Origin of the sequence: Phormidium sp. FACHB-1136, assembly GCF_014697375.1 — a bacterium.
Lineage (GTDB): Bacteria > Cyanobacteriota > Cyanobacteriia > Phormidesmidales > Phormidesmidaceae > Nodosilinea.
Genome location: NZ_JACJRS010000015.1, coordinates 1 through 57,671, shown reverse-complemented (window position 1 = coordinate 57,671; position 57,671 = coordinate 1). Strand labels below are relative to the sequence as shown.

Sequence of the window (57,671 nt, the reverse complement as noted above, 5' to 3'; positions counted from 1 at the left end):
CCGCAGAACCCTTGGGTTGGCTCTGTTGGGAGCCTGTGTACTGTTCACCGGGGCCATTTTGCTGCTGCTGGATCGGGCGATTTTGCAACGGGTGATCCGGCTTAGCCAGGAGGTGCGATCCATTGGCACCACCAATGACCTCACCCAGCGAGTGGCGGTACAGGGCGAGGACGAACTCAGTCACCTCACCCAGCAGGTGAACGCCATGCTAGACGACCTGCAAGTGAGCGCTGAAAAGCTGCAAGCGGAGCAACAACGGGCCGAAACCCTGCTGCTGAACATCCTGCCAGGGCCCATCGCCGACGAACTGATGCATAGCCGCACCTCCGTGCCCCAGCATTTCGATGAGGTCAGCATTTTGTTCGCGGACATTGTAGAGTTTACCCAACTCTCCCGCCACCTCTCGCCGATTCAACTGGTGGAGTTGCTGAACCGAATTTTCTCCGCCTTTGATGCGTTGGCAGAACAGTTTGGCCTCGAAAAAATCAAAACCATTGGCGATGCCTACATGGTGGCCGCTGGTCTGCCCACCCCCCGCCCCGACCATGCCGAAGCACTGGCCGACATGGCCCTAGCCATGCAGCAGGTCACCACGGCCTTTGAAGTGATGGCTGGGGAACCCCTGCGGCTTCGCATTGGCATCAACACCGGGGTGGTGGTGGCCGGGGTGATTGGCACCAAGAAATTTATCTACGACCTCTGGGGCGATGCGGTGAATGTGGCCAGCCGCATGGAATCTCTGGGGGAACCGGGTCGAATTCAAGTCACCGCCAGCACCTACCAACACCTCAAGGATCGCTATTACCTCGAACCGAGGGGCACCATCCAAGTCAAGGGCCGAGGCAGCATGGAAACCTACTGGCTGCGCGGGCCAAGGTTCCCATCATCCCACCCCCCACAAAACACCCCGCCCCTGGGGACTGTGCCAGCCAGGTCAGCGGGGGGTATTCAGCCGTGAGGGCGGGTTCAAGACAACGGGTTCAAGACAACGGGTTCAAGACTAACGAACTCGACACCAATGCCAAGATGGACAGACCAACGGGAAATCTAGCTCATGGCCGAGCCACTGCGGTCGTAGCTGCGGGCGGCATTGGCGGAAGGCTTGCCTTGGATACTGCTCCAGTGGTGAGCATCACCGGGCATCCCTACCTCTTCATTCGTGCGACACAGCATAGACTGCTGGCGGTTTTTAATCATATGGTGGTGGCGCATCATCAGCACACGGGCTTGATCTTGGGCAGACATGGCGGAACCTCTCGGTAAGCTTGGGCGGAGTAGCAGGGGTGGGGAGATGGCATCGCCCCTCTACTAATCAAAATAATTGAAAAAACTGTATAAAATACTACCGATTAGAAAGCTGTCATAAAAAGCAAGGATTGTTAATGCTTCGCAACTGAAATGACACCTTCGTTAATCTAGGGACTGGAGGGCTACCCTGTGGCCTTGTTCTCAGGCGACAGAGTTCTCAGGCGACAGAGATCTCAGGCGACAGAGTGCCCAGTCGGTATAGTAATTGAGAGGCAATCGTGGCTTTTCCACTTGGGTTGGGGAGGCCATCTTCGGCAAAGGGGAGAGATTTTCCATGGCACAACCGTCTATCCTAGGCTGGCATGTTCCCTGGCAAGGGGTTAGGGGCTGGTTTCGGCTGTATTGGATGAGCCGATTTTGGTTACAGATGGCCTGGTGGCTTCGTGGGCGGGGTTGGGGGCGGGGCGGTCTAGTCGTGCTGCTGATCCTGGTTCTGATGCTGCCCCTGGGGGGATGTAGCCTGGAGCAATTTGCCAAGGCCGAAGCCAATATTCCCCGCTTAGTGCTCAGTACCCTCAGCGACCCCAAGACCTTTAACCCCATCTTGAGCCAAGAATCGCCCAATATCTTTAGCTGGACCTTTGAGGGACTGACGGGCACCGATGGCCTGACCGGAGACGTGATTCCGGCCCTGGCGGAAAGCTGGGACATTTCTGAGGACGGCAAAACCATTGTGTTTACCCTGCGGGAGGGGTTGCGGTGGTCGGATGGGGCACCGCTGACGGTGGAGGACGTGGTGTTCACCTACGAGGTGCTGTTTAACTCCGACATCCCCACCAATGGCCGCGACAGCTTCCGCATTGGCACCCAAGGCTTGCTGCCCACGGTGACGGCGGTGGATGATCGGCGGGTGCAGTTTTCCTTGCCAGAACCCTTTGCCCCCATTCTGCGCAACACGGAGACCGAAATCATCCCGGCCCACATTCTGCGGCCATCGGTGGAGACCACAGGGGCCGACGGGACGCCGCTGTTTCTATCCACCTGGGGCACCGACACGCCCCCCGCCCAAATCATTACCAATGGCCCCTATCGCCTGGGGCAATATATTCCGGGAGAGCGGGTGATTTTCGAGCGGAATCCCTACTACTGGAAGCAGGATGGGGCGGGTAACCCTCAGCCTTTCATCGAGCAAATTGTCTGGCAAATTGTTGGGTCTACGGATACGGCCTTTTTGCAGTTTCGATCCGGTGGCCTAGATTCCGTTGGGGTGCAGCCCAGTTTCTTTTCCCTGCTGAAACAGGAGGAGGATCGCGGCAATTTCACCATCTACAACGGTGGCCCCGACCTGGGCACCAACTTCTTCTTCTTTAATCTCAATCAGGCGAGCCGCAACGGCAAACCCCTGGTCGATCCGATCCGATCTCGTTGGTTTAACGATGTCGCCTTTCGGCAGGCCATTTCCTACGGCATCGACCGAGAAACCCTGATCAACAACATTTTTCAAGGGCTAGGGGCCGTCCAAACCTCCCCAATTTCCGTCCCCAGCCCCTTCTTTGCGCCCCCAGAAATGGGCATCCGCACCTACGACTACAACCCCGAAAAAGCCCAAGAACTCCTGACCTCAGCGGGCTTTTCCCTGGATAGTTCTGGCCAATTGGTAGACCCCGATGGCAACCGAGTGCGGTTCACCCTGATCACCAATTCTGGCAACCGCATTCGGGAATCCATCGGAGCCCAAATTAAAACCGACCTAGAGCGCCTGGGCATTCAGGTAGACTTCCAACCCCTCGCCTTCAACGTGCTGGTGGATCGCCTCACCGATAGCCTGGAGTGGGAAGCCTGCATCCTGGGTCTGACGGGTGGCCTAGAACCCAACGGTGGCGCAAACGTGTGGCTGCTGGATGGTGCCCTCCATGCCTTTAACCAACAGGCTGGCCCCAGCCAAACGCCCCTAGAAGGATGGCAAGCCGCCGACTGGGAACGCCGTATCGCCGATCTCTACATCCAAGCCGCCCAGGAAATCGACGAGGAAAGCCGCTTTGAACTCTACCAAGAAACCCAGCAACTCACCCAGGAATATCTCCCCTTCATCTACCTGATCAACAACCTCTCCCTGGCGGCGGTGCGGAACACGGTGGAAGGGGTGCAATACACGGCCATCGGCGGCGCATTCTGGAATATCTACGAACTCCAGATCGCCGAGGAATAATGAAAACCCTTGCGACAAAAGCGTTTCAGACAACGAAAAACCCAGGTCGTGCCCAATCCCCAAGCCAAGAATCCCATCATCCTCAACGATCTCCGCCATATGTAAAGAAAAGAAATAAGCCTACGTGTTTATACAGAGGTATGCTAGATTCATATCAAGTTGGTCGCAAAACGCTGACGGAGATCGTCATTAACCTTCAGGGTCAGTCACTCAGATTAAGCAAACGTCCATCTCATATCAAATCCGCATTGGAAAACTCCGATCCCTAGCTCGAAAAATCCTAGGATTGAGATCTCCTCGTCCGCTGATACCAGGGGTAAACCAGTCGAATTGAGTGTCCGTAGGCTAAAGCTCACCTAGAGCAAGATCAGGGTTTCAAGATCAGATCATCAAAAAGTCAGGTTCGAGAGGATTGACTTAAGTCGGGAGAATTTTGGTTCCGGAATCTTCAGAAGTCAGAGATCAGAAGCTAGCAAGCTATTGTGCATTTAGATGGCATAGAAATTGTTCTGAATCCCTAGCGATAAGGCTTTCGGAACGATTAGCCTAGCGCAGCTTAAATGACTAATAATTGACTCTGCTAGAGTCTTAACGTCTAATGTCTCAGGGTTCTCCATGAGATTCATTTCGCCTTGGGTTGACACTCAGATTCAGAGATCGCGGTTCTCTGATTGATGAGGTACACCTACAGCCTGTGAACAAGGGGCTTAAGCCCCTTGCCTGTGTCGCATCTTACTGAAAGCCGCCATAAGCCATTTAGGGTGGTTTTAATAAGTCTTAGGTAGTACGTTCATGAACGTACTACCTAAGCATCAGGGGTGGATCAACATACAGGAATTATCATTCAACAATTTGATTAGTAGGAAAGTCACTCATGGTTAATTCATCTGATAATCGGTTGAAGGGATATCTCGGCAGATTCAAAAATCCTCTTAAGCGACCTCCAATGGGAGGAATCACTCAGCGTTTTGCCCGATTTGCTGTAGTGCGAAAAACCTACAGTCTATTTAAATTTGCTCAGCAATACTATTTTTCTAGATTTTATTCTCCTGCCCTAAATGCTGCTGAGACCTCTGTGTTTAGCTGGCATACGTTGTCACAACACACTCGAAATATGCATCAAGCAGGGGTATCCCTAGGATTAAGGCTACCTGAAAATATGGTGACAGAAATCCTAGATTATGCCCTCAAGACGCCTTGTAGGGAACCTGGCTATCAGCGAAACTTTTATATCTCAGAAGTTCATAATGGACACTTGGCCGATGGCCATCCTGTCATGCGTGCCCTAGTAACGGCCAGTCCTGGGCAGACTTGCCCTGCTATTCAGCAGCTCCTAGAGGATCCCTTTCTCCTAACCATTGTCCACGATTATCTCCACTATCACCCGACAAAAATCAGTTGGCATCTAACTTGGAGTATTGCCTCTCCTTTGCCGCATGATGTCATTCGTCAAACCTATCCTCCAGTCAGTTTTCACTACGATATTGCCGGATATAATTTCATGACGGCTTACTTTTACATCACTGATGTAGACGAGAATTCTGGCCCCCATGTCATGATTCAAGGCTCCCGCACAGGTAAACCATTCAAGATGTTAATTTCTGGTGGTTGCCAAAGTGATGAAGCGGTGATGCGTTATTACGGCAAAGAAAAGGAGTTGGTTATCACAGGGTCACGAGGATTTGGCTTTGTACAAGATCCCTCTTGTTTCCACAAGGTCATCCCCCCACAGACATCTCATCGTCTGCTCTTGCAAATCCGCTATTCCTAGAGGCGGCTTTGAAGGCTGGGCTGCGGCTAGGGGCATCGCCGCTCGGATCCGTGCCCTGCGGGGAACAGGTCGCCAAGGATACAGAAGGTGCTGAACTTTGGCGACACAACATACTAAACCGAAGAAATTGGGGCAATCTAAGAGATATGGAGAGAGGAAAGGTGCCGTTCGATTAGAAAACCCCGCAGGGCTAGAGTTATGGTAAACGTACCTGCTGCTGCCATCGATGATGCGCAAGGGAGCGCGGTGAGCGGCGAGGATCAGGATGGCCTCCAGATCAACGCCCTGGACGTTGAGGGCCAGGATCTTTTGGCCAGCGTGCTCGATCGAATTAACGATGGGGTGCTGGCCCTAGATACCCAGAGTCGGGTGGTGTATCTCAACCCACGGGCAACGCAAATACTCCATCGATCCCTGGCGGAACTGCGGGGGAAAAACGTTTGGGCAGAATTTCCAGACGCCGTAGACCACCCGGTCTATGCCCAGGCGCAGCAGGCCATGGCGGAGCAGCGTCCCATCAATGCGACCTTTTTTTACCCTCCGTTCCAGCGCTGGTTTGAGAACCGCATTTACCCCAGCCATGATGGCCTCACCTTCTACTTTACGGATGTGACGGAACACCAGCAGGCGGCCCAGGAACGGCAACAAACCGAGCAACTGCGGGTGGAGCTGAATCTGCTGGAGACCACCCTGGAATCGATTCTGGCGGGCTATTGGGATATTGATTTTGCCCAAGGCATCAACTACATGAGCCCCGGCCTGAAGCGGATGTTTGGCTATGACGATGCCGACCTGCCCACGGAGGTAGACACCTGGCAGCGGCTGATTTTTGCGGAGGACTTGCCCCCTACCCTGGCCTGTATGGATCGGCACATTGCCAGCCACGGCGTAGAGCCCTACTACAACGAGGTGCGCTATCACCACAGAGACGGATCGACAGTGTGGGTGCTTTGCGCCGGACGGGTGATTGAGTGGGACGACGCTGGGAATCCGCTCCATATGGTGGGGTGCCATGTGGATATTACCCGACTGAAAGAGGCCGAAGCGAAGCTGCAACGGAGCGAAGCCCACCTACGGGAGGCCCAACGCATCGGTAATCTCGGCAGTTGGACCTTTGAACTGGCCACGGAGCGGATTCTTTGGTCGGATCAGCTTTATCGCATTTTTGGCCTGTCCCTAGATACCGTCCTGGTCAATTTTGAGGATCTACAGCAGCGTTTTCATCCAGAGGATCGGGAACGTCATCGTCAGGTGGTGGATCAACTCCTGTCTACCCACGAGCCCTACGATGAGGAATTTCGGATTGTGCGCCCCGATGGTACCGAAGTCATGATTAACGTGCGCGGAGAAACCCTTTGCAACGACCAAGGCGTGGTGACTCACCTCACGGGCACGGCCCAGGACGTTACCCAGCGCAAACGGGCAGAACGTCAGATGGAGGAGATCTCCCTGCGGTTGAGTGTGGCCCTAGACTCTGGCCGCATTGGCACCTGGACCATTGACCTCCAAACCGAGGCCGTGACCTGGGATGATCGGCTGTTGCACATCTACGGCCTAGACCACGGCCCTACCAGCCTAGGAGAATGGCTACAAACCTTCCACCGAGAGGATTTACCCCTGCTGGAGGCCGATCTGGTGCGGGTGCTCTCCGGTGCCCAGCCCACCTCCCAAACCCTGCGTTTTTTTCGACAGGATGGCGAATTGCGCTGGGTGCGGGCCACCGCCCTGATGGAAACCGATGCCAGCGGACAACCCTGGCGCATGATTGGCACCATGATTGACATCACTGAGGCCAAGCTGGCGGAGGAGCAGATTCGCCAAACCTCGGCCCAACTGGAAGCCTCAAACCGGGAGCTAGAAGCCTTTGCCTACTCGGTTTCCCACGATTTACGCGCTCCCCTGCGGGCCATTGATGGCTTCAGTCAGGCGCTCCTAGAAGACTATGGCGACCGGGTGGATGCCGACGGGCAGGATTATTTTCGCCGCATTCGCCACAACATTCAGCGCATGGGCCAGCTCATTGATGACCTGCTGCGGTTGTCGCGGGTGTCGCGGGCGGCGATGCACTATCAATGGGTGGATCTGAGCGCTTTAGTCCAGGAACAGGTGGCGGAACTTCAGCGGGATGAGCCGGAACGTTGCGTTGACCTCCACCTAACGCCGGATCTCACAGCCTGGGCGGATCGAACCTTGATGCAGGTGGTAATCACCAATTTGGTGCAAAATGCCTGGAAATTTACCAGCCACCATCCCCAGGCCCACATTACCTTTGGCCAAACCCAACAGGATGGCGAAACCGTCTATTTTCTCCAGGACGATGGGGCCGGATTTGACATGGCCTACGCCAACCAGCTTTTTGGAGTCTTCCAGCGTCTCCACAATACGGATGAATTCCCCGGTACGGGCATTGGGCTAGCCACGGTACAGCGGATTATCCATCGCCACGGTGGGCGCGTCTGGGCCGAGGCAACGGTGGAGCAGGGCGCGACCCTATCCTTCACCCTACCCCTGCGATCTGCCCTGGCGGAGGCACAACCATGACCACCCTACGCAGTATTTTGCTCGTGGAAGACAACCCCGATGACGAACGCCTCACCCTACGCGCCCTGCGTCGGGGTAACATCACCAATCCTGTGATTGTCGCCCACAATGGGGAGGAAGCATTGCAACGGCTAGGGGCCATGCATCCCCTCCCCATCGTCGTGTTTTTAGACCTGAAACTACCCAAGGTGGATGGTTTGGAGGTTCTGCGTCAGATTCGCAGCCGCGAGGCCACGCAGAACCTTCCCATCGTCGTGCTCACCTCGTCTAGCGAGGAGCGTGATATTTTCAACAGCTACCATCTAGGGGCCAATAGCTACGTCCGTAAGCCTGTATCCATGGACGAATTTACCACCGCTGTCGAGCGCTTGGGGATGTATTGGACACAGATTAATCAGGTTAGTTCCTACCTCTGAACGTTGTCGCTGCCATTTATGAACATCGCCGATGCTTCCCTCCGCGTCTTAATCGTCGAAGACTGTGATGATGATGCCGTGCTACTGCGGCGCGAACTGAAGCGAGCTGGGTTTGAGGATCTCACCTGGGCTCAGGTGCAAACCGCCGATGACTTTAAGACAATCCTCCAGACCCAACCCTGGGATGTGGTGCTATCGGACTATAAACTACCCCACCTCAACGCCCCCGCCGCCCTCGATTTGCTGAAACAGAGCGGCCAGGATATCCCCTTTATCGTGGTATCGGGCACCGTGGGCGAGGCCACCGCCGTAGCCCTGATGCGGGCCGGAGCCTGCGACTATGTGATGAAGGACAACCTATCGCGCCTGGGGGAAGCGGTGCGACGGGAACTGCGCGATGCCCAGGATCGCCGAGAACGCCAGCAGGCCGAGAACGACCTAGAGCGCACCCGCGAACTGCTGAAACTGGCCATCGAGGGATCGGGCATTGGCCTGTGGAATTGGCACCTCCCTAGCGGCACCGTGTGGGTAAATGACCGCTGCATCCAAATGCTGGACTATTCTCCAACGACCCTCGACTTTACCCGCTACGAGACCTGGGTGCCGCTCATTCACCCCGACGACCAGGAAAAACACCTCGCCGCCCTCGCCGCCCATTTAGAAAACCTCACCCCTACCTTTGACAGCGAAATTCGGCTACGCCATCGCGAAGGCCACTGGGTTTGGGTGCTTAACCGGGGCAAAGTGGTGGAATGGGATGCCGACGACAAGCCCCAACTCCTGAGCGGCACCCTGACCGACATCACCGAACGCAAACAGGCCGAGGAAGAACGCCACCAAGCTGCGGCCCAAATCCTGTACAACAGCCTCCATGATGCCCTCACCGGGTTGCCCAACCGCAACTTTCTGAAGCAGCGCCTCGAATTAGCCATCCAGCGATCCCGGCGCTATCCCCAAGCCCAGTTTGCGGTGTTGTTTCTCGACCTCGACCACTTCAAGGTGATCAACGACAGCCTAGGCCACCAGGCGGGGGACGATATTTTGGTCGCCGTGGCCAACACCCTAGGGGGAATGGTGCGATCTAGCGACATGGCCGCTCGTCTGGGGGGCGATGAATTTGTGCTGCTACTGGAAGAAGTGGATAGTTTTCAGGTTGTGGAAGTCGTCGCAGAGCGTCTGCTCGAGGAATTGCAGAAACCCTTCCTGGTACAGGGGCGGGAGGTGTTTCTCAACGCCAGCCTCGGCATTGTCACCAGCCTTGCCCAATACCAGGACCCCACCGAACCCCTGCGTGACGCCGACATTGCCATGTATCGCGCCAAGGCACGGGGCCGAGGCTGCTTCGTCATTTTTGATGACTCAATGCGGCAGCAGATGCTCGATCGCCTCCAGCTTGAGCAGGATTTGCGACGGGCCATCGACCACCAGGAATTGGTGCTGCACTATCAACCCATTCTGCGACTGGCCACGGGCCAAGTTTGCGGCTTTGAGGTGTTGGTACGCTGGCACCATCCCCAGCGAGGGCTGTTGCTGCCCATAGAGTTCATCCCCATTGCCGAGGAAACTGGGTTGATTGTTCCCTTAGATCGCTGGGTGCTGAAGACGGGCCTGCAACAACTGGCTCTCTGGCAGCGCCACTATCCCTATCTCGCCCACCTCACCCTCAGCTTTAACGTTTCCATCCAAGACCTGTGGCGTGACGATTTGATTCCCTACCTCCAATCCATCCTGGCCCAGTCGGCCCTATCGCCCTGCTGCCTCAACCTAGAAATTACCGAAAGCACACTGATCCAAAACATCCAGGCCATGGCCCTACGGCTCCAACAACTGCGCGATCTGGGCCTCAGCATCACCATCGACGACTTCGGGACGGGCTATTCCTCCCTCAGCTACCTGCACCAGCTTCCGGTGAGCGCCCTTAAAATTGACCGCACCTTTGTAACCACCATGGAAACCCATGGCCCTAGCGCCAACATCGTGGAGACCCTGATTACCCTCAGCAACCGCCTGGGCCTAGAGGCCGTAGCCGAAGGCGTAGAAACTGATCATCAGCGGAAACAACTTCACGGGTTAGGCTGCGAACTAGCCCAGGGCCATTGGTTCACCCATCCCCTGTCTGCCCCCGACGCCGAACGCTGGCTGGTTGAGGCTGAAGCTGATCTCAACGCTAAGTAGCCCCTTGGGCCTGATTGCTCATTCCTGTGAGTCGTTGAGTCGTCTAGACTGGCCTACTGCTAGGATCTCCCAAGTCATCTCTACCACAGAGTGAGGGACGTTTTACCCTGAGCCTTGATGGGTGGCGCGAAATTCTCTGGGCGAAACGCCTGCCCAACGCTTGAACGCACGGGTGAAGTTGGCGGTATCGGTATAGCCTAGTTCGGCGGCAATATCGGTAATGGGGGCACTCTCGCCCTTAAGCCATTGGGCGGCCAGATGAAACCGCACTTCATCCACTAAATGGCCGTAGCTCACGCCGTGGTTAGCCAACCGACGCTGAAAACTCCGCACACTCATCCCCGATGCCCCGGCGGCTTGGGCAATGTTAGGGCCACCCTGGGGCAGCAAGGATTCGATCAGTTGCTTGAGGGATGGGAGGAAATCGAGGGCGGGGGCCGACTGATGCAGGACTTCAAACTGTCCTGGGACGGTGGATGACGGGTGCAGGGGTTGGCTAACGAACTCCCTCGGAATTTTGATGGCGTTGCAGGGCTGATTAAAACTAATCCGCACTCCTTCAAGGCCGTTGCAATCTAAAAGGGCCGGATTGTGCTGAGTCGTTAAATGTACTTCGGGCGGCTGCCACGTTGGCCCCAGAGCCATCCGTAGGACGTTTAAGTAAGCCATGATGCTAAAGCATTGAGCCTGGGAATGTGCTTGGTGATCTAGGGCGTATAGGTGGCTTTGCAACCAAAGGGCGTCGGTGCTCCACCGGAGACTAACGCGCTCTCCCGAATTGAGTAAGTTAATCGTCTTTTCGATGGTGGTTAATAGGTCATACAGGGTGAGCGAACAGCGAATCATGGCCCCAAACTGGCCGAGATGCGTCAGATTTGTTGATTGCCCTATCAAGAACCCGAAGTTATCAATTCCTTCGGCCCGTGCCACCTGTTCAGCAAAAATTGCGCTCTGCACCATGGGTATCAACCGCTCTGGATTGGTGAGCAGAACAGGCGACAGATTAGCTTGGTCTAGCCATCGTTCAGTGGGGGCACCAATTTGGTCTGAAAAGTCAGTAAAGCGGAGCAAAATAGCCGTTCTAATCAGGGGGATTGAATCCATAGGGCAATATTACTGAATAGTTTTGCAGCAATACTTTTAGATCGCTAGAGGTCAGGTTGATCGGTAGAAATGCCCTGCTTGCGGTCAGTTCCGGTTTTAGACGAGCGTGTCTTGGAGCTTGGGGCTTTGCCCAGGAGTTGATTGGGCAGAGGTATCTTAATCGTGGGTCGGCACCCTCCATTTCTTAAGATTATCTTTCGGATATTGGCGCAAAATGACAAGTCAGACAAGGGGGTAGGGTGATATTTCTAAGGTTATCCATATTAAGGGTCGTCTGCTGAGCGTTTTGCGCCTCAGGAGTTGACGGTTCCTGACGTTTAAAATCCTGAAAAACGCCATTAAGATACATCTTTCTTTACATTGATAGGCTTTTTTAATCCCTCTTTTAAATAGGCGGTTTGCCCGTGGATGGTGCTTTTAATATCAAAGAATTGTTAAGTAGCTTTGCTCAGCTAGCGGTGTTCGCCACGCTGTTGTCCATGGGTTTGGTGCTGGGGTTTAGCGGTATGGCGCGGCTCTGGCGACAGCCCGGTTTGCTGGTGCGCTCGGTGATTGCGGCCTTTGTCGTCGTGCCCGTGGCGGCCATGGTTTTGGTTTGGGTGCTGCCCCTATCCTTTGAGGTGCGGGCGGGCATTGGGGCGATGGCGATCATCCCTGGTGCGCCCTTTACCTACCGCAAGATGCTGAAGGGGGCGGGCGATCCGGAACTCGCAGGCAGTTTTCAGGCCACGATGGCGCTGTTGGCCGTTGTGCTGGTGCCGCTGTGGTTGGCCATTCTGGCGGCCCTGTATCCCAATGATGCCTCGGCGTCGGTGGCGGTGGTGGGGCGACAGATCCTCATGGTGCAAGGGATTCCGCTGATTGGTGGGGCGGCGATTCGGCAGTGGTTGCCCGATTTTGCTGAGGAATTTGCCGAACCCCTCAACCGCATTAGCTCGGCGATGCTGGTGGGTGTGGTGGTAGTGGTGCTGGCCATTGGGTTGGCCATGGTGCTGAAAGCGGGGCCACTGCCCATTTTGGCGGGGGTGCTGATGGCGGCGGCGGCCTTGGTGGCGGGGCACTACCTGGGCGGGCCAGATCCCTTTACTCGGCAAACCATTGCCCAGGCGACGGCCAGCCGCAATGCCGGGTTGGCGATTGCCCTGATTACGCTGAATTTCCCCAATGTGGCCCACGAAATTTTAGTCACCATTGCCGCCTACGCGGTGATGACGGCCATTGCCAGCAAAATCTACGTGCGTCTCTACCAAAAACAGTTGGCCAAAGCGGCCCCACCCTCTGAGATGACGCCGGGGCTGGAGTAGTGGGGTTTCCTGGGATTGATCCCCCCTAGCCCCCCTTGAAAAGGGGGAAATCGGATTCAAAGCCCCTCTTAAAAAGAGGGGGATCGGGTTCAAAGTCCCCCTTTCTAAGGGGGATTTAGGGGGATCTCCAAGGACGTACGGCATAAAACACGATGTGTATAACCAGCAGCTTATGAAGGGGAGTAATCAGGTAAATCGACGACCGATAGAACCTGGGGGGATCTGAAGCCCCGAAATTTGTACCTCACTCAACCAATAACTGCTATAGCCTAAGCGAACATTTTGCATCACGAAGCATTCAAAAAGGACTAAATACGGTGTTGAAGACGCTTTTTTCTGGTTTGTTGGTATCGGCCTGTTGTGTAATGGGTGTTTCGTCCTCGGCCTTGGCCCAGACCACCTCCGCCCCCGCCGAAACCCAACCCCAATCTACGGAAGATCTGGATGTAGACGACCTCACGGATGATCAGGCGGCGCAGATGGAGGCCATTTTTGATGCCTACGAGCCGCAGATTGCCGAGGCCACGGCCAACTATCTAGCCGCCCTAGAGATGATGAATAACCTGCTGGTGCCCACCACCGCAGACCTCGCCCTCAGCGATGCCCATGACCAAGTGCTGACCACCCGGCAAGCCCTCGATACCGTAGTTTTCGAGCGCAATCTAGCCCTGCGATCTGTGCTGAATTTAGATCAGCGCCAGGTCATCAACGACTATGTGCGGGCCTACCTGGGCCTTGCCCCCGCCGAACCCATGGCGGTTTTTCCCGAAAATTTGATCGGCCAAGATATCAACACCGTGCTGGACGAACTGTGGGCCGATGGCTGGGAAGTGATGGTAGAAATGCCGAGCGAAGTGCAGCTAGATCGGGGTGCAGAACAACTGGATTTGGCCCTAGACCGCAGCGGCCAAATCATTGATGTTCGCTTTTCTGACTAGGCCGATAGGAACCCCAACCATGACCCATCTCACCCCAATTATCGGCTTCGCTGCCGCCATCGCACTGCTGCCCACCTCAGCCAGCGCTCTCCCCTCCCTGGAGGAGATCAACGACCAACCTACAAGCCTGGAACCATGGCCAGAGGTCGTGGAATCGGTGCCTGAGACCGAGGTTGCTGAGGGAATAGCGGCGGAATTGTCTGAGGGAATGCCTGAGGATGAGTCACCTGCTGTCGTCTCTGCGGACGTAATGTCACCGGAGACCCAGGTTGCTGAATCGGCCCAGACGGCTGATGCAACCGCTGGGGAGTCCGTCAATCCTGAGGCCACTCCGAATTCTGACCTCAGTAACGAGGCCCAAGGGGCGGATCCCCGATTGACAGAGGATCCCTGGCTGCCGCTCTCAACCAGCAGTCGCGATCTGCAACGGACGGAGGCTTCCCTCGTGAGCGAGGATCTGCTGCCAACGCCCCTCGACCAGCCCCTTGATGTGGCCCAGACGACCGCAGAATCCTCCCCTTCGGATAAGTGGCACTTTTTGCTTACGCCCTATATCTATATTCCCTTTAGCATTTCGGGTTCAGCCAACTTTAATAACCTGAACAGTAACCAGGGCGGTTCCGGAGGAGGTATCAACTTTGACCTGGAACCCAACCAAATTAGAACGGCGCTACGCAATAACTTAAACTTCGCCCTCTTCAGTGGCTTTGAAGCCTGGAACCCGAATTATAAGCTTGGGATTCTATCCAACTTCGACTACGTTTCCCTGTCCACTGAGAGTACTGTGGACAGGGATGTGCGGTTTCCGGGGTTAGCGAACTTTATTCCCGCCCAAATCAATGCAGCCTTAACAACCCAACTCATGCGAGCCGACCTGGCTGGCAGCTATCGCTTTTACGACCCAGCGCGAGTGAATCCAGAGGGCATCCGTTCAGAATACGATCTAGGCCCCTTTGTGTTTGATGTGTTGGGTGGTCTGAGTTTAACCCAAGTGAATACCCGGCTCGGTTTGAGCACCAATTTGGGTGGTTCGGGCCAGTTTAACGACAGCCGCACCGTCGTATCGCCGCTGATTGGCGGTCGGGTGCGGTGGAATGCCAACCCTAAGTTCGCCCTAGTCGGAACGGGCACGATCTCTGGATTTGGCATTGGGGGGCTGATGCAGTACGGCCTTCAGGGTGGGCTTGATTGGATGTTCTCAGGCGATACCACCCTGGGGGCGGGGTATCGCTTCGGCTTCACCGACTACAACACTGACCGGGTTGACCTCAACATCGATCAGCATGGGCCTTATATCAATATCGGCTTCCGCTTTTAGGGAGTTGATCTGGGGTAAGGCGGACGGGGTGGGTTGCCAATGGCCTCCCCATCCCACGGTAAAGCTTGGCCTTGCTCTATCAGGAGAATCTACCCATGCAATCGGTGGTCTATCTCACTCCGTTTCATGGTTTCGCAATCTGAAATAGCAAACGACGATAAGGAACACGAATCATGACTTCAACCCATCCGGTGCCACGCCACATTCTGCCCATTCCTGACCAGACCCACTTTGGCATCACCACCTACGATGCCAAGGATCCAGATACCAAGTATCCCCCCATTCGCGATCTGCGCCCGCCAGCGGATGCCCCCAACGTGTTGGTGGTGCTGTTAGACGATGTGGGCTTTGGGGCCTCTAGTGCCTTTGGTGGCCCCTGCCATACCCCCACCTTCGAGAAACTGGCGGGGGAAGGGCTGAAGTACACCCGTTTCCACACCACCGCCCTCTGTGCCCCCACCCGTCAAGCGTTGTTGACCGGGCGCAACCACCATTCCGTGGGCATGGGCAACATCACCGAAACGGCTACGGCGGCACCGGGGCAATGTTCCGTGCGGCCCAACACCAAAGCGCCCCTGGCCCTGACTCTGAAGCTCAACGGCTACTCCACCGCCATGCTGGGCAAGTGCCACGAGGTGCCCGTGTGGCAGAGTTCGCCCATGGGGCCGTTTGACGCATGGCCCACCGGGGGCGGCGGTTTCGAGTATTTCTATGGCTTCATTGGCGGCGAAAACAACCAGTGGGATCCAGCCCTTTACGAAGGCACCACCCCCATCGAACCCCCCGCCACCTTTGAGGAGGGCTACCACCTGACCGAGGACTTGGCCGAAAAGGCGATTGGTTGGATCAGCCAGCAAAAGGCGCTGATGCCCGACAAGCCCTTCTTTATGTACTTTGCCCCCGGTGCCACCCATGCGCCCCACCATGTGCCCAAGGAATGGATCGAGAAGTACAAGGGCCAGTTTAGCCACGGCTGGGATCGCCAGCGGGAAATTACCTTTGCCCGCCAGAAGGAACTGGGTGTAATTGGCCCTGATGCCGAACTCACCCCTCGCCATGCCGAAATCCCCGCCTGGGATGAGATGGATGCCGCCTACAAGCCCGTGCTAGAGCGGCAGATGGAGGTCTACGCCGGATTTTTGGAGCACACCGATCACGCCGTGGGGCAGGTGATTTCGGCACTGGAAGACCTGGAAATTCTCGATGACACCCTGATCTACGTGATCATCGGTGACAATGGCGCATCCGCCGAGGGCACCATCCACGGAGCCTTCAACGAAATGGCCAACTTCAACGGCATGGCTGGGCTAGAAACGCCGGAATTCATGCAGTCCAAGCTGGAGGACTTTGGCGGGCCAGATTCCTACAACCACTACGCCGTGGGCTGGGCTTGGGCGATGGATACCCCCTACCAATGGACGAAGCAGGTGGCTTCCCACTGGGGCGGCACCCGCAACGGCACCATTGTTCGCTATCCCAAGGCCATTTCGGAGAAAGGCGGCCTGCGACACCAGTTTAGCCATGTGATTGACGTGGCCCCCACGGTGTTAGAAGTCGCTGGCATTCCTGAACCCACGATGGTGAACGGCGTGCTGCAAAGCCCCTACGAAGGCACCAGCATGGCCTACAGCTTTAACGATGCCAACGCACCAGAACGCCACGAAATCCAATATTTCGAGATGTTTGGCAACCGGGGCATCTACTACAAGGGCTGGAGCGCCATCACCAAGCACCGCACCCCCTGGGTGATGGTCGGTCAGCAGATGCCCGCCTTTGACGATGATGTGTGGGAACTCTACGACGGCAGCAAAGACTGGACGCAGTTTCACAACCTGGCGGCGGAAATGCCCGAAAAGCTGCACGAACTTCAGCGCCTCTTTTTGATCGAAGCCGTGAAGTACAACGTGCTGCCCCTGGATGACCGTCAGACCGAGCGTATTGACCCCGCCACCGCTGGTCGTCCTTCCCTGGTGAAGGGCGATTCGCAAATTTTCTTTGCGGGCATGGGCCGCCTGTCGGAAAACAGCGTCATCAGCATCAAGAACAAGTCCTTTTCGATTACGGCGGAAATTGAGGTGAAGGACAAACCCGTCGAGGGGGTGATCATCGCCCAGGGCGGCAAGTTTGGTGGCTGGAGCGTCTACACCAAGGAGGGCAAGCTTAAGTTCGCCTACAACGTGCTGGGTATCCAGGAGTTTTACGCCGAGGCCACAACCCCCATTCCCCAGGGCAAGCACCAAGTGCGGATGGAATTTGCCTACGATGGCGGTGGCCTCGCCAAGGGGGGCAACGTCACCCTCTACTACGACGGCCAATCCGTGGGCACCGGACGGGTTGAAGCCACCCAGCCGATGATTTTCTCGGCGGATGAAACCACTGACATCGGCTACGAATCGGGCACGCCCGTCACCCCCGACTACAACGCCCACAGCAGCAAGTTCACGGGCAAGATCCACTGGGTGCAGCTTGATGTGGGCAAAGACGACCACGACCACTTGATTACCCCCGACGAACGGCTACGGGTGGCCATGGCGCGGCAGTAGCTCTCGGCATCTCCCAGGGTTCTTAAAAAACCCTGGGAGTACTGAGCTAGCCCTGCAAACAAGCGCTTACATTCCTTGCCTACATCGCGTTCATCTGAAATTCGCTATAGGTTCACAAAGGATTGACATGATCTCTGACAAATACTGATTCTAATAGTGCTTTTTCAAGGTTTCGGAGGGTATTTCACCAAACATTTGTTTGTAGTCGCGGGAAAAATACCCCAAGTGGCAGAAGCCATAGCGAGTGGCGGATTCCGTAACCGTGATCGTAGTTGGGTGCGCTGTTTTGAGTAATTGATGAGCGGCTTTTAACCGGAGAATTTTTAGGTAGGACATGGGACTGATGCCAAACACTTCCTGAAACCCATAGCAAAGGGCGCGGCTACTGGTGCCTAGGGCTTGACATAGATCCGTAAGCGTTAGCACCTGATCTAGGTGGGATTGCATATAGTCATTTGCCTGCTTGACCAAGCAAGAACGGCGCAGGAACTTTGCATCATTTTGGGATGATGATTTAACGGGCAATGCAGCAATCAACAAAGGAATAAAGTCTTGCAAAATAATTTGTTGAAAGTCTTGATTTTGCAACTGTCCCGATTGTTTAATCAGTAAGGTATAAATCTGTCTTAGATAGGAACGTAAAGGAGTGAAAGAGTCTGCAATATAGGCATAATTGGTGGCCAAGAATTTACCATCCAAATCTAGGCGATCCATAGCCTGGGCATAGGCGTCAAAGAGATCTGGTTGAATGTAGACCGCACAGTAGAGGCAATTCCCTGGAAAGACCAGATCGGCCTTACGATTTGGATCAAAGCCAAACAAATAGTCCTCGTTGACCAGTCGATTATTTTCAATACCGTACTTTCCACCACCCTGGAGGATCATCGAAAAGCTTAAAAAGCCTGTCTGTTTACCCCCTGTGGCATAGAGGTTTCGATTGACATGATTAAAGCTAAATTGAACCGCACCGAGATTGAGGAAGGCAGACTGACATCGAAAAGGCTCACACTCCAGGGGCGTCAGGCGGACATCTTCGGGCAAGAAAGCCGCCAGTTCATCAATATCTCTAAAGGTATAAAGCGATGCAACGCTAGGGCCGACATCGTTCAGCAATTGAGATCCCAAGTTCTTCAGTGATGTCATGCCTCAGTCGAGTAATAGGGCAAGTAATCGGGCAAGTAATCGGGCATCTCCTAGAGAAAACGGCCCGCCAAGAGAGATACGTGATGATTTTGATAATTCTTAATGTTTCGTTTTTGTGATCTTGCAATTTTGGGATAGCCATCATTTTAGCGAACTTCTACGCTGGTGCCCTAGGGCCAAGGTATGAAGAATTCACGGATTCAAGGAATTCACGGATTCATTTTGTTTAATGTTGCTCGGCTGTGTCGTGCGGTTTAGACCTAGCCCTAGCCCCCTTGCCTCTAGCCACGGACGATGAATGGGAGTAATGCCTAGCATGAAAAAATTGAGTCTCTTGGTCGCTTTTATGGCGGCCCTTTTGGTGGGAATCCGGGGATGGTTGCCCCTAGGGGCGATGGCCCAGGAACCGCCGCGCCCCAATATTCTCTACATCATGGCCGATGACCTGGGCTGGAAGGATGTTGGGTTTCACGGGTCTGATATTAAAACCCCCAACCTAGATCGGCTGGCCCAAACGGGCGTCCAGTTGGAGCATTACCACGCCCATCCCTGGTGTACGCCGTCGCGGGCGGCCCTGATGACGGGGCGATATCCCTTCCGCTATGGGTTGCAGACCATCGCGATTCCCTCGGCGGCGACCTACGGGCTAGCCACCGATGAATGGATCTTGCCCCAGGCGCTGAAGGAAACGGGCTACAAAACCGCCATTGTGGGCAAGTGGCACCTGGGCCATGCCGATTTCAAATACTGGCCTCTAAATCGGGGGTTTGATTACCAATATGGGCCAATTTTGGGCGAAATCGACTACTTTACCCACGCCGCCCACAACCAGGTGGATTGGTACCGCAACCATGAATTGGTCAACGAAGAGGGCTATGTCACCACGCTGTTGGGGCAGGATGCCGTGAAGCTGATCGACGAGCACGACGCCAATACTCCGCTATTCCTGTACCTCGCCTTTACTGCGCCCCACGCCCCCTACCAAGCCCCGGAGGAGGCTCTGGCACAATACGCCAATATCGAGGATCCTAGCCGCCGCGCCTATGCCGCTATGATCACGGTTATGGATGAACAGATTGGCCAGGTCGTCGCAGCGCTGGAACGGCGTGGAATGCGGGACAATACGCTGATTGTTTTCCAAAGCGACAACGGTGGCCCCCGTTCGGCTGCGGTTACCGGGGAAGTGGATACCTCTGGGGGCACCATTCCTGCGGATAATGGCCCGTTTCGTGGCGGCAAGGGATCGCTCTACGAAGGAGGTACTCGCGTTGTGGCCCTCGCCAACTGGCCAGGACGGATCGAACCTGGATCTGTGGCAAACCAGCCCATGCACATCATTGATTGGTACCCAACCCTCGCCAACCTGGCTGGGGCATCCCTCAATCAAACCAAACCCCTGGATGGGCTAAATATCTGGCCAGCCCTAGCCGAGGGGCAATCCCTCGACCGCGAAGCCCTAGGCTACGATGTTGAGCCTTTCCGCGCCGCCGTCCACCAGGGCGACTGGAAACTGGTTTGGCAAATTACCATCCCCTCCAAAACCGAACTGTTTAACCTTGCCCAGGATCCTAGCGAGGAAACCAACCTGGCGGATCGCAACCGTCGGATGGTGAACCGACTCAAGCAACGGGTCGAAATGGCATCCCAGGAAGCTGAATTCCCGCTGGTGCTAACGGAAGCCCTGGGGGCGGCGAAGAGTGCGCTGTTTTCCTCCGTTGCCACCCCAGAGGAAGCCGAGGCCATCGACAACCTACCGTAACGCCTACTTCTGTGAGCCAGTCCGCCGCCTTACCGATTTACCGATCTATCCAGGGCTTGATGGCGGATTGGTTCATCGGAGGGCTGGCTGACCGACCAACGTCGAAGGCTCTATCCCCAAGCCACGGCCCGTAGAGAGAGGGGAGCTAGAAATCGGGGCTTTCTTCCCCAAGAAAACCTTCTTTAACGAGAAACATCATGAGCAATATGAATCGTCTAAAACCTATGAGTAGCACGTCCCTAGCGCTTGGTATGGCCTTGAGTTTAGGAGCAGTCATCCTGCCCCCCGCCCAAGCCCAAGACCTCGACCCCAACGCCACCGAAGTCTTGCAGTTCATGTCCGACTATTTGGCGGATTTAGACACCTTCAGCGTCAACAGCGACATTGATTTTGAAGTCATCGCGACTAACGGGCAAAAGCTGCAATTTAGTAGCTATGCCTCGGTGTTGCTCAATCGCCCCAATGGTCTCCATGTCCGCCGTCAGGGGCCATTGGCTGATGTGGATATTTTGTTTAACGGTAGCCAGATCACTGTGTTTGGACGACGGATTAACGCCTACGTGCAGCAAGCCTTCACGGGCACCGTGGACGAGGCCATTCTGGCAGTGGAGGCCGACACGGGCATTCCCTTTCCGGGGGCCGACCTGCTGTTTAGCAACCCCTACGAGGTGCTGATGGAAGGCGTGACCAGCAGCCAATACCTCGGCACGGGCTACATCGACGGGGTGGAAGTTCACCATCTGGCCTTCCGGGAGGACGATGTGGACTGGCAAATTTGGGTGCGAACCGGGGATGTGCCCCTGCCCATGAAGTACGTGATTAGCACCAAGTGGGTGACGGGTTCGCCCCAGTACGAAACTCGTCTGCGCGACTGGAACACCAACCCCTCCGTCAGCCAGAATGCCTTTACCTTTACCGTTCCAACCGGGGCACGGCAACTCGAAGCCCTTCCCCCCAGCCAGCTCGAAGACTTTCAGGAGGCTGAATAATGCTACAGCAACCGATGATGAAATCTGCCCTGCTGAGCACCGTGGCCCTGCTGACGGTGAGCGCTGTCGCCGATGGACTGTTTAACAGCCGCCTAGTCACCCAGCGGGCCGAAGCCGTGGTGGGTGCCCCCGCCACTCCCGTCAGTGTGGCCGGATCAGCCCGACGCACCACACGGCAGGTAATTCGGAGATCGACCATCTACGTCGCCAGTCTGCCAGTGGGCTGTTCCACCGTGATCATCGAAGGGGTGAGTCTCTACTCCTGCGGTGGCACCTACTACGAACCCTACGGCGATCAGTACGTGGTGGTGTATGTCGAGTAACCCCAGTTAGAGATAGCGCCCTCGCCTGGGCAGGTTGCCCGTTCGCGAAGCGTTTTGCAGCAAAGGTCGGGGTGAGTCAACCGTTTGAATTTGGAGATTTAACCATGAACTCAATGCAGCGTTTAGCAATTGGAGCCTGTGGGCTCCTCGCGGCGGGAGGTGTGATGGAGGGCGTGTTCAGCGGTGGGCTGACGCAACCAGCAGCGGCGGTGGTGGGTCGGCCTGCTACCCCGGTCAGCGTGGCGGGGGCGGCTCGGCGCACCACAAGGCGGGTGATCCGACGATCCACCATCTACGCGGCGACCCTACCCGTTGGTTGTTCTAGCATCTACATCGATGGGGTGATGGTCTACCAGTGTGGGGCCACCTATTATCAGCCCTACAACAACCAGTACGTCGTGGTGTATATCGATTAGATTTTGCTCTCCTAAAAAGCCTGATTTCTGTCTTCTGAACACGTTCTTAAAAGGCTTTCCTATGTTGATTAACGACCTTGCAGAAATCCGTAACCTTGCCAAAGAAGCCTACATCTATGGCTTTCCGATGGTAGACAGCTATCGTATCCAGCACGCCTATTTTGTTGATGCTCAAAACCCTGAATACAAAGCCTCCTGGAACCATCTCCGCAATATTGCCCGCGTGTTTACGCCGGAGGATAAGGCTGTTCAGACCCCCAACTCCGACACGCCCTACTCCATGGCGGGGCTAGATTTGCGGGCAGAACCAATTGTGATCACCGTGCCAGAGTTAGAGCCGGAACGCTATTTCAGCATCCAACTAGTGGATTTGTACACGTTCAATTTCGAGTACATCGGTAGCCGCGCCACGGGCAATGGCGGCGGCGTGTTTGTGATTGCTGGCCCCAATTGGCAAGGCGAAACCCCCAGCGGCGTCAGCAAAGTGATTCGCGCCGAAACCGAGTTTGTCCAGGCGATCTATCGCACCCAACTGTTTAATCCCGCCGATCTCGATCAGGTGAAGGAAATTCAGGCCCAATACCAACTTCAGCCGCTGTCGGAATTTTTGGGACAATCCGCTCCAGCCAGTGCCCCCCCGGTTGCGTTTGTGCCGCCCCTCACCCCCGATGCCCAGAAGACCTCCCTAGAATTTTTCGGCATTTTGAATTTTCTGCTGCAATTTTGCCCCCCGGTACCCTCGGAAGTGGACTTGCGATCCCGGTTTGCCCAAATCGGTGTGGAGGCAGGGCAGGGGTTTTCGGCGGATGCCCTTGCCCCGGAGGTGAAAGCAGCCATGGCCCAGGGTGTGGCCGATGCCTGGGCCGAATTTGCGGCCTTGAAAAAACAGGTTGATGCCGGACAAGTCACCTCCGGCGATCTGTTCGGCACCCGCGACTATTTGCAGAACAACTACCTCTACCGGATGGCGGCGGCGGTGCTGGGCATCTTTGGCAACTCCAAGCAGGAGGCCATGTACCCCTTCTACACCGTCGATGCCGATGGCCAGCCCTTGAACGGAGCTAACCGCTACACCCTGCACTTTGCCGCCGATCACCTGCCCCCGGTGAATGCCTTTTGGTCGCTGACGATGTACGAACTGCCCGCTAGTTTGCTGGTGGCCAACCCGCTCAACCGCTACCTGCTCAACTCGCCCATGCTGCCCCAGTTCCAGCGCGATGCCGATGGTGGACTGACGTTCTACATTCAGACCGAATCCCCCGGTGCGGATCTAGAGGCCAACTGGCTCCCGGCCCCCGCTGGCCCCTTCTTCTGCGCCATGCGGCTGTACTGGCCCAAAGCAGAAGCCCTTGATGGCACCTGGACGGCTCCTGCCATGCAGCGGATCTAGGGGTTCTGCACTCCTCAGCCGCACCTTGTGGGCACCCCCACGTAGAACCCTGGGATCTGAATTGGCCAAGATCCCAGGGTTCTGCACCCCTCAGCCGCCATTGGAATGAATCCCTCGATAGAAATAAAATCCTAGGATCTCTGCAACCACAAGCCTGCACTCTCCCCATGCAAAACTTCACCAAAACCACTGGCCCCCAGCAAAGCCTAATCATGGCACTGGGCACGATCATCGGCGTCGGCCTCACCCTGGGCATCGTCACCCAGTTGCCCTTGGCCCAGGCCACGGTGCTGACTTCCTTGGGCATGTCTGGCCTAATTGTGGCCTGCGCCTATATCTCGCGGCCCGTGTACTGGTGGATGGCCGTAGGGGCAATTGCGGGGATGATCCTGGGGATAGGAGGCATCTTGGCTGGGCACATGGCCGCCGAAAAGGAACCCCTGGGCCTCAATCTGCGGCTGACGTTTGTAGCGTTTCAAGCAACGGCAGGATTCATTGCCGGGGTACTAGTAGGCCGAAGAACGCCCCAGGCTCACCTGCCAACCCTCAGAGAATTTATCTCCAGCCTCAGCGCCATCACCGCTGGTCTCTACGCCCTGATTGTCACCGGGCGCTTTTTGTGGGAAGGGCTGGATCCAGCCCGCACCCTCTCCAGCCGCCTGAGCACCTCCACCACCATTTTGATTACCCTACTAGCCATCCCCGGAGCCTTGGGCTATCTGCTGGGGCGACAGGGGAAAGGCGTTCATCCAAGCCGAGATCGCCCAGCGAAGTAATGGTCAAATTGCATAAGGTGGGCAGGACAGGTAAGTAGAACGCCCGATCATGATTTGGGGTGATCAATCATTCAGCTTAAGACAAACTACCCGGCACCGAGAGGGAACGGCCATTGTCCTGGGGTTTCAGGCCCAAAATAAACGGTAGGGCCGTTTTCACCCACTGGGCGATGGGGGTAAAGTTCGCGGCCTCGTCGCCGTAGCAGGTTTCTAGCATGTCGGTGTGGATGATGCCGGGATTGAGGGCCACCGCTGCCATGCCGGGGGGCAACTCCTGGGCAAAGGCTTGGGTCAGACCTTCAATGGCCCATTTGGTGGCGCAGTAGGGGGCAAATTCTGGCGAAGTGCCTCGGCCCCAGCCAGAACTATAGTTCACAAAAATGCCGCTGCCCCGTTGAATCATGGCTGGGGCAAAGCTGCGGAGGACGTTGACCGTCCCCAAAATATTCACCGTCACCACCGCCTCAAATTCCGCCACGGGCACCTGCCACAGGGGCGCAGGCTCGTTCACCAAGCCCGCATTGTTGATCACAAAATCCGGCACCCCCACCTGGTCTAAAACCGCCTCAGCCCAGGTCTGCACCGCCGCCGCATCACCAATGTCTACCGCCGTAAAATGCTGATCGGGATACTGACGCGCCAGTTCCGCCATCGTTTCAGCCTGTCGCGCACAGCCCGAAACCCGGTGTCCTTCGGCAATCAATGCCTCCGCCAAGGCCCGCCCTAGGCCACGACTTACGCCCGTAATCACGAAATGTTGGCCCATGGGATACGGTTTGCTCCGGTTTCGTCAGGCTCTAGTATAAGTTGCCGAGAGGGGCGTAACGGCTAGAAGCAAAAAGCCGGGGAGGCATCCTACAGGGGCCGCGACCGCTGGGGTTGGCGGCTATCCCAGGCGAGATCTAGGGCTTGGCGAAAGTCTTGCATGGCGGCGGTGGCCCTTTGGCCTAGTCGAATGCGGGTATGGCCCCGACCAATGTAGGCTTCTGCCAGATAGGGATCGAGGCCAATAGCTTGGTTGAAGTCAGCTAGGGCTTGGTTCCAGTCTTCTAGGAAATAGTGGGCATAGCCTCGGTCGCAGTAGGTGAGGGCATCCTCGGATTTGAGGGCTAGGGCTTGGTTAAAGTCGGCGATGGCGGCCAAATAGCGGCCCTGACGACTCAGAACTCGGCCCCGGTTGGCCAAAATGCGCCCACAGCTAGGATTAAACCTCAGCGCCAGGGTATAGTCGGCGTTCGATCCGTCCATGTCGCCCACCTGCGACCGCAACTGCCCCCGGCTGTCGTACAAATCCGCCAGCCGAAACCGTAGATTCAGGGGCACATCCTCCGCGACGGGGTCGGGGCTATCCAGGGCTAACCCCACCAGGGTTTGATTATAGGAATGATCTTGTAGGGCCGGATTGATGGCTAGCACCCTGGTATAGTCGTCGATGGCTCCTTGAAAATCCCCTAGCTCGTGGCGCAGCATACCTCGGTTAATGTAGGCTTCGGCGTAGTCTGGCTGGTGTTCGAGGGCTTGGTTGATATCGAGGACGGCCTGGTAATAGTTGCGGAGTTGAAAGTGGGCCACCGCCCGATAGTTGAGGGCTTCGGGGTGGCGGGGCTGCTGGGCTAGAAGGGTGGCGAAATCGTCGATGGCGTGCTGATAGGCCTGACGACGGTACTCGGCTAGGGCCGTGTGGGCTCCCTGCTTGAGGTAGGCCAACCCCCGCCAGAGTAAGATCTTTGGAAAGTAAGGCCGCTGGGTCAACACCACCGAAAAGTCGGCTATCGCACCCCCATAGTCCTCCATATCCAGTTTGATGCGCCCCCGATTGCCGTAGGCTTTTAGATCGGTGGGTTGCCGTGCAAGGGCTTGGTTTAAATCCGCCAGACCCGCCGCAAATTGACCTAGGGTGCGGTACAGGTTGCCCCGGTTAATGTAGGCATTGATCAAGCCAGGGTCGAGGTGCAGGGCCATCGAAAAATCCTCCAGCGCCTCCTGTGGACGTTGCAAGTCGCGGTAGGCACAGCCCCGGTTGTAGTAGGCTTTGGCACAGGCATCATCGATCCGAATCGCCTGGGAGAACAGTTCCAGGGCATCTTGGAAATAGCCCAACTTGGCCTTTTCAGTGCCAACCTTCAGGAGTTCGCTAATCATCATGGTATGGCTTCAGTGGCGACATTAGGACACCGTAAGCGACTTAACCTAGCCGCATCGGCTTAGCCGAACGGTTCACTCTGCGATATTCACCTGATAGTTGCGCAACAATACCCTACGCAAAAATACTCTTGTGGGCTCCAGCGATAGACCCATTATGTCGTATCTCCGCCAAAACGACCATGCCCTCCTCAACGGCTAGTCAAGGCTACGGAGAGCACAAGGTTACGAAGAATACAACGCTTCCCTAGACTCCGTAGATCACAAAGTCTCCGCCCCCTCACCCCCAGCCCCTCTCCCAGGGCGGAAGAGGGGAGCCGGAAACTGATCAAAGTATCTCTCTCACCTTGGGAGAGGGATTTAGCGATTATCTTGATTGTCAACTACTTGTGGCCGCGATAGCAGGCTGGGTGGGGGTTGTCTCCCCTGGGTTGCGCCAAGACTGACCCTGAGTGACCAGGGCATTGAGAATGCCCAACAACTTATGGGCGCAGGCAATCAAGGCCACTTTCTTGGGCTTACCCGCGTTTAACAAGCGCTGGTAGAACGGGGGATAATCACGGGGTTATGCTGCACCGCCACGAGGGCCGCCATGTAGAGGGCCGACCGCACTAAGGCTCGCCCCCCCACAATGTGCCGTTTACCCCGCAGTTTGCCACTGTCAAAGTTGAAGGGAGCCACCCCGACGAGACTGGCCAGCTTCTGGGTGGACAACTGGCCCAATTCGGGCCAGACCGCCAACAAGGTGGTGGCAATGACTCGACCGACCCCCGGCACACTGGACAGCCACTCATAGCGCTGTTGACGAGCCTCATCCGCCTGTCGCAGGCTGTCAATTTCTGCGTCTAGCGCCTTGATGCGTTGCTTCATCCAGTCGATGTGGGCTTCAATATCGGCGCGAGCACTTCGGTTCCGCACACGGTGCAATCGCCGCTGCTCGTCGTTGAGCCTCTCCACCACTTGAGCCCGTCGATGCACCAAATCCGACAGGGCTTCCTGCTCCTCGGACGCCAAGGGCTTCGGCAACGGCTGTAACGCCTCCCCAAAATGCGCCAACACCTCCGCATCAATCCGATCCGTCTTCGCCAATCGACCACAGGCTTTACTGAAGTCCCTCCCCCGTTTCGGATTAATCACCGCAACCGCGATCTCCTGGCGTTGCAGCACCTGCACCACCCCTCGCTCCATCCCCCCGTGGATTCCACGACCACTCCGGCTATCACGAAACCCGCTAACTCACCCACGAGTTCCTGCCACCCCGCCTCGTTGTTCGACACCTGCCAACGGCGACCCGACGGACGCAACGCGATATCCAGCTTGGCTTGACTGACATCAATGCCTACCCACTGCCGTACTTCTCCCATGGCGATACCTCATCAGTGGATGACATTTTCCCCGGTCTTGACAGCCATGCCCCACTCAACCTTGTTCGATACGGGTTCGTGACCCTGGCGATTTTTCGAGGTGTTGATGCATGACAGAACGGCGACCTGGACTAAATCTCGGTTTCTAGAACCTGGGGGAAAACGGTCTACCGTCCTGACTCTTAAGATACAAGGGGGATCCTCCAGAGTTTTGTTAGTAGCGACCCGATCTTTCTTTTCCTCCGCTGAATCAGCCGCCTAGTAAAGCGACTGCATCAACCGCTTGCGGTAGGTGGTGGTGAGGTCGTCCCCGTCGCCCAGCAGCTTAAACACCGTCAGCATGGCTTTGCGGGCACCGTCATTCCGAAACTGCCGATCCTGCTGCACGATGACCAGAAATTCGGCTAGGGCGGTGTCATAGTCGGCGGCAAGGGTCGCTTCGCAGGCCCGCCGATAGGCCAGTTCTAGGGGATTGTCCTCAGCGGGTTCGGCGAGGGTGTCGTGCAGGGCGATCAATTCCCGCAGCCCGTCCACCGCGTGGGCGATGGATCGATCCTCGGTGGGGATGAGGTCGATGTATTGGCGGGCTAAGTCCACCGATCCCTGGCCCAGATAAACCTGGGCCGCCGTCATCAACACGGCGGGGTTGTCGGGAAATTGGGTGAGCAGATCGGTCAGGGCCGCTTGGGTAGCCGCGACATCGCCGCTGGCCTGCACCGCATCCAAGGCGTCAAAGGCTTGGTCGAGGGTGGATTTCAGCCCCAGCTTGGTCAGCAATTCCCGAATTTGGGGCTCTGGCAGCACCCCCACAAAGCCCTCCATCACCTGCCCCTGGCTGACGATGCGGACATCGGGCACCCCCTCCACCCGAAAGGCCTTGGCCAGTTCAGGGTTTTGGTCAATGTCAATTTTGGCGACGGTGATGTCGTACTCCTGGGCCAGCTTTTCCAGCATGGGCTTGAGGATTTGGCAGGGGCCGCACCAGGTGGCGTAGAAATCCACCAGCACCACCTGATCGACGGACTGCACCAGCACATCGGTTTCAAAATTGGCTTGGGTAACGGTGATCGACTGTCCCATGGCACCAGCAACAACGGTTCCGGTTCATTACCTTAGCACCCCTAACTGCCGCAGTGTCCTAGAGGGGGCAGATAACCTGGCCGAGATTGGTACAATGGAGGTTAGATCCATGTCCTATCCCTGCGCTTCCAAGGGTGCGCTTGAATGTTTCGATCCATTGCGGCAACGATCTAGCCCCCTGCCATGCCCCCCAAGCCGTATGCTAAAACGCTGACAAGGTAGATGATTAGGTTGATTCGATTGATCGCCGCCCAGCCCGCCGAAACCCACCCCGGATTCCAGCCTCAACCCTACCATCAGGGGAGCCAACGTTTGCACACCATGGGGCTACACCAATGAAGCGTATTGTATTTATCCTAGGCGTCTTAGACGACGAAGATGTAGACTGGCTGGTCTCCACAGGGCAGCGACAGGAAATTCAACCGGGGGAAGTGCTGATCCATGAAGGCCAACCCTGCAACCATTTGTTTTTAATCCTCGATGGTTGCCTAGAGGTGTCGGTACAGGCGCTCAGCCAGCAGCCCATTGCCCAATTGGCCAGCGGCGAAGTGGTGGGGGAAATGTCTTTTGTGGATGGTCTACCCCCCTCAGCCACGGTCATCGCCCTAGAAAATACCGTGGTTTTGGGGATTCCCTGGGAACACCTACACCAACAATTGCAGCAAGATACCTGGTTTGCCTCGCGCTTCTACAAAGCCATGGCCATTCTGCTGTCCAGTCGGCTCCGGAGCACCGTCAAACATCTCCAAGGGGAGCATTGGCGACCCGTGAGCCTAGGCAACGAAACCGGCATTATGGACGAAATGGAGGATCTCCTCTCGATGGGAGAAATCCGCTTCGACTGGCTCCTCAAACGGCTACGCAATGCCCGATCCAACCCTTGGGAAGCCCTAGATCACCCCGAAACCGATGCGTCCCGCCCAGAATAAGACGACAACGAGGACTCCTAGGGCCAGGTTGCCATCTCAGGCAAAATCTAGAGGTACACTAGGAAACAATCGTTCCGATATCACTCTGTGAATCGCCCTGATGCTCAGGCCAAACCATTTTTCAGTGTTCGAGTATGGCATTACATAACAAGCTGAGTAATATTCTGATTGTTGAAGACAGCAAGGGCCGTCGCGAAATCGTCCTAGATGGGTCGGTCTATTCCATTGGCCGCGACCCGAAGTGCGATATTCGGCTGTCCTCTCAGTTTGTCTCTAGGCATCACGCCACCCTCGTGCAACTGCCGAAGGACGACGACACCTTCTACTACCGAATTGTGGACGGCAACCTGAAGGGCAAACCCAGCGCCAACGGAATGCTGATCAACGGGCGCAAACTACTGGCCCACGACCTAAAGAACGAAGACGAGATTGTGTTTGGCCCCCAAGCTAGGGCCATCTACTACCAACTCAAGCGCGATAGCCAATCTAGCCTCCCCCCCGACGAGTTCGACATCACCCTCATCAGCCCCAACATGGTAGAGGAAGGCGAAGAAGAACTCGAGGTCGATGAGAATCCGTTTACCTAATCCTAAATACGGCCTGCTTGCCCCGAGTATCAGCGGGCGAGGTTACCTCGTCCCTACAGTGATCTGAGGCCATGGCGATGGGCTACCCTAAAGCATGGCTCCAATAGCCTGACTGACGGTTTCAAACATGCGTTGGCAGTGGTTATCCTGCTGAAGGGGCAGCTCTTCATTTTTGACCACCAAGTTCACGCGGGCGGTGTTGGCGACTGAGGTGGGTTGGTTGATCATCACCTCAATGGTGGTGAGTTGGGCGAGGGCCACCTGGCCTGGTTTTTCTTTGGCGACAAAATAGTCTTTGTTGGCATACACCATGCTCAGCCCACAATCCTCTAGGGTTTGAACAATGGAAGATCCTAGACTTTGGGGGGTTTCGGGTTCAGAGAGGGTTAATAAGTTGGTATAGCGAGCCATAAAAACCTGTTGGTTGAACCATCACGTCATTGTTAACTGGCACCCTAGCTCTGATGGATTGGCCATCACTGTGTTAAGTTTCGCTGCGGTGCTGTATCAACGGCATCGACCTGATCTATGCCAGCCCTGCCTATGTATATCACAGATACCCTACGGATGTCCTCGGTTGGGCTACGGTTCTAGGCCCTCAGGGAGCCACCGAACTGAGGTTGCGTTGACGCCAGCATCCCCGGTTCGGTTCCCGCCCGATCTATGGTGGCTCTGTCCGGTGGCTATCTATGGCGAGGTTTCTCTACGGTGGGGTTTACCCCTGGTCAAGAACCGTAGATGACCCTAGGCGCAGAAGGATCCCACCAAGGGGCGATTATGTACTAGGAAAGCCGTTGGCACCCCGTGTTAGCCGATACAATCACTCCTATAGCTGATAGCTGGATTAGGATGGGCAAACTATGGCCAAGGCGCAGATATCGCTGGAGGATGAGCGGGCAAAACTGCTGGAACGCTATCACCAGATCCCAGCCTTTGATCGGGAACTGGTGCAGTTGTTCTCCATTATCTACACCCCCGTGGGCAAGACCAAGGTGGTAGATTGCCTCAATGCCTACCTGAGCCACAGCGGCCAAACGCTTAAGTACGACCTAGCCGCATTGAATCCCCATCTGACCCGGTTGATGAACCACGGGATCTTGGTGGCTGAAGGCGGACATGGTTCCCGGTGTCATCCCCTGCTGGTGGAAATGGTGACCCGCGATGCCCTAGCCCAGGGCACCTTTGAGACCATGGTGACGGTGGTGCAGGAGAAGCTGCCAATTCCAACGGCGAACTGGAACCGGAATCAGCGGTCATTCCAAAGCGAAGATCAGTTTCTGCGGGAGGTGCGCATTGGTCTCTATCGGGTGGATTGGGACTACATTGAGGCCCAGTTTGAGACCTACTACAACCATGTTTTTGCCACCAGCCGCATTTCCATGGCCCAGGTGTTTGAGCTAATTTGCAACAACCCCTTCGACCGGGAGTGGTTCCTCACCCTGAAAAAAGACCCCGACATCTACGAAGCGGCCCTGGGCAACCTCTGTGTCAACTCCATCCTGTCCCTCACCCCGGCGGAGGATGCCTTTGCCCTGCTGCATGAGGACTGTCAGCAAGAGGACTCCATGGCCTCGAACCAACTGCGGAATATTTGGATTCAACAACTGCTGATGCGGGGACGGCTGGCGGAGGCGGAAGCGGGGATTAAAGACCTGGCCCAGGATGCCCCGGAGGAGTCCCTTTTGTTGCAGGGCTGGCTCAGTTGTTTGCGGGGAGACTATGCCCAAACCCGCGAGCTAGGCCAGGTGGCGCTCAAGCTGCTGAAGAAGGCCACGGGCAAGCGCAAAATTTACTTTGATACCGTGCCAGGAGTTTTCCCGATATTGGCCCTGTTACAAGAGGGTAGTGCCGCCAGCCTTCGCACCGCAGAGGAATATGCCCATCCCATCGCCGAGCAGACCTATCGCCACTGGCTTGCTGTGACCCACGGATCCCTCGAAAAGGTGGCCCAGACCTTGCAGGGCAATACCACCGCCAAGGCCTACCTCACCAACACCCCCCTCAGCACCCTGGCTGATTCCCATAGCTTTGAGTCGTTGATCGATGCCCTCTGCCTGTACTGGGTGGATTTAGAAACGGCCCGTGATCGGCTTCCAAACCCGGTGAAGGATATTTACAAAGATGCCAAGGCCGCTGGCTACGACTGGTTCGCCCTAGAAGCGGCCATGATCCTAGCTCACCTTAACCCGCGCAGCCTCTACGGCAAGGAAGCCCCGACCCTGCGGGAGTCCACCGGAATTCAGCCCATCACCGAGATCATTAGCCCCAAGGAACCCTGGGAAATGGCCCTGACGGCGTTGATCGGCCTCAACTCCGGTCTGGCCAAGGCCGAAGGATCGGCGGCAGCGGTAGAAACCGAGTACCGGATGGCCTGGTTTTTGACGATGTATTCCGGCCAAAACTGGATGCTGCAACCGAAGGAGCAGAAAATCAGCGTTAAGGGCGGCTGGAGTCGAGGCCGAGCGGTGGCCCTGCATCGCCTGAAGTATAGCCTGTCGGACTTTCCCTACCTGACACCCCAGGATCGGGAGATTTGTGCTTGCCTAACCTCAGAATACGGTTCCTATGGGTCTACCAATTACTATTTCCTGGATAAGGTAATGCTAGCCCTAGTGGGGCATCCCCTGGTGTTTTGGGAAGACGCCCCCACGACGCCCCTGGAAGTCGTTAAAGGAGAACCCGCCCTAACGGTGAAACAGGGCAAAAACGGGATGCTTACCCTCTCCCTGACGCCGCCCCTAGAGGAACAGCAGTCCGTGGCGCTGATTAAGGAAACCCCCACCCGCGTCAAGGTGGTGGAGTTCACCAAGGAACACCAGCGCATCGCCACCATCCTTGGCCCCAAAAACGCCCTGGAGGTGCCGGAAAGCGCCAAGGAAAAGGTGCTAGAAACCCTCAATGCCATCGTCAGCCTGGTGACGGTGCATTCCGACATTGGCGGCGGCATCACCGACGCAGAGGAGGTGCCCGCCCAGACCATTCCCCATATTCACCTGCTGCCTGCGGGGGCTGGCCTCAAGGTGTCGTTGCTGACTCGGCCCTTTGGCGACGATGGCCCCTACTACCGACCGGGCAGCGGCGGCGAAATGGTGCTGGCAGAGGTGGGCGGCAAACGGCTGCAAACCCATCGCAATCTGAAGGAAGAGGAAAAGCTGGCCCGTGCCGTGGAAAAAGCCAGCCCCACCCTACAACGGTTGGAGGATGAGGCTGGAGAATGGCTGATTGAAGACCCGGAAGACTGCCTAGAACTGCTACTGGAATTGCAAGACCTGGGCGATCAGGCGGTGGTGGAATGGCCCGAAGGCGAAAAAATGCGGGTCGTCAATCAGGTGGGTCTGGGGAGTTTCAAGGTGCAGATTCAGCGTCAGCGGGACTGGTTTGCCGCCAATGGCGAACTGTCCATCAGCGATGACCAGGTGTTGGATATGCAGCGGTTGATGGCCCTCCTGGAAGCTTCCCCCGGTCGGTTCATCAAGCTGGCCGATGGGGAATTTGTGGCGCTGACCCAGGAATTTCGCAAGCGCCTCGATGAACTGCGGGCCTTCTCGGAAAACAGCGGCAAGGGCGTGCGTTTCCATCCGCTCGCCTCCCTGGCCATGGAAGACTGGATGGACGAGGTGGGCCAACTCCAAACCGACAAGCACTGGAAGGATCACGTCAAACGCCTAAAGGAAGCCCAGGATCTCAAGCCAGAACTGCCCTCCACCCTGCAAGCGGAACTGCGGGACTACCAGAGAGAGGGCTTTAACTGGCTGGCGCGGTTGGCCCACTGGGGCGTGGGGGCTTGCCTTGCGGACGACATGGGCCTGGGCAAAACCCTGCAAGCCCTGGCGGTGATCCTCACCCGTGCGCCGGAGGGGCCAACCCTGATCGTCGCGCCCACCTCCGTGTGCATGAACTGGCTGAGCGAGGCCGAAAAGTTTGCCCCCACCCTCAACCCCATTCCCTTCGGCAGCGGCGACCGTCAAAAAGTCCTGGACAACCTCCAACCCTTCGACCTACTGGTGTGCAGCTACGGCCTGCTGCAACAGGAAGAAGTCGCCAAAATGCTGGCGGAGGTGCAGTGGCAAACCATCGTGCTAGACGAAGCCCAGGCGATCAAAAATTCCGCCACCAAGCGATCTCAAGCGGCGATGAAACTCCAGGGCGGCTTCAAAATCCTCACCACGGGCACCCCCATCGAAAACCACCTGGGGGAACTGTGGAACCTGTTTCGGTTCATCAATCCCGGTCTGCTGGGTTCCCAGGAACAGTTCAACCAAAAGTTTGCCAACGCCATCGAGCGCAACCAAGACAAACAGGCCCGCAACCGTCTGAAGAAACTCATCCAGCCCTTCATCCTGCGCCGCACCAAAACCCAGGTGCTAGAGGAACTGCCCGCCCGCACCGAAATCACCCTCCAGGTAGAACTCAGCGCTCAGGAAATGGCCTTCTACGAAGCCCTGCGCCGGGAGGCCATCGCCAAACTCTCGGAACCGGGGGCCGAGGGCGGGGCCAAACACCTGCAAGTGCTAGCGGAAATCATGAAACTACGCCGCGCCTGCTGCAACACCCGCCTGGTGAAAGCCGAACCCAAGCTCCCTAGCGCCAAACTGGAAGCTTTTGGCGAAATTCTGGAAGAACTGCTGGAAAATAACCACAAAGCCCTGGTTTTTAGCCAGTTTGTCGATCACCTTGCCATCCTGCGCGAGTTTTTAGATCAGCAAAAGGTTCACTACCAATACCTCGATGGCAGCACCCCCGCCAAAGATCGCAAAAAACGAGTGGATGCCTTCCAATCTGGCCAGGGCGATGTGTTTTTGATTAGCCTCAAAGCCGGGGGCACCGGGTTGAATCTCACCGCAGCGGATTATGTGATCCACATGGATCCCTGGTGGAACCCCGCCGTAGAAGACCAGGCCAGCGACCGCGCCCACCGCATGGGCCAACAACGCCCCGTCACCATCTATCGCCTAGTGGCCCAAAACACCATCGAGGAAAAAATCGTGGACTTGCACAAACAAAAACGCGATCTGGCCGACAGCCTCCTAGAGGGCACCGACATGAGCGGCAAGATCTCCACCGACGAACTGCTGCGGATGATTAGCGAAGGATAAAATACGGTGTCTGAATCTTATTCCGCGCCCCCCAACCCGCCTCTCCCGTCGCCGATTACAGGCTCTATTGATCCCTCCCCTGGGCTTCCCCAACGGTGGCTGGTGCAGGTCTGTCAACATCGTTCCTGCCTGCGGAATCGGAGTGATGAAGTACTGATCGCGTTTCGGGATCACCAATCTCCGCAGATTTTGGTGGCGGCGAGTGGCTGCATGGGGCAGTGTAGTTCGGGGCCAACGGTACACATTCTGCCCGATGATACCTGGTATTGCCGCCTGCACCCGGAGGATGTAGCCGTCATTGTGGAACAACATTTTGGCCAGGGACAACCCGTCGCCGCCTACCTGCACCCCCGATTTCATCACTCCTGAGAGGAGTAGGGCCTGCCATTCAAGCGAGGTAAAGGGGGAGACCTTGACGGAAATGAACGGCTAGGAGACAAAAACTGGGGGCATCCCAGTCTTTTAAGACTGGGATGCCTGTCTTGGTATTAACCCTCTGGATTCACCTCGATGGGCTTAACATGCCAGATGTCGCGGGTGTATTCGGCGATGGTGCGGTCGGCGGAAAATTTGCCGATGCGGGCCGCGTTCAAAATCGACATCCGCGTCCAGCGGGCCTGGTCTTCGTAGCAGCGGCTAACGTGTTCCTGGCACTGCACGTAGGCTCCGTAGTCGGCCATCACCAGGTAGGGATCGTCCACCAGCAGGGAATCCAGCAGGGGCAGGAACAGATCGGGGTGATCTGGGGCAAAGAGACCGCTGGCGATGCTATCGAGGACGCGCTTCAGTTCGGGGTTGGTGTCGTAGTAGAACCAGGGGTTGTGGCCCACGGCCTTGCAGGCGGACACTTGCTCGGTGGTGAGGCCAAACAGGAAGAAGTTGTCGGCCCCCACTTCTTCGCGGATTTCGATGTTGGCCCCATCCAACGTGCCGATGGTGAGGGCACCGTTGAGGGCAAACTTCATGTTTCCGGTGCCGGAGGCTTCGGTGCCAGCGGTGGAAATTTGCTCCGAGAGGTCGGAGGCGGGGAAGATGCGCTGGGCCAGGGAGACGTTGTAGTTGGGCAGGAACACTACCTTCAACCGTCCGGCCACGATGGGATCGGCGTTGACCACATCGGCCACGGCGGTGATCAGCTTCACCACCAGTTTGGCCATGGCATAGCCGGGAGCCGCCTTGCCGCCAAAGATCACCGTGCGGGGCACCACGGGCTGGTCGGGGTGTTGCAGAATCCGGTGGTACAGGGTGATGACGTGGAGGATGTTGAGCAACTGCCGCTTGTACTCGTGGATGCGCTTAATTTGCACATCAAACATGGAGTCGGGGTTGATCTCGATGCCGAGGCGGCTGTGGATGATGTGGGCCAGATCCCACTTGTTGGCCTGTTTGATGGAATGCCAAGCCTGCTGGAAGGTGGGGTTATCCAGGTGGGCTTCCAGGTGGCGCAGGTCGTCGAGGTTGGTAATCCAACTCTCGCCGATGGTTTCGGTAATGAGCTGGGACAGGCGCGGATTGCACTGCAACAGCCAGCGACGGGGGGTGATGCCGTTGGTTTTGTTGGTGAATTTGTCGGGCCAGAGTTCGTAGAAGTCGCGCAGCACGTCCTGTTTCAGTAGTTCCGTATGCAAAGCGGCGACCCCGTTGATGGCATGACTACCCACGCAGGCGAGGTTGGCCATGCGCACCTTCCGTTCGGGACTTTCGGCAATCAGCGATAGCCGCTCCAGCCGTTCGGGATCCTTGGGATAGCGCAGCTTCACCTGACTGAGGAAGCGGTGGTTGATCTCGTAGATTAGCTCCAGGTGGCGGGGCAGCAAGCGCCCAAACAAATCCACCGACCAGCATTCCAGGGCTTCGGGCATCAGGGTGTGGTTGGTATAGCCAAAGCAGCGCTGGGTGATGGTCCAGGCTTGATCCCAGTTAAAGTGATGCTCGTCTAGCAGAATCCGCATCAGTTCCGCCACGCCGATAGCGGGGTGGGTGTCGTTGAGCTGGATGGCAGCAAAGTCGGCCAGGGTTTCGAGATGGCCATGATCCCGCAGGTGCAGGCGAATGATGTCTTGCAGGGAACAGGCCACGAAGAAATACTGCTGTTGCAGCCGTAGCTCTTTGCCCTGGAGGGTTTCGTCGTTGGGGTAGAGGACTTTTGTGATGTTCTCGGAGATCATCTTGTCGGCCACGGCCCCAAAGTAGTCCCCGGCGTTGAAGGCATGGAGGTCAAAGGCGCTGCCCGCCTCCGCCTTCCACAGCCGCAGAATGTTGACGTTCTCGGTGCCGTAGCCCGGAACCGGGGAATCGTGGGGAATGCCGATTACCGTCTGTCCCGGCATCCAGCGCACGCGGTAGTCGTTGTCGCTGTCTTTATAGACCTCGGTGTAGCCGCCGAACTTGATTTCCACCTGATAATCGGGACGGGCGATCTCCCAGGGATTGCCAAAGCTCAGCCACTTGTCGGGCTGCTCGTGCTGGAAGCCGTTGTGGAGCACCTGGGTGAAGATACCAAATTCGTAGCGGATGCCGTAGCCAATGGCAGGCAGGTTCAGGGTGGTGAGGGAATCCATAAAGCAGGCCGCCAGCCGCCCCAGGCCACCGTTGCCCAGGCCCGGTTCTGCCTCCCGCTCCAGCAGTTCGTCCAGTTCCAGGCCCATATCGGCGAGGGTGTGGCGCATGGTTTCGTGCAGGCCCAGGTTGATCAGGCCGTTGCCCAGGTGGCGACCCATGAGGAATTCCGCCGAGAGGTAATAGACGGCCTTAGCTTTGCTGTCGGCGTAGGTTTTGGCGGTGCGGATGCGCTTTTTCATCAATTCGTTGCGCACGCTGTAGGCCAGGGCCATGTAGTAGTCGTGGGCATTGGCAAACTGCTCGTCCTTGCCCTGTTCGCAGTAGAGATTGGTGAATAGCGCCTGCTTAAGCTGCTCCGACGACTCGCTGTGATAGGGCGTCAACGGTGGATCCCGATAGACAGCCCCCTCTGCCGAAGGCTGAGTAATGCTGAATCGGGGACTCTCGGGCTGAGAGACCTGAGAGGTCTGGGAAGATTGGGTGGATGGTCTAATCATGGTTGGCCCCTAACTACATGCATGGTCATGGTCTGTCCCTTCAGCGCACAAGTTGGGGCAAAGCCCTAGGCGCACTCAAGGCGTGAACTCAGTTGTTGAAGTCGTTGAATAGTGGGATAGCTATAGATTCGCTCACTGGGCTGAATACCGAACTGGGAGCTTTAACGGTAATATAGCCAACGCGAATCAGGTTATTAAATCGACTTAAGTGATTTCATGGTAGCGGCTTTCAAGACAAAACGCACGGAGCTTTGTAAAGGCTTCATTCATGCCGCCATTGATTTTTTGGCGATCCCAAAATTTTGCAATCACCGATTGCCTTCAACGCCTGAAAAAATGAACGCCATCATCCTAGATTTAGAATACCCAGAATCCTTATCCAATCACACATATGAAGACCTTGACCTAAGCTGTAATTATGAGAGCTAAATGTAGCAATGTTAAGTTATTTTAACCAATGCGTCTTCCGATGAACTTTTGAGGTCGCTTCGATTCTTAAAGCTTTGGTGTATGGAGTCCTTGAAGATGTAACAGACTATTGCGAAGATGAGCCTGATCGGTCATTTTACCCAGGAAAATCAGCGTCGCCTTCAGCGGAGGTCAGGAGAAAATCAAGGTTGAGTCAGACTATCTATCCCTGAATCAAGGGGCAATTAGGCAACGTTTGATCGATGCCCCTAAACAGGCGTCGGCAGTTTAGGGGGAGATCGAGAAGTGGGTCGAGTTGCCTTCCTTGGGTTGGGCGATCCCTAAAGCTTCGTTAGGGTTTCTCTAGTGTGACAACAGTTACAGATAATCCACAGAAAGATTAGAATTTATTCTGAATTCAGCCGACAAAAACCGCTAATGTCCGATGCTGTCGTTCATCGCCGAGACGGGCAGGTCTTGGCGCGACAGCAGATGTCCCAAGGGAAGCGTAGCTAGAAATACAAATTTCCCTCGATGGATTCCCAATTCTTCCATGGTTCCCCCAAATTTGAGGGCCATGATTTCTCGCATTCCTGCCCCGCCACAGGGTCGATCAGGATAGGGAAAAACGCTCTCCACCGATGGATTGGCCCCGGTAACGGCAAATCACGAAGTTTTGTAACACAATATGAGGTGTACCAATGACGCAGCGTGAATCACGATGACGGCTACCCCCACTCAACCGGATGTCTCCACTCAACCGGACATGTTGCGGCCCCAGTTACCCCAGGGATTGCCCGCTGGTGGCCCTGATCCCCAGCGCTTTGATGTGGCCGAAGCCTGGTATCCCGTCGCCTACGTTGAAGATTTAGACCCAGTCCTACCCACCCGCTTTACCCTACTGGATCAAGGTTTGGTGATTTGGTGGGATCCAAAGGGGAACATCTGGCGGGTGTTTGAGGACAAATGTCCCCACCGTCTCGCGCCTCTGTCCGAAGGTCGCGTCAACGAAGCGGGGCTGTTGGAATGTCCTTACCATGGCTGGGCCTTTTCCGGGGAGGGCACCTGTGAGCAGATTCCCCAACAGGCGGCGGATACCGAGGCCCATCGATCTTCGCGAGCCTGTGCGGTGGCCCTGCCCGCCATCGTCAAACAGGGGTTGTTGTTTGTCTACCCCGGCAAAGCCGAGAATGCGCCCCAGGTGGCGGTGCCCATCATCGGCCCGGTGGAGGAAGACCCCGATGGCTGGGTGATGCTCAACACCTTTCGGGACTTGCCCTACGACGCGATCACCCTGCTGGAAAACGTCCTCGATGCCAGCCACATTCCCTACACCCATCACAAAACCGTGGGTAACCGCGACAACGCCGCTCCCATGGTGACAGAAATGGTGGATTTCTCCAAGCAAGGGTTTCGCGTTCGATGGCCAGAAGGCCCCCGCAAGGGCAAACTCGGCACCCAGCACACCGTGTTTGTTGCCCCAGGATTGATGTACCAAGACCTCACCTCCAAGCAATTTGGCCGCACCCTCACCGTGGTCTACGCCACCCCCATTCGCAAGGGGGAATGCCGCCTGTTTGCGCGGTTTCCCTTCAAATTCTCCGCCAAGCTACCGGGGTTGTTCATTCAGATCACCCCCCGTTGGTTTAGCCACATCGGCAACAATGGCGTGCTAGAGGACGACCAAATTTTTCTGCATCTTCAAGAGCGCGAACTGGAAAAGGCAGACCCCAAACCCTACGCCCAGGCTTGCTATTTGCCCACCCAGGCGGATCGCTACGTGATAGCCTACCGCAAATGGTTGAGCGACTTCCAGGCCTATCCCTTCCCCGGCCAACCTCTGCCGCCAGCATTACCCACCACCGCCCTCTTGGATCGCTACCAGTCCCACACCCAGCACTGCCGCAGTTGTCGGGTAGCGCTACGGCGGATTCAGACCCTTCGCACGGGCCTGCTGATCGTCAGTGCCGTGGCCTGGTCGCTGATTCCTTTGACCCTAACCCTAGCCGGAAGCCTCTCCCCCCTCGGCGGCACCCTGTTGACGGGAGTTCCCCTCATCGCCGGATCCCTATGGCTGTGGCTGGGTCGCCTAGAGCGCCAATTTTCCGAAGGCCGTGCCCTGCCCCCTCGCAACCGTCCGATCAAAACGCAAAAACCTTAACCCTGACTTAAGTTAACAATAACCTTGAGTTTAAGGGAGAATTGATATAGTCAAGGCATCGCCTTTTCGATGGTTTTTAGCGGCTATGCGCCTCTTTGCAGTCGGTGATATTCATGGCTGCGCCACCGCCTTTGACACCCTTTTGTCAGCGATTGCGCTACATCCCAGCGACCGCATGATTACCCTGGGAGACTACATCAATAAAGGGCCAGAAACAAAGACCGTTTTAGACCTTTTACTACGCCTGTCTAGCTGGGGCGTATTAATACCACTCCTGGGTAATCACGAGCTCAAAATGCTCATTGCAGGGCGGTTTGGGCGGGCCGTTGTCCATGGTGAAGTGTTTGTTGATACCCATACCCTAGCCTCCTACGCTGGGTTACCGCCGGGGGGCGAGGTTAATCCCGTCGATTTAACCGTCATTCCCGATAGCCATTGGCATTTTTTGCAGCATGATTGTCTGCGCTGGTTTGCAACCAATAAACACATTTTTTCCCATGGGATGCTGTCCTCCCAAATGCCCCTACTCCGTCAGCCAGATCGGGTGATTTTTTGGAACAAATTAGAGCATCCTCAACCCCATTCATCGGGCAAGGTTCTCGTGTGTGGCCATACCCCCCAACGTAGCGGTTATCCCCTCAATTTAGGGCACACCATTGGGTTAGATACCGCCGCCTGTGAAGGGCAGTGGCTCACCTGCCTAGACATCACCAGCGGCAACATTTGGCAGGCCAACCAACAGGGCCAATTGCGCCAATCACACCTACAAGACTATGGAGCGATGCCACCCACCTTTCCCCACGCGGCCAGGCCCATGGCTCCAGGAGAAACGGGTCTGCCCGCTGGCCCTGCTCCCGCTTGGCCGATGACCCCAGGGTACATTGAGACAGCCGCTAACCCTTATGTGGCAACGGTTTAAGGTCAACCTATCCGTGGCTTTAAGTCGTTCAGTCGGGCGAACCACGGGGGTCGCCGCCTTGGCCCTAAAACCACTTTCAATTTAGCCCTGTGGACAGGGCTTGAGAAGGGCGATGCCAAAAGGCTATAACGACCGCTGACACTGTGTTACAAACCGTTTACGACTGGGTGCCTTGTGTTAGAGTAAGCGGGTAACATGTTTTGCTTTCGGTAGGCTGGTTAATCACAGTCTGATCTCAGTTTTCGGGTAAATCGGTGAGTGCCACTCCGAATCGAACTTGTCTACATTTCACGTCTAATTTGGAGTTGTGCCATGTCGATTTATGTAGGGAACCTAGCCTACAATGCCACGGAGGGAGACATTACCGAAGTCTTCGCCGAGTATGGGGCCGTTAGCCGAGTGACGGTACCCACCGACCGGGAAACGGGGCGTCCTCGCGGTTTTGCCTTTGTGGAAATGGAAAAGGAAGCTGACGAAGATGCGGCCATTGAGGCCCTCGACGGAGCGGAATGGATGGGGCGCGAGCTTCGGGTCAACAAAGCGCGGCCTAAGGAAAAGCGGTCTGGTGGTGGCGCACCCCGAGGCAACTTTGGTGGTCGCGACAATGGCGGCAACCGCGAGTTCTCTCGCTGGTAAACCCAGACGCCTAGGGAGGTGGCCCTCAGTCCTCCTCTACAACCAAACAGAATTGTGAGCCTATGGCAGAGAACTCGTTTTCTCTGCCATTCTTGTTGGGGCGAGGGTGAGGGGCAAAATAGGTTGTTTCTTCGGCTGCGGGTGAGACAGCAGGCTTAGGGGCTAGGATAGCCTGCGTTCTCCTAGGGATTAAAGATTTTCTTTATATTTTCTGCCTGTTTTGGCGATGCAGATCGGCAAAATCTGGGATTTCTAGGGGTATGGCTCGTCACCATAGCGTCGAGCCAGCCTTGCCCTCTTGCCTAATCTATGTGCTATGTGCCCTCTCAATCTGGACTATCTACACCATCTCTGCCACGATCCAGTGGCCTTTCAACAGCTTCAGCACCTATTCGCGGAATGGGAGGCCCAGTATCAGCAGTTGGCGACCCAGGTGGCCCAGCAGATGCAGGACAATCAAGCCTTAGCGACTCAGCAACGTGCTACCGAGGCCGCGAGTCAGGCTAAAAGCCAGTTTTTGGCGATGATGAGCCACGAGCTGCGCACCCCCCTCAATGCCATTTTGGGGTTGTCGTCTCTGCTCAGCCAGCAGGTGGTAGGGCCGCTGACCGCCAAGCAGTTGGAATACCTCAACTGTATCCACGCCAGTGGCGAACACCTTCTATCGCTGATTAGCGACATCCTCGATCTCTCGAAGGTGGAAGCGGGGCAGGAACACCTGCGGCTCTCGGCAGTGGATCTTCCGGCCCTGTGCCAAACCTGCATGGCGATGGTGGAGCCTCGGGTGGCCCCCAAGCCCATCGCCCTGTCCTACCAGGTGGATGCAGCAGCCCAGGACTGCTTCGCCGACGAGCATCGTCTCCGCCAAATGTTGTTGAACCTGCTCTCTAACGCCATCAAGTTTACGGATCGGGGGCAGGTGACGCTGACGGTGCAGGGGGTGGGCGACCTAGTACAGTTTGCCGTGGCCGATACGGGCATTGGCATCCCAGAGGACAAGCTCAATCAGCTTTTTCAGCCCTTTACCCAACTGGATAACACCCTCAATCGCCGCTACGACGGCACCGGACTAGGGCTCGCCCTCACCCAGCAACTCGCCCAATTGCACGGCGGCTATGTCACGGTGGAATCCGTGGTTAACCAAGGCAGTCGATTTTTGCTGTATCTGCCTAGGCATGGCCATCCCAGTAAAACCTTGCGCCCGTCTGAACCCACGCCGCCTCGCGCCCCAACCAACGCCCCTAGCCTAGTGATGCTCGATCCCAACCCCGACCGCCACCATCCCTGGCTAAATTACCTCCAACTCTGCGGCTGGCAGGTCAACCGCCAGACCGATTGGCCGGAGGTCATCGCCGCCCTCCAGCCCCAGCCGCCTCACCTGCTGGTGATTCTGGCTCAGGAAGAGGATCTTGCCCTCGTCGCCAACCTTCAACGGTTGCCTACCCCCCGCCCAACCCTGGTGCTGCTGACGGAACCTGAGATCCCCCCCGTCACCGCCCCCGTGGCAACCCTGGTGGATCTCGTGCTATCCCTACCGCTCACGGTACCTAAACTGGAACGACTGTTGGCCCTAGGATCGATGCACCGATGATAGGCCATCTGGCTTGTTCGTCCCCGCTGATACCGGGGACGCAGACAGCACCCGTGAATACCGGAGGCCGGGGTGAGACTTGGGGTTTGCCAAGCCAGATGCGGTGGGAAATCAGGGTGAACCCTGGCCATAGAACCCGATGGGGCGGGTTATAGTGTGGGTCGGTTATGTCTTGTGTTTTTGGTCTTTTTTTACCGCCTAGGTAGCCCCATGAGTGCCAGCAGCCCTGTTGTTGAAATTTTGTCTGCCGAAGAAATGCGGCGTACCCTCAATCGTCTGGCCTCGGAGGTGATTGAGCGGGGCGGAGACCTGCGCCACCTAGTGCTAATCGGTATCTACACCCGTGGGGTACCCCTAGCCCATATGCTGGCCCACCAAATTCAGCGCCTGGAGGAGGTGCAACTGCCCGTGGGGGCCATCGACATCACCCTCTATCGCGACGACCTCGACAAAATTAGCACCCGCACCCCCGCCCGCACCAAAATTCCCTTCGACCTCACTAACAAAGTGGTGGTGCTGGTGGATGACGTAATCTACAGCGGACGCACCATTCGCGCCGCCCTCAATGCCGTGCTGGACTATGGTCGCCCCAGCGCCATTCGTCTTGCCGTCCTGGTAGACCGAGGCCATCGGGAACTGCCCATCCACCCCGACTTTGTGGGACGGGTGCTACCCACCGCCAAGGACGAATTAGTCAAAGTCTTCCTCCACGACACCGATGGCCGCGATGGGGTGCAGTTGTTGAAACCAGAGGGGTAACCTTCTTGCCGACGTTCTTGCCGACGTTCTTGCCTACTATGGAGGATGAACGTTGTTGAGTTAACCCTGTGACTGTATCGCCCCTGGCCACCCACGAAACCCAAGTCCGCAAGGCCGATCATTTGCGGATTTGCCTCGATGACAATGTGCAGTGCAGCCAGGTGAGCACGGGGCTGGAGCGGTTGCGGTTTCGCCATTGTGCCCTGCCAGAGGTGGATTGGCAGGATCTTGATCTGAGTACGGAATTCTTGGGCCATCGCCTGGGGGCACCGTTGCTGATTTCCTCCATGACGGGGGGCACCGAGGAAGCCCAGCGAATTAACCAGCGTCTAGCCGCCACCGCCCAGCGCTACGGTCTGGCCATGGGGGTCGGTTCCCAGCGAGTCGCCGTAGAGAACCCCGACCTAATGACCACCTTTCGGGTGCGGGACGTGGCCCCAGACATTCTACTACTGGCCAACCTGGGGGCGGTGCAGCTCAATTATGACTACGGCCTCGACCAATGCCACCAGGTGGTGGATCACCTAGAGGCCAGCGCCCTGATTCTGCACCTCAACCCCCTGCAAGAGGCGGTGCAAACCCGTGGCGACACCAATTTCAAAGGACTGCTGACCAAAATTGAGCAAATCTGCGCCGCCCTGCCCGTGCCCGTGGTGGTGAAGGAGGTGGGCAACGGCATCTCTGCCCCCCTAGTGCGGCGACTGATGGAGGCGGGGGTGGCCGCTGTGGATGTGGCTGGGGCCGGGGGCACTTCCTGGGCCAAGGTGGAAAGCGAACGGGCCACCGATCCCCTCCAGCGTCGCCTGGGCCAAACCTTTGCCGATTGGGGCCTGCCCACCGCCGATTGCCTGATCTCCGCCCGCCAAGTCGCCCCTAACCTACCGCTGATTGCCTCCGGTGGCCTGCGCAACGGCCTAGACGTGGCCAAAACCCTCGCCCTAGGGGCCGATCTGGCAGGGCTGGCCTATCCCTTTTTGAAGGCCGCCAGCGATTCTGAAGCCGCCGTTGCCGCCCTCGCCGAGGTACTAATCGCCGAAATCAAAACCGTCCTCTTTTGTACCGGGCAAGCCACCCTCTCCGGCCTCCGCCAGGAAGGGGTTTTGCTGAAATCCAAAAGTCTTTAGGGTCGCCTGATTATTCTCTAGCCTGTACGACATAGGACTACCGATGACTCCGGTTAAAGGAAGCGTCATACCTGCACTCACCTGACTGGGGTGGCCCCCAACCGTCAGATTCTCGTCCTTAGCACCGCCTCTTCCCGGCAAGGCCTATGACCAAGGCCTCTAACCCCAGCTTGGCATGATGCGCCCTACGGGTCGGGGAGGGTTTGGGCGATGGTGAGCCATTCTTTGACGACGTAGGGCGCGACGACGAGTTGGGCGGGGGCTTGGCCCACCAGGGGCACGGACAGGGTGAGGGGAATGGGGCGGGGCATCACCGTCAACACCGCCGCTAGGTCGTATTGGCTAACGTTGTCGGGCAGCACCGAGGCTGGGGTTTGGGGATCGAGGGCGTAGGGGGCGATCCAGTGGGCGGTGGTTCCGGTGTCGATAGTGAGGTCACCCTGGCGATCCACCGTCACCTGCCCCGGAAAGCCGACAAGACGCAGGTAGATGCCCTGGATCTCTGACCCTCGGTAGCGTTTGAATACCGTGGCCTGCCAGGCCATATCCCGCTGATCGCGCAGGCTTTGGCGAGATCGGAAGGTGGTTTGGCCCGGTTGTTCGTGGTAGGTGTGGATGGAGGCCCAGGCGGGGGCCGCAGTGACGATCAGCAGCAACAGACCCAGCGCCAACGCTAGAGCCAGACGCCGTGCCCAGACCCACAGGGTATCTGGGGTGATTCGGTGGCTAACAGTCATGACCTCTCCTTGGCCGGCGGGCGAGGAGATCGATCCTCTACCCCTACCCCTACCCCGTCCCATACCCTACAGGTTAGCCATCTGGTCGAGGGTTTGGCGATAGCCAGCGGCATTGCCCTGTTGCAGGTAGAGGTTCGCGGCCTGTTCAAAGTCTTGCCGTGCCCCCAGGCTGTCTCCCAGGCGGGCTCGCGCCATACCCCGGCTCAAGAACAACTCCGGGTTGTTTTGGTTGGAACCTTGGATGATGGCACGGGTGAAGTCCTCGTAGGCGCTGGGGATTTGTCCCACGGTCAGGTAGGCTTCGCCCCGGGCGGCGTAGGCATCCAGGTTGTTGGGTTGGATGGCCAGGGCTTGGCTATAGTCGTCGATGGCTCCAAAGGGATCCCCAAGGGCCATGCGAACTTGCCCCCTGGCCAGGAAGGCATCGACGTAGGCGGGGTCGATAAACAGGGCCTCGGTGTAGCTTTCTAGGGCCGCGAGAATATTTCCGGCCTGCTTCAGCACGTCGCCTTGTTGCTTATGGGCCAAGGCAGAATCGGGATTGAGTTGCAGCACCTGGGCAAAGTCCTGTTCGGCCCCCCTCAGGTTGCCCTGACTGGCGCGAATGGCCCCCCGACTGAGGTAGGCTTCGGCCAGTTGGGGGTTGAGTACCAGGGCTTGATTTAAGTCCTGGAGGGCACGGGTGGTACGGCCCTGGCGGAAATACACATGGCTACGATTGAGGTAGGCGCTGGCCAGTTGATCGTTGCGGCGAATGGCCTCGTTCAGGTCGTTGAGGGCGGCGTCATACAGCCCTAGGCGATAGTGGGCCACCCCGCGTCCCATATAGGCTCTGGGCCGATCCCCATTCAGTTCAATGGCACGACTAAAGTCAGCAATCGCCCCTGGATAATCGCCCAGTGCTTCCTGCGCAAAGCCCCGCAGCAGGTAGGCCGAGGCGTGGTTGGGGTTAATGGCCAGGGCGGTGTTAAAGTCCTCCAGGGCCAGGTCGTAGCGCCCCCGTTCGGCGTCAATCAGCCCCCGGTAGAGGTAGGCGTTGGCGTTGGTGTCATCGGCGGCCAGGGCGGTGTTAAAGTCCTCCAGGGCCTGGGCCAGATCCCCTTGCCGATAGAACACCGCGCCCCGTGCCAGATAGGCGGTGGCGTTGCTGGGGTTGATGGCAATGGCTCGGTTGAGGTCGGCGAGGGCCAACTCCGTTTCGCCCTGCTGCGCTAGGGTCAACCCTCGATAGAGGTAGGCATTGGCGTTGCTGGGGTCGAGGGTGAGGGCGTTGGTGAAAAATTCTAGCGCCTCAGGATAGTTCTGGCTGTTGTAGCGTTCGATGCCCTGGTTGAGGGCTTCTACCGCTAGGACACGCGGGTCTTCCTCCGCTTCAATGGCGGGGAAGTCCTCTTCCTCTTCCTCTTCCTCTTCCTCTTCCTGGCTGAGTTCCCCATCCTCTAGGTCGTCCGCTGGGGGCATGGCTTCCGTGGGCAGGTTTTCCGGCAGCAAACCGTCTAACGAATCCTGCTCGAACCAAAGGCTGTCGGCAGGGGCTAGTTCAATGTCGGAGTCATCGGGGGTCGCGTCCGTGGTGCCCGCCCCCCACGGAGTGTCTACCTGGGTGGGAAGGGGCTGTTTGTCCTCAGCCTCGGAGGCGGCACCGTCCTGGGCCTGGGCCACAGGCAACAGGGCCAGGAGTGTTCCTAACACCCCACAGACCAACAGGATATGGCGTAGTTTCATAATGTTTCCCTCCCCCTCTGGGGTCTGACGCTGGGGTCTGAGCGACATAACACAACCCTGGGCCTAATGATAGGTCAGCTTTTTCAGGTTGGAATATTGATGTTGCGGTTTCGCGGTGACCGATGCCGTTGCGGGCTGGGGGGCTGGCGGATCTATACCCCCCTCGTCACCGTCTCTAGCCAGGCCCAGCATCTAACCTATCTAACCTGGGGCAGGGCGTTAAGGTCGTGAACTAATCCGGGTAATCTAGATAGCGGGGATTTCACAGGTGGAGGTCGATGGCGGATGATCCGGGGTGAGTTAGTGTGTCATTTTCGGCCCGGTGGGCAGGTGGTCTATGCCAACGAGGCCTACGGTCAATACTTTGGTTGCGACGTGGTGGATCTGGCCAATCTCACCGAACCTCCCCACCTCAGTCAGAGTCTCGATGGCTGGCCCGAACTGAACGTGATGACCATCACCCTCGACCATGCTCAGCTTAACCACGAAACCCGCATCCAGGCTCCCAACACCGAGGTGCTGTGGCAGCAGTGGTACAACCATGGCCAGTTTGACGACCAGGGCCAACTGATCGAAATTCAGGCCGTCGGACGCGACATCACCCGCTATAAACGGGCGGAGGTGCGTCTTCAGCACCAGATCGAGCGAGAAAAGTCCCTAGGGCGGCTGGTGGATCGTCTGCGCCAAAGCTTTGACCTCCAGGATATGTTTGCTGTGGCCACCGAGGAACTGCGGCACCTGCTGGGCTGTGATCGCACCTCGGTGTACCAGTTTGCCGAGGACTGGAGCGGTCACTTTGTCTCGGAATCTGTGGCCGAGGGCTGGATCCGGCTGGTGGGGGATGGCCGTCGCACCATCTGGTCAGACACCTACCTACAAGAGCACCGGGGAGGCCGCTACCGCCACCGGGAAACCTTTGCCGTAGATGACATTTACCTCAGTGGCCACACCCCTTGCCACATCGACATTTTGGAGCAATTTCAGGTGCGGGCCTATGCCATCGTGCCCATTTTTCAGCAAGACCAGCTCTGGGGGCTGCTGAGCGCCTACCACAATGCCACCTCCCGCCGCTGGCAAGCCCAGGACGTGGATCTGATGACCCAGGTGTCTCACCATTTGGGGTTAGCGCTGTACCAAATTGGGCTGTTGGATCAGGCTCAACAGGCGAAGGATGCCGCCGAGCGGGCCAACCGCGCCAAGAGCGACTTTTTAGCCCACATGAGCCACGAACTCCGCACGCCCCTGAACGCCATCCTCGGCTATGCCCAGCTTTTGCGCCGCGACACCCGCCTACCCGAAGACACCCAAGATCACCTCGCCACCATCGCCTCCAGCGGCGAATACCTGCTCAGTCTGATTAACGACATCCTCAGTTTGGCCAAAATAGAAGCAGGCCAAATGAGTTTAATCGCCAGTGCCTTTAGCCTGCCGGACTTGGTGCAGCAGTTGGTGGATATGCTGTTGCCCAGGGCCAACGCCCAGGGGCTGAGCCTCACCTTTCACCTGGGGGAGGATCTGCCCTCCTACATCCGCACCGACCAGGGTAAACTTCAGCAAATTTTGCTCAACCTGCTGGACAACGCCCTCAAGTTCACCCCCGCCGGGACGGTGATCCTAACGGTGGCTGGGGCTAAACCCGAGGACAGCCAGACTCCCACGTTACGTTTCAGCATCAGCGACACTGGCCCCGGCATTGCTGCCGACCAAATCCGGGATTTATTTCAGCCCTTTTCCCAAACCGACACGGGCCGCACCCGCCAGGATGGAACGGGTCTGGGGTTGGCCCTCAGTCGGCGGTTTGCCCAAATCCTAGGGGGCGACCTCACCCTGGCCCACACTAGCCCCCAGGGCAGCACCTTCGTCCTGCATCTGCCCGTAACGGTGGTGGATCAGGTGGAGCTAAAGCCGCGCCCAGGGGACGAAGCCGTGCTGGGTCTGGCCCCCGATCAGGCGGTGCCGCGCATCCTCGTAGCCGACGACAACGAACCGAATCGGCGGCTGCTCCTCACCCTGCTCAAAACCCTAGGCTTTGAGGTGATGGGAGCCTGCGATGGCCAGGATGCCGTAGATCAGTGGCGGCAGGGGCACCCCAACCTGATTTTGATGGATCTCCGGATGCCCCGGATGGACGGCTACCAAGCCACCTGGCAGATTCGATCCGAGAGCGCCGAGAGCGCCGCTGGGCCAGTGGTGATCGCCCTTAGCGCCAGTGCCTTTGACGAAGATGAAGTGACGGCCCTAGAGAGCGGCTGCGACGGCTTCCTCCGCAAGCCCATCCGAGAGAACGACCTACTAGAGGCCATCCGACAACATCTTGGGGTACGCTATGTCTATGCCGAGCCAACCGTTCCAGCCGCCCCCGTCTCCCTCGGTTCGCCATCCGTCGATGCATCTGGCCTCGATTTAACCGCCCTCCCCGCCGACTGGGTGCAGCGGCTGTATGCAGGAGCGATGGTGGCCAATAGCCAAGCGCTTTATGCCCTGCTAGATGACCTGCCCCCCGACCATCAACCGTTGGCTCTCACCTTGCGCCGTTGGGTGCAGGATTTTCGTTGTGACAAAATTGTCGAACTGGTAGAACAAGGGCGTGACGCAACCGGAAGGGAATCCGATCATCCTGATTGTGGATGACACCACCGAGAATTTGCGGGTGCTGTCCACTGCACTTATCGCCCAGAGCTACGATGTGCGTGGGGTGATTAATGGCGACATGGCGCTGCGGGTGGCCCAGGCCGAGCGCCCTGATTTAATTTTGCTGGATATTCGGATGCCAGGGATGGACGGCTACGAGGTGTGTCGGCGGCTGAAGGGAAACCCAACCACCCAAGACATCCCCGTGATTTTTCTCAGCGCCCTAGGGGATTCCATCGACAAGGTGCAAGCCTTTGGGGTGGGTGGCGTGGACTATATTACCAAGCCCTTCCAACTCGATGAGGTGCTGGTACGGGTGAAGAACCAACTGGCCCTCCAGATCGCCCAGCGCACCATTCAGCGGATGAACCAAACCCTGGAACAGCAGGTAAAAACCCGTACCGCCGAACTGGCTCAGGCCAACCGCATCCTCAGTCAAGAAATTGAAGAACGCAAGCGCATCGAGAAAGACCTGCGCGATTCGGAGATGCGCTACCGCCTGGTGGCCGACAACATCAGCGACCTGGTGGGCCTGCACGACCTGAAGGGGCATTTTATCTACGTCAGCCCTTCCTGCCTGGGCCTGCTGGGTCACACCGCCGACAAGCTGACGGGGCAAAACTTCTACGACTTCATCCACCCCGACGACCGGGAGCGGGTGCGCCTACAAATCCAAGCCCTGCGCCCCCCCCAAACCCTAGCCCAGTTGATCTACCGGGCGGTGCGATCCTCCGGCGACGAGCTTTGGCTAGAGACCCTAGCCCGTCCCATCCTCAACGAACGGGGCCGAGTGGTGCAGGTGCAAACGGTGTCGCGGGACGTGACCGAACGGGTGCGGGTAGAGGCCCAACTGCGCCACCAGGCGCTCTACGACGACCTCACCCAACTGCCCAACCGCACCCTGTTTATGGAGCGGGTAGACTATGCCCTCCACCAGGGGCACACCCCCCGTTCCTTTGCGGTGCTGTTCATTGATATTGACCGCTTTAAGCTGATTAACGACAGCCTGGGCCATGGGGCGGGCGATCATCTGCTGAAAACCGTCGTCCAAATTCTCGGCCAATACCTACGCCCCTGCGACACCCTAGCCCGCTGGGGGGGCGATGAATTTGGCCTGCTGCTGCCCGACCTCAATGACATCACCAGCGCCATTGAGGTGGCCACCGCCATCCAAACCGGATTGGCCCATCCCATCCATCTGGAGAATCAGCCCGTGGTGATCAGCGCCAGCATCGGTATTGTGTGGTCGGCGGGCTATTACCAAAGCGGCACCGAAATTCTCCGGGATGCCGACACCGCCATGTATCGGGCCAAAAGCCGGGGCCGTGCCTGCTACGAGGTCTTCGACCCGGAAATGCATCAGGAAATGCTGCACCGCCTCACCCTAGAACACGACCTGCGGCGGGCCATCGAAACCGATCAACTTCAGGTCTATTACCAACCCCAGGTAGACCTGGCCACGGGCCAATGGCTGGGGGTAGAGGCGCTGGCCCGGTGGCCCCACCCCGAACGGGGCATGATTAGCCCCCAGGTGTTTATCCCCATCGCCGAAGAAGCCGGACTGATCCAAGCCGTTGGGGAATGGGTGTTGTGGGCCACCTGCCATCAGTTGCAGCAGTGGCACCGCCAGTTTCCCGATCAGCCCCTCTATGCCAGCGTGAACGTGGCCAGTCAGCAACTTCAGCGGTCGGATTTCTTGAATACCATCGACCAAGTGCTGGCGAGCACCGCCCTCGATCCCGCCTTTCTCCACCTGGAAATTACCGAACGGGCCTTAATTGAAGACACCGCCCACACGGCTGAAGTCTTGGCCGGACTGCGGCAGCTTGGCATTCAGGTGAACCTAGACGACTTTGGTACCGGATATTCCTCCCTCAGCTATCTGCATCGTTTTCCGGTGGACGTGCTGAAGATCGATCAGTCCTTTGTGGGCCAAATTCAGCCCGATCATCCCCAATCCGAAGCCTTGGGGATCATCCGCGCCATCCTCAACTTAGCCCAGGGGATGGGAATGCAGGTGGTGGCCGAAGGGGTGGAAACCGACTATCAGCGGCAGCAACTCGCCCAGATGGGTTGCCCCATGGGTCAGGGCTATTACTTCGCCCGCCCCCTCCCCGCCGAAACCATGACCCAACGCCTGAGTGCCCAAGTCGTCGCGAATCCGTCCTAGGCGTCAACACTAAAGAAAACCATAGGGATTTCGCCAAACCGCCCGCGCTCCCTTTACCCTCATAGGTATCGTGTTCTCTCCCGCCGGAACGTGATTGGTTCTTGATGTCCCTAGGCGTTGCATTGGTTGCCATGACGCCCTCCTACAGCCCAGATCAACTGCTCTCCCGTTGCTCTACAGCGGGTCATTTCGCCATGGGAACGCCCTCCCACCTTCCCGATCTGCCGCCGTTCCAGCGTGACGTTACCCATGGTGAGGTGGCCGAAGCGCTGCGGGTGACGGGCACCGTGCAGGGGGTGGGCTTTCGGCCCACGGTCTATCGGCTGGCGGTGGAACTGGGGTTACGCGGCCATGTGCTGAACGATGGCGAAGGCGTGTTGATTCATCTGGCGGGTACCCAGGCCCAACTCAACCAGTTTGTGGCTAATTTACTGAAGGAAAAGCCACCCTTAGCCAAAATTGCCTGTATTCAGCGTTATTCCTTAGCCTTGGACGCCGTGACGGAACAAGGCTTCACCATTGCCGAAAGCACCCACACCCCCGCCCGCACCGAAATCCCCCCCGATGCCGCCACCTGTCCCCAGTGTCTAGCGGATATTCTCAATCCCCGCAGCCGCTACTTTCGCTATCCCTTCACCAACTGCACCCACTGCGGCCCCCGGCTCAGCATCATCCGCCACCTACCCTACGACCGCCAAAGCACCAGCATGGCCTGGTTTGAGATGTGCCCCTCCTGCCGCCAGGACTACCAGGACGTGGGCAACCGCCGCTTCCATGCCCAGCCCACCGCCTGCCCCGTCTGCGGCCCCAAGGTGTGGCTAGAGCGGGCCGACGGCAAACCTTCATGCAGCCAGTCCCTCTCCTTAGTTGACGAAGCCGAAGCCGTCGCTACCCTGATTTTGCGAGGCGAAATTGTTGCCATCAAAGGTCTAGGCGGTGTTCACCTCGCCTGCGATGCCACTAATGATGACGCCGTCCAGAACTTACGCCAGCGCAAACACCGCTACCACAAACCCTTCGCCCTCATGGTGAAGGATCTCGCCGCCATCGCCCCCTACTGCGAGATCAGCCCCCAGGAAGCCGAATTGTTGCAAAGCCCTGCCGCCCCCATCGTCCTCCTCACCCCACTCCCCACTCCCCACTCCCCACTCCCCACTCCCCACTCCCCACTCCCCCTCTCCCCATCCCTCTCCCCCGGCTTAGGAACTCTCGGCGTCATGCTGCCCTACACGCCCCTGCATCACCTGATTTTGCAGCGGTTGGATCGGCCCATTGTGATGACTAGCGGCAACCGTTCCGACGAACCGCAATGCATCACCAACGAAGCGGTACGGGAACAGTTGGGCGACATTGCCACCTACTTTTTGCTGCACAACCGCGACATTGTGAACCGGGTGGATGATTCTGTGGTGCGGGTCGTCGAGGGCCAGCCCCAGATTCTCCGACGGGCTAGGGGATACGCCCCTGCGCCGATTGCGTTGCCCGCTGGGTTTGAGTGTGTGCCGCCAATTCTCGCCCTCGGTGGCGAACTCAAAAGTACCTTCTGCCTGCTGCGGCCCGGACAGGCGATTCTCTCCCAACACCTGGGCGACTTGGAAAATGCAGCGGCCTACCAGGGCTATCGGCAGGCGCTGGATCTCTACCTCAACCTGTTTGAATACGAACCCGCTCATCTCGTCGTGGATGCCCACCCGGAATATCTCTCCACCAAACTGGGCCAAGACTGGGCCGAGCGTCAGGGCATTCCCCTCACCACTGTGCAGCACCACCATGCCCACATCGCCGCTTGCATGGCGGATAATGGCTTGCCGTTGGAAGCGCCCCCCGTCCTCGGCATCGCCCTAGATGGCCTGGGCTATGGCGACGATGGCACGCTCTGGGGCGGCGAATTTCTGCTGGCGGACTATCGCCAATGTCGTCGCCTCGCCCACCTCAAACCCGTGGCCCTGCTGGGCGGCACCCAGGCCATCCGCCAACCCTGGCGCAACACCTACGCCCACCTCGTCGCAGCCTTTGGGGATTGGCAAACCGTCCAGAAAACCTTCCCAAAACTGGCCTTGGTGCGCTTTTTCAAAAATAAACCCCTGGCCCTGCTAGATTCCATGCTGGCCCAAAACCTCAATGCACCCCTGGCCTCCGCCGCCGGACGCTTGTTTGATGCCGTCGCCGCCGCCGTGGGCCTCTGTCGCGAAACCGCCACCTACGAAGGCCAAGGAGCCATCGAACTCGAAGCCCTCATCCAACCCCACCACCTCGAATCCGCCCAAGATTCCGCCTACTCCTTCACCCTTCAGGGCACACCCAATACCGTAGGGGCGAGGTCTCCTCGCCCGCTGATCCTGGAGATCAACAAGCCGGATTCCGCATTCAACCCTCAACCCCTAGTGCTTGACCCCGCCCCCCTGTGGCCCAGTCTGCTCCAGGATTTACAGCAAAATACGGATCCCGCAATCATCGCCGCCCGTTTCCATGTAGGATTCGCCAACGCCCTATCCACCCTGGCCCAAAACCTGGCCCAACGTCACCACGTAACAACCGTTGCCCTCTCCGGCGGCGTGTTTCAAAATCAAATCCTCACCGCCCAAGTGAAACAAACCCTGCAAACCCTTGGCCTCACCGTCCTCACCCATCACCAAGTCCCCCCCAATGACGGCGGGCTCTCCCTCGGCCAAGCCGTGATCGCCGCCGCCCAATCCTCCCAACCACCGCCTACGTAGATCGCGGTTTTTAAGGCAAAGTTCAAAAGTTAAAAGTTAAAACCCCAAACTCAACCTAAAAGACTCCTATGTGCCTCGGAATTCCTGGACAGATTCAATCCATCAGCGACCCCGTTAACCAACTCGCTATTGTCGATATCAGCGGTGTGCGGCGGCCTGTCAACATTGCCTGCATTGTGGATGAAGACCATCCCCTCGAAAGCTGTGTGGGGGAATGGGTGCTGGTTCATGTCGGTTTTGCCCTCAACCGCATCGATCCCGACGAGGCGGCAGCTACGTTAGATTTACTTGATCAACTCGCAGAATTTGACACCAGGGAATTAGAAATAGCAAACTTAAAATGATCTCACAAAATCTCCCGATTTGAGATTGCTGTAAAAGGAGAAAAATAGTGCAATTACCAGAGCCTCAAGTAAAGACATTCTCTAATTTAGTTAATGCGATTGAGCAGGGACAAATTAAAATTCCGCAATTCCAGAGAGACTTTGTATGGACTATGCAGAAATCAGCAGGACTGATAGATAGCATTGTCAAAGGATATCCAATAGGAACATTTATTTTTTGGCGCACCAAAGAACGTCTCCGTTCTGTTAAAAATATTGGAAATCAACTTCTCCCAGAGGCTGATCAAGGCGATTTTGTCGATTATGTTTTAGATGGACAACAGAGATTAACAAGCCTTTTTGCCAGTCTGAGAGGTATCACCTTAGTTCGAGAAAATAGTCGAGAAGATGATTTCTCCAAAATTTTCATTGACTTAGATGCCGAAGAGTCTGATCAGATTGTTATAACTGACATCGAAGGCAGAGATACAGATGGCTTAATCAGTGTCCTGAATCTCTTGGCAGGTGACTTTACAGTATTAGCTTCATATTCCAGTAAATATCATGAGAAACTTAAAATCTACAAAAATAGAATTGAAAGCTATCAATACTCCATAATTCAGGTTAAAGATGCACCTGTAGATATAGCTACAGAGATTTTCACTCGAATCAATGTCGGAGGAAAGTCATTATCTCTTTTTGAGATCATGGTTGCAAAGACTTTTGATGCTGATAAGTCATTTGACTTGTCAGAGAAATTCCAGGAGCTAGTAGATGCACTAAAACCTCTAGACTACGAGACTATTTCAGATGCCACTGTTTTGCAAGTAATTTCATTGATTCTGACAAAAGAATGCAAGAGGCAAGTCATCTTAAACATTCGCAAGGATGAGTTTATCAATACTTGGGATAAAGCAAAAGATGCCATAGAGAGAACTGTTGAGTACTTTAAAAACTGCTATCGAATCCCAGTCTCTCAACTACTTCCCTACAATGCCCTGATTGTTCCTTTTTCTTATTTCTTCTTTCATCATCCTGATAAACTGGACAGTCATAAGTTCTGGACAGGGGTACTAAGTTACTAAGCTTTGGGAGACCTGAGGGGGCAAGGGGTTAAGCTTAGCGGCGATGAATTTAGGCAAAAGTAGAG

42 protein-coding genes and 1 pseudogene (1 of these 43 running past the window's edge) are annotated in these 57,671 nt (G+C 56.9%); 31 read left to right on the top strand and 12 right to left on the bottom strand.

Going from position 1 to position 57,671, the window contains the following annotated elements; all coding sequences use genetic code 11:
- Positions 1-958, top strand: partial view of an adenylate/guanylate cyclase domain-containing protein gene (locus H6G62_RS06895; RefSeq protein WP_242051862.1) — the 3' portion only. 878 nt of this gene lie to the left of the window's left edge; only the last 958 of its 1,836 coding nucleotides appear in the window; its start codon lies beyond the left edge, outside the window; the stop codon is at positions 956-958.
- Positions 959-1,047: 89 nt separating this feature from the next.
- On the opposite strand, the gene H6G62_RS06890 is transcribed toward H6G62_RS06895, so the two are convergent.
- Positions 1,048-1,245, bottom strand: coding sequence for a hypothetical protein (locus H6G62_RS06890; RefSeq protein WP_190493390.1), 198 nt, complete (start codon positions 1,243-1,245; stop codon positions 1,048-1,050).
- A 337-nt stretch (positions 1,246-1,582) separates the two neighbouring features.
- Between H6G62_RS06890 and H6G62_RS06885 the strand changes: the two genes are divergently transcribed.
- From H6G62_RS06885 to H6G62_RS06865, 5 genes are all read left to right on the top strand, one after another.
- Positions 1,583-3,457 carry an ABC transporter substrate-binding protein gene (locus tag H6G62_RS06885; RefSeq protein WP_242051861.1) on the top strand — a complete coding sequence of 625 codons (1,875 nt, stop codon included), beginning with the start codon at positions 1,583-1,585 and terminating at the stop codon, positions 3,455-3,457.
- 874 nt (positions 3,458-4,331) lie between these two features.
- On the top strand, positions 4,332-5,228 hold the full coding sequence (locus H6G62_RS06880; RefSeq protein ID WP_190493388.1) for a hypothetical protein: 897 nt from the start codon (positions 4,332-4,334) through the stop codon (positions 5,226-5,228).
- A 198-nt stretch (positions 5,229-5,426) separates the two neighbouring features.
- Positions 5,427-7,769, top strand: a complete 2,343-nt coding sequence (locus H6G62_RS06875; protein ID WP_190493387.1) for a PAS domain-containing protein — start codon at positions 5,427-5,429, stop codon at positions 7,767-7,769.
- A complete protein-coding gene (locus tag H6G62_RS06870) occupies positions 7,766-8,185 on the top strand; it encodes a response regulator (protein ID WP_190493379.1) in 420 nt (139 codons plus the stop codon). The genes H6G62_RS06875 and H6G62_RS06870 overlap by 4 nt, the downstream gene beginning before the upstream one ends.
- 18 nt (positions 8,186-8,203) lie before the next feature.
- Positions 8,204-10,360, top strand: a complete 2,157-nt coding sequence (locus tag H6G62_RS06865; RefSeq protein WP_190493376.1) for an EAL domain-containing protein — start codon at positions 8,204-8,206, stop codon at positions 10,358-10,360.
- Between the two features lie 102 nt (positions 10,361-10,462).
- On the opposite strand, the gene H6G62_RS06860 is transcribed toward H6G62_RS06865, so the two are convergent.
- Positions 10,463-11,464, bottom strand: coding sequence for an AraC family transcriptional regulator (locus tag H6G62_RS06860; protein ID WP_190493374.1), 1,002 nt, complete (start codon positions 11,462-11,464; stop codon positions 10,463-10,465).
- 404 nt (positions 11,465-11,868) lie between these two features.
- Between H6G62_RS06860 and H6G62_RS06855 the strand changes: the two genes are divergently transcribed.
- The 4 genes from H6G62_RS06855 to H6G62_RS06840 all read left to right on the top strand — a co-directional run bounded on the left by H6G62_RS06855 (position 11,869) and on the right by H6G62_RS06840 (position 17,567).
- Positions 11,869-12,768, top strand: coding sequence for a bile acid:sodium symporter (locus H6G62_RS06855; protein WP_190493372.1), 900 nt, complete (start codon positions 11,869-11,871; stop codon positions 12,766-12,768).
- Between the two features lie 365 nt (positions 12,769-13,133).
- Positions 13,134-13,706 carry a Spy/CpxP family protein refolding chaperone gene (locus tag H6G62_RS06850; protein ID WP_190493371.1) on the top strand — a complete coding sequence of 191 codons (573 nt, stop codon included), beginning with the start codon at positions 13,134-13,136 and terminating at the stop codon, positions 13,704-13,706.
- A gap of 19 nt (positions 13,707-13,725) precedes the next feature.
- Entirely contained in the window at positions 13,726-15,024 is a 1,299-nt protein-coding gene (locus H6G62_RS06845; RefSeq protein ID WP_190493370.1) for a hypothetical protein, read from the top strand.
- Positions 15,025-15,197: 173 nt separating this feature from the next.
- Entirely contained in the window at positions 15,198-17,567 is a 2,370-nt protein-coding gene (locus H6G62_RS06840; RefSeq protein WP_190493369.1) for an arylsulfatase, read from the top strand.
- Positions 17,568-17,717: 150 nt separating this feature from the next.
- Here the strand turns inward: H6G62_RS06840 and H6G62_RS06835 are convergent, their stop codons facing one another.
- Positions 17,718-18,710 (bottom strand): AraC family transcriptional regulator, encoded by a 993-nt coding sequence (locus H6G62_RS06835; RefSeq protein WP_190493368.1) that lies wholly within the window; start codon positions 18,708-18,710, stop codon positions 17,718-17,720.
- A 346-nt stretch (positions 18,711-19,056) separates the two neighbouring features.
- Between H6G62_RS06835 and H6G62_RS06830 the strand changes: the two genes are divergently transcribed.
- From H6G62_RS06830 to H6G62_RS06805, 6 genes are all read left to right on the top strand, one after another.
- Positions 19,057-20,469, top strand: coding sequence for an arylsulfatase (locus H6G62_RS06830; protein WP_242051860.1), 1,413 nt, complete (start codon positions 19,057-19,059; stop codon positions 20,467-20,469).
- Positions 20,470-20,693: 224 nt separating this feature from the next.
- The gene (locus H6G62_RS06825; RefSeq protein ID WP_190493366.1) at positions 20,694-21,458 is read left to right on the top strand and encodes a DUF2092 domain-containing protein; all 765 of its coding nucleotides are present in this window, start codon (positions 20,694-20,696) and stop codon (positions 21,456-21,458) included.
- Positions 21,458-21,781, top strand: coding sequence for a DUF6515 family protein (locus H6G62_RS06820; RefSeq protein WP_199324799.1), 324 nt, complete (start codon positions 21,458-21,460; stop codon positions 21,779-21,781). Before H6G62_RS06825 ends, H6G62_RS06820 begins: the two co-directional genes overlap by 1 nt.
- A gap of 104 nt (positions 21,782-21,885) precedes the next feature.
- Positions 21,886-22,197 (top strand): hypothetical protein, encoded by a 312-nt coding sequence (locus H6G62_RS06815; RefSeq protein WP_190493365.1) that lies wholly within the window; start codon positions 21,886-21,888, stop codon positions 22,195-22,197.
- A gap of 61 nt (positions 22,198-22,258) precedes the next feature.
- A complete protein-coding gene (locus H6G62_RS06810; protein ID WP_190493364.1) occupies positions 22,259-23,587 on the top strand; it encodes a DUF1254 domain-containing protein in 1,329 nt (442 codons plus the stop codon).
- Positions 23,588-23,754: 167 nt separating this feature from the next.
- Positions 23,755-24,363, top strand: coding sequence for a hypothetical protein (locus tag H6G62_RS06805; protein WP_190493363.1), 609 nt, complete (start codon positions 23,755-23,757; stop codon positions 24,361-24,363).
- Between the two features lie 76 nt (positions 24,364-24,439).
- Here the strand turns inward: H6G62_RS06805 and H6G62_RS06800 are convergent, their stop codons facing one another.
- The 4 genes and pseudogenes from H6G62_RS06800 to H6G62_RS06785 all read right to left on the bottom strand — a co-directional run bounded on the left by H6G62_RS06800 (position 24,440) and on the right by H6G62_RS06785 (position 28,949).
- The gene (locus H6G62_RS06800) at positions 24,440-25,129 is read right to left on the bottom strand and encodes an SDR family oxidoreductase (protein ID WP_190493362.1); all 690 of its coding nucleotides are present in this window, start codon (positions 25,127-25,129) and stop codon (positions 24,440-24,442) included.
- Between the two features lie 89 nt (positions 25,130-25,218).
- Positions 25,219-26,508, bottom strand: a complete 1,290-nt coding sequence (locus tag H6G62_RS06795; protein WP_190493361.1) for a tetratricopeptide repeat protein — start codon at positions 26,506-26,508, stop codon at positions 25,219-25,221.
- Positions 26,509-26,884: 376 nt separating this feature from the next.
- Positions 26,885-27,869 (bottom strand): annotated as a pseudogene (locus H6G62_RS06790) (IS110 family transposase).
- Between the two features lie 258 nt (positions 27,870-28,127).
- A complete protein-coding gene (locus H6G62_RS06785; protein ID WP_190493360.1) occupies positions 28,128-28,949 on the bottom strand; it encodes a tetratricopeptide repeat protein in 822 nt (273 codons plus the stop codon).
- A gap of 335 nt (positions 28,950-29,284) precedes the next feature.
- On the opposite strand from H6G62_RS06785, the gene H6G62_RS06780 reads away from it, so the two are divergent.
- Together H6G62_RS06780 and H6G62_RS06775 are read left to right on the top strand one after the other, a co-directional pair.
- The gene (locus tag H6G62_RS06780; protein ID WP_190493359.1) at positions 29,285-29,878 is read left to right on the top strand and encodes a cyclic nucleotide-binding domain-containing protein; all 594 of its coding nucleotides are present in this window, start codon (positions 29,285-29,287) and stop codon (positions 29,876-29,878) included.
- 134 nt (positions 29,879-30,012) lie between these two features.
- A complete protein-coding gene (locus tag H6G62_RS06775) occupies positions 30,013-30,465 on the top strand; it encodes an FHA domain-containing protein (protein ID WP_190493358.1) in 453 nt (150 codons plus the stop codon).
- Between the two features lie 87 nt (positions 30,466-30,552).
- On the opposite strand, the gene H6G62_RS06770 is transcribed toward H6G62_RS06775, so the two are convergent.
- Complete coding sequence (locus H6G62_RS06770) at positions 30,553-30,876, bottom strand: hypothetical protein (protein WP_190493357.1); 324 nt, start codon at positions 30,874-30,876, stop codon at positions 30,553-30,555.
- Between the two features lie 449 nt (positions 30,877-31,325).
- Here H6G62_RS06770 and H6G62_RS06765 point away from each other — a divergent pair, with 449 nt between their 5' ends.
- Complete coding sequence (locus H6G62_RS06765; protein ID WP_190493356.1) at positions 31,326-35,561, top strand: DEAD/DEAH box helicase; 4,236 nt, start codon at positions 31,326-31,328, stop codon at positions 35,559-35,561.
- A 6-nt stretch (positions 35,562-35,567) separates the two neighbouring features.
- Positions 35,568-35,930 (top strand): (2Fe-2S) ferredoxin domain-containing protein, encoded by a 363-nt coding sequence (locus H6G62_RS06760; RefSeq protein WP_347239302.1) that lies wholly within the window; start codon positions 35,568-35,570, stop codon positions 35,928-35,930.
- 119 nt (positions 35,931-36,049) lie between these two features.
- On the opposite strand, the gene H6G62_RS06755 is transcribed toward H6G62_RS06760, so the two are convergent.
- Both H6G62_RS06755 and H6G62_RS06750 read right to left on the bottom strand, forming a co-directional pair.
- Positions 36,050-38,620, bottom strand: a complete 2,571-nt coding sequence (locus H6G62_RS06755) for a glycogen/starch/alpha-glucan phosphorylase (RefSeq protein WP_190493355.1) — start codon at positions 38,618-38,620, stop codon at positions 36,050-36,052.
- Positions 38,621-39,463: 843 nt separating this feature from the next.
- The gene (locus tag H6G62_RS06750; RefSeq protein WP_190493354.1) at positions 39,464-39,607 is read right to left on the bottom strand and encodes a hypothetical protein; all 144 of its coding nucleotides are present in this window, start codon (positions 39,605-39,607) and stop codon (positions 39,464-39,466) included.
- A 142-nt stretch (positions 39,608-39,749) separates the two neighbouring features.
- Here H6G62_RS06750 and H6G62_RS06745 point away from each other — a divergent pair, with 142 nt between their 5' ends.
- From H6G62_RS06745 to fni, 6 genes are all read left to right on the top strand, one after another.
- A complete protein-coding gene (locus H6G62_RS06745; RefSeq protein WP_199324798.1) occupies positions 39,750-41,189 on the top strand; it encodes a Rieske 2Fe-2S domain-containing protein in 1,440 nt (479 codons plus the stop codon).
- An 85-nt stretch (positions 41,190-41,274) separates the two neighbouring features.
- Entirely contained in the window at positions 41,275-42,108 is an 834-nt protein-coding gene (locus tag H6G62_RS06740; protein ID WP_190493353.1) for a metallophosphoesterase family protein, read from the top strand.
- Positions 42,109-42,420: 312 nt separating this feature from the next.
- Positions 42,421-42,744, top strand: coding sequence for an RNA-binding protein (locus H6G62_RS06735; RefSeq protein ID WP_190493352.1), 324 nt, complete (start codon positions 42,421-42,423; stop codon positions 42,742-42,744).
- Positions 42,745-43,060: 316 nt separating this feature from the next.
- The gene (locus H6G62_RS06730) at positions 43,061-44,335 is read left to right on the top strand and encodes an ATP-binding protein (RefSeq protein WP_190493351.1); all 1,275 of its coding nucleotides are present in this window, start codon (positions 43,061-43,063) and stop codon (positions 44,333-44,335) included.
- 210 nt (positions 44,336-44,545) lie between these two features.
- Entirely contained in the window at positions 44,546-45,094 is a 549-nt protein-coding gene (gene pyrR, locus H6G62_RS06725) for a bifunctional pyr operon transcriptional regulator/uracil phosphoribosyltransferase PyrR (protein WP_190493350.1), read from the top strand.
- A 68-nt stretch (positions 45,095-45,162) separates the two neighbouring features.
- A complete protein-coding gene (gene fni / locus H6G62_RS06720) occupies positions 45,163-46,218 on the top strand; it encodes a type 2 isopentenyl-diphosphate Delta-isomerase (RefSeq protein ID WP_190493349.1) in 1,056 nt (351 codons plus the stop codon).
- A 185-nt stretch (positions 46,219-46,403) separates the two neighbouring features.
- Here the strand turns inward: fni and H6G62_RS06715 are convergent, their stop codons facing one another.
- Entirely contained in the window at positions 46,404-46,955 is a 552-nt protein-coding gene (locus H6G62_RS06715) for a DUF3122 domain-containing protein (protein ID WP_190493348.1), read from the bottom strand.
- 66 nt (positions 46,956-47,021) lie between these two features.
- Positions 47,022-48,680 (bottom strand): tetratricopeptide repeat protein, encoded by a 1,659-nt coding sequence (locus tag H6G62_RS06710; protein WP_190493347.1) that lies wholly within the window; start codon positions 48,678-48,680, stop codon positions 47,022-47,024.
- Between the two features lie 303 nt (positions 48,681-48,983).
- On the opposite strand from H6G62_RS06710, the gene H6G62_RS06705 reads away from it, so the two are divergent.
- The 5 genes from H6G62_RS06705 (at position 48,984) to H6G62_RS06685 (ending at position 57,606) form a co-directional block, all read left to right on the top strand.
- On the top strand, positions 48,984-51,311 hold the full coding sequence (locus tag H6G62_RS06705) for an ATP-binding protein (protein WP_190493346.1): 2,328 nt from the start codon (positions 48,984-48,986) through the stop codon (positions 51,309-51,311).
- Positions 51,268-53,481, top strand: a complete 2,214-nt coding sequence (locus tag H6G62_RS06700) for an EAL domain-containing protein (RefSeq protein WP_190493345.1) — start codon at positions 51,268-51,270, stop codon at positions 53,479-53,481. The genes H6G62_RS06705 and H6G62_RS06700 overlap by 44 nt, the downstream gene beginning before the upstream one ends.
- A 131-nt stretch (positions 53,482-53,612) precedes the next feature.
- Positions 53,613-56,198 (top strand): carbamoyltransferase HypF, encoded by a 2,586-nt coding sequence (hypF, locus tag H6G62_RS06695; RefSeq protein WP_242051859.1) that lies wholly within the window; start codon positions 53,613-53,615, stop codon positions 56,196-56,198.
- A gap of 68 nt (positions 56,199-56,266) precedes the next feature.
- Positions 56,267-56,542: a HypC/HybG/HupF family hydrogenase formation chaperone gene (locus H6G62_RS06690; protein ID WP_190493344.1), complete on the top strand. Its 276-nt coding sequence runs from the start codon at positions 56,267-56,269 to the stop codon at positions 56,540-56,542.
- A gap of 47 nt (positions 56,543-56,589) precedes the next feature.
- On the top strand, positions 56,590-57,606 hold the full coding sequence (locus H6G62_RS06685; RefSeq protein WP_190493343.1) for a DUF262 domain-containing protein: 1,017 nt from the start codon (positions 56,590-56,592) through the stop codon (positions 57,604-57,606).
- Positions 57,607-57,671: the final 65 nt, after the last annotated feature.

Coding starts and splice junctions, on each gene's coding strand:
- H6G62_RS06890 (WP_190493390.1), bottom strand. CDS start 1,245: ATGTCTGCCCAAGATCAAGCCCGTGTGCTGATGATGCGCCACCACCAT.
- H6G62_RS06885 (WP_242051861.1), top strand. CDS start 1,583: ATGGCACAACCGTCTATCCTAGGCTGGCATGTTCCCTGGCAAGGGGTT.
- H6G62_RS06880 (WP_190493388.1), top strand. CDS start 4,332: ATGGTTAATTCATCTGATAATCGGTTGAAGGGATATCTCGGCAGATTC.
- H6G62_RS06875 (WP_190493387.1), top strand. CDS start 5,427: ATGGTAAACGTACCTGCTGCTGCCATCGATGATGCGCAAGGGAGCGCG.
- H6G62_RS06870 (WP_190493379.1), top strand. CDS start 7,766: ATGACCACCCTACGCAGTATTTTGCTCGTGGAAGACAACCCCGATGAC.
- H6G62_RS06865 (WP_190493376.1), top strand. CDS start 8,204: ATGAACATCGCCGATGCTTCCCTCCGCGTCTTAATCGTCGAAGACTGT.
- H6G62_RS06860 (WP_190493374.1), bottom strand. CDS start 11,464: ATGGATTCAATCCCCCTGATTAGAACGGCTATTTTGCTCCGCTTTACT.
- H6G62_RS06850 (WP_190493371.1), top strand. CDS start 13,134: ATGGGTGTTTCGTCCTCGGCCTTGGCCCAGACCACCTCCGCCCCCGCC.
- H6G62_RS06845 (WP_190493370.1), top strand. CDS start 13,726: ATGACCCATCTCACCCCAATTATCGGCTTCGCTGCCGCCATCGCACTG.
- H6G62_RS06840 (WP_190493369.1), top strand. CDS start 15,198: ATGACTTCAACCCATCCGGTGCCACGCCACATTCTGCCCATTCCTGAC.
- H6G62_RS06835 (WP_190493368.1), bottom strand. CDS start 18,710: ATGACATCACTGAAGAACTTGGGATCTCAATTGCTGAACGATGTCGGC.
- H6G62_RS06830 (WP_242051860.1), top strand. CDS start 19,057: ATGGCGGCCCTTTTGGTGGGAATCCGGGGATGGTTGCCCCTAGGGGCG.
- H6G62_RS06825 (WP_190493366.1), top strand. CDS start 20,694: ATGAGTAGCACGTCCCTAGCGCTTGGTATGGCCTTGAGTTTAGGAGCA.
- H6G62_RS06820 (WP_199324799.1), top strand. CDS start 21,458: ATGCTACAGCAACCGATGATGAAATCTGCCCTGCTGAGCACCGTGGCC.
- H6G62_RS06815 (WP_190493365.1), top strand. CDS start 21,886: ATGAACTCAATGCAGCGTTTAGCAATTGGAGCCTGTGGGCTCCTCGCG.
- H6G62_RS06810 (WP_190493364.1), top strand. CDS start 22,259: ATGTTGATTAACGACCTTGCAGAAATCCGTAACCTTGCCAAAGAAGCC.
- H6G62_RS06805 (WP_190493363.1), top strand. CDS start 23,755: ATGCAAAACTTCACCAAAACCACTGGCCCCCAGCAAAGCCTAATCATG.
- H6G62_RS06800 (WP_190493362.1), bottom strand. CDS start 25,129: ATGGGCCAACATTTCGTGATTACGGGCGTAAGTCGTGGCCTAGGGCGG.
- H6G62_RS06795 (WP_190493361.1), bottom strand. CDS start 26,508: ATGATGATTAGCGAACTCCTGAAGGTTGGCACTGAAAAGGCCAAGTTG.
- H6G62_RS06785 (WP_190493360.1), bottom strand. CDS start 28,949: ATGGGACAGTCGATCACCGTTACCCAAGCCAATTTTGAAACCGATGTG.
- H6G62_RS06780 (WP_190493359.1), top strand. CDS start 29,285: ATGAAGCGTATTGTATTTATCCTAGGCGTCTTAGACGACGAAGATGTA.
- H6G62_RS06775 (WP_190493358.1), top strand. CDS start 30,013: ATGGCATTACATAACAAGCTGAGTAATATTCTGATTGTTGAAGACAGC.
- H6G62_RS06770 (WP_190493357.1), bottom strand. CDS start 30,876: ATGGCTCGCTATACCAACTTATTAACCCTCTCTGAACCCGAAACCCCC.
- H6G62_RS06765 (WP_190493356.1), top strand. CDS start 31,326: ATGGCCAAGGCGCAGATATCGCTGGAGGATGAGCGGGCAAAACTGCTG.
- H6G62_RS06755 (WP_190493355.1), bottom strand. CDS start 38,620: ATGATTAGACCATCCACCCAATCTTCCCAGACCTCTCAGGTCTCTCAG.
- H6G62_RS06750 (WP_190493354.1), bottom strand. CDS start 39,607: ATGGCCCTCAAATTTGGGGGAACCATGGAAGAATTGGGAATCCATCGA.
- H6G62_RS06745 (WP_199324798.1), top strand. CDS start 39,750: ATGACGGCTACCCCCACTCAACCGGATGTCTCCACTCAACCGGACATG.
- H6G62_RS06740 (WP_190493353.1), top strand. CDS start 41,275: ATGCGCCTCTTTGCAGTCGGTGATATTCATGGCTGCGCCACCGCCTTT.
- H6G62_RS06735 (WP_190493352.1), top strand. CDS start 42,421: ATGTCGATTTATGTAGGGAACCTAGCCTACAATGCCACGGAGGGAGAC.
- H6G62_RS06730 (WP_190493351.1), top strand. CDS start 43,061: ATGTGCCCTCTCAATCTGGACTATCTACACCATCTCTGCCACGATCCA.
- pyrR (WP_190493350.1), top strand. CDS start 44,546: ATGAGTGCCAGCAGCCCTGTTGTTGAAATTTTGTCTGCCGAAGAAATG.
- H6G62_RS06715 (WP_190493348.1), bottom strand. CDS start 46,955: ATGACTGTTAGCCACCGAATCACCCCAGATACCCTGTGGGTCTGGGCA.
- H6G62_RS06710 (WP_190493347.1), bottom strand. CDS start 48,680: ATGAAACTACGCCATATCCTGTTGGTCTGTGGGGTGTTAGGAACACTC.
- hypF (WP_242051859.1), top strand. CDS start 53,613: ATGACGCCCTCCTACAGCCCAGATCAACTGCTCTCCCGTTGCTCTACA.
- H6G62_RS06690 (WP_190493344.1), top strand. CDS start 56,267: ATGTGCCTCGGAATTCCTGGACAGATTCAATCCATCAGCGACCCCGTT.